57 protein-coding genes and 1 pseudogene (2 of these 58 cut by a window edge) are annotated in these 57,671 nt (G+C 27.7%); 18 read left to right on the top strand and 40 right to left on the bottom strand.

Translation table 11 applies throughout. The features are described from left to right. The 8 genes from AVBRAN9331_RS03745 to AVBRAN9331_RS03710 form a co-directional block, all read right to left on the bottom strand. On the bottom strand, window positions 1-93 hold part of the coding region annotated (locus tag AVBRAN9331_RS03745) for a cache domain-containing protein (RefSeq protein WP_336612427.1) (this coding region is incomplete at its 3' end). The annotated region extends 1,077 nt beyond the left edge of the window; 93 of 1,170 annotated nt are visible. A gap of 154 nt (window positions 94-247) precedes the next feature. Continuing rightward, on the bottom strand, window positions 248-835 hold the full coding sequence (locus AVBRAN9331_RS03740; RefSeq protein ID WP_214118426.1) for a response regulator transcription factor: 588 nt from the start codon (window positions 833-835) through the stop codon (window positions 248-250). Beyond that, complete coding sequence (locus tag AVBRAN9331_RS03735; RefSeq protein ID WP_214118428.1) at window positions 835-2,127, bottom strand: HlyD family type I secretion periplasmic adaptor subunit; 1,293 nt, start codon at window positions 2,125-2,127, stop codon at window positions 835-837. Before AVBRAN9331_RS03735 ends, AVBRAN9331_RS03740 begins: the two co-directional genes overlap by 1 nt. After that, a complete protein-coding gene (locus AVBRAN9331_RS03730) occupies window positions 2,124-4,259 on the bottom strand; it encodes a type I secretion system permease/ATPase (protein WP_336612426.1) in 2,136 nt (711 codons plus the stop codon). The genes AVBRAN9331_RS03735 and AVBRAN9331_RS03730 overlap by 4 nt, the downstream gene beginning before the upstream one ends. Beyond that, on the bottom strand, window positions 4,256-6,148 hold the full coding sequence (locus AVBRAN9331_RS03725; RefSeq protein WP_214118432.1) for a bifunctional diguanylate cyclase/phosphodiesterase: 1,893 nt from the start codon (window positions 6,146-6,148) through the stop codon (window positions 4,256-4,258). Before AVBRAN9331_RS03725 ends, AVBRAN9331_RS03730 begins: the two co-directional genes overlap by 4 nt. After that, a complete protein-coding gene (locus tag AVBRAN9331_RS03720) occupies window positions 6,145-6,810 on the bottom strand; it encodes a transglutaminase-like cysteine peptidase (RefSeq protein ID WP_336612425.1) in 666 nt (221 codons plus the stop codon). Before AVBRAN9331_RS03720 ends, AVBRAN9331_RS03725 begins: the two co-directional genes overlap by 4 nt. A 3-nt stretch (window positions 6,811-6,813) precedes the next feature. Further along, on the bottom strand, window positions 6,814-8,613 hold the full coding sequence (locus tag AVBRAN9331_RS03715; RefSeq protein ID WP_336607025.1) for a TolC family protein: 1,800 nt from the start codon (window positions 8,611-8,613) through the stop codon (window positions 6,814-6,816). 132 nt (window positions 8,614-8,745) lie between these two features. Next, window positions 8,746-10,047 carry a triphosphoribosyl-dephospho-CoA synthase gene (locus AVBRAN9331_RS03710; RefSeq protein ID WP_336612424.1) on the bottom strand — a complete coding sequence of 434 codons (1,302 nt, stop codon included), beginning with the start codon at window positions 10,045-10,047 and terminating at the stop codon, window positions 8,746-8,748. Between the two features lie 61 nt (window positions 10,048-10,108). Here AVBRAN9331_RS03710 and AVBRAN9331_RS03705 point away from each other — a divergent pair, with 61 nt between their 5' ends. The 6 genes from AVBRAN9331_RS03705 (at window position 10,109) to citF (ending at window position 16,229) form a co-directional block, all read left to right on the top strand. Continuing rightward, complete coding sequence (locus AVBRAN9331_RS03705; RefSeq protein WP_336612423.1) at window positions 10,109-11,647, top strand: sensor histidine kinase; 1,539 nt, start codon at window positions 10,109-10,111, stop codon at window positions 11,645-11,647. Further along, entirely contained in the window at window positions 11,640-12,290 is a 651-nt protein-coding gene (locus tag AVBRAN9331_RS03700) for a response regulator (RefSeq protein WP_214118448.1), read from the top strand. Before AVBRAN9331_RS03705 ends, AVBRAN9331_RS03700 begins: the two co-directional genes overlap by 8 nt. A 103-nt stretch (window positions 12,291-12,393) precedes the next feature. Continuing rightward, the gene (locus AVBRAN9331_RS03695) at window positions 12,394-13,665 is read left to right on the top strand and encodes a 2-hydroxycarboxylate transporter family protein (RefSeq protein ID WP_214118450.1); all 1,272 of its coding nucleotides are present in this window, start codon (window positions 12,394-12,396) and stop codon (window positions 13,663-13,665) included. A 1-nt stretch (window position 13,666) separates the two neighbouring features. Beyond that, a complete protein-coding gene (locus AVBRAN9331_RS03690) occupies window positions 13,667-13,912 on the top strand; it encodes a hypothetical protein (protein ID WP_214118452.1) in 246 nt (81 codons plus the stop codon). Next, window positions 13,909-14,724 carry an HpcH/HpaI aldolase/citrate lyase family protein gene (locus tag AVBRAN9331_RS03685; protein ID WP_214118455.1) on the top strand — a complete coding sequence of 272 codons (816 nt, stop codon included), beginning with the start codon at window positions 13,909-13,911 and terminating at the stop codon, window positions 14,722-14,724. The genes AVBRAN9331_RS03690 and AVBRAN9331_RS03685 overlap by 4 nt, the downstream gene beginning before the upstream one ends. Beyond that, window positions 14,721-16,229: a citrate lyase subunit alpha gene (gene citF / locus AVBRAN9331_RS03680; RefSeq protein ID WP_336612422.1), complete on the top strand. Its 1,509-nt coding sequence runs from the start codon at window positions 14,721-14,723 to the stop codon at window positions 16,227-16,229. The genes AVBRAN9331_RS03685 and citF overlap by 4 nt, the downstream gene beginning before the upstream one ends. A 43-nt stretch (window positions 16,230-16,272) precedes the next feature. Here citF and AVBRAN9331_RS03675 read toward each other — a convergent pair whose 3' ends face one another. From AVBRAN9331_RS03675 to AVBRAN9331_RS03660, 4 genes are all read right to left on the bottom strand, one after another. Beyond that, window positions 16,273-17,538: an MFS transporter gene (locus AVBRAN9331_RS03675; protein ID WP_214118458.1), complete on the bottom strand. Its 1,266-nt coding sequence runs from the start codon at window positions 17,536-17,538 to the stop codon at window positions 16,273-16,275. Then, window positions 17,528-18,733 (bottom strand): hydantoinase/carbamoylase family amidase, encoded by a 1,206-nt coding sequence (locus tag AVBRAN9331_RS03670; protein WP_336612421.1) that lies wholly within the window; start codon window positions 18,731-18,733, stop codon window positions 17,528-17,530. Before AVBRAN9331_RS03670 ends, AVBRAN9331_RS03675 begins: the two co-directional genes overlap by 11 nt. 1 nt (window position 18,734) lies before the next feature. Continuing rightward, on the bottom strand, window positions 18,735-20,105 hold the full coding sequence (locus AVBRAN9331_RS03665) for a dihydroorotase (protein WP_214120167.1): 1,371 nt from the start codon (window positions 20,103-20,105) through the stop codon (window positions 18,735-18,737). Window positions 20,106-20,249: 144 nt separating this feature from the next. After that, the gene (locus AVBRAN9331_RS03660; protein WP_214120166.1) at window positions 20,250-22,988 is read right to left on the bottom strand and encodes an FAD-binding and (Fe-S)-binding domain-containing protein; all 2,739 of its coding nucleotides are present in this window, start codon (window positions 22,986-22,988) and stop codon (window positions 20,250-20,252) included. Window positions 22,989-23,093: 105 nt separating this feature from the next. Between AVBRAN9331_RS03660 and AVBRAN9331_RS03655 the strand changes: the two genes are divergently transcribed. Both AVBRAN9331_RS03655 and AVBRAN9331_RS03650 read left to right on the top strand, forming a co-directional pair. Next, the gene (locus AVBRAN9331_RS03655) at window positions 23,094-24,383 is read left to right on the top strand and encodes an SLC13 family permease (RefSeq protein ID WP_214120165.1); all 1,290 of its coding nucleotides are present in this window, start codon (window positions 23,094-23,096) and stop codon (window positions 24,381-24,383) included. Window positions 24,384-24,392: 9 nt separating this feature from the next. Further along, window positions 24,393-25,145 (top strand): amidohydrolase family protein, encoded by a 753-nt coding sequence (locus tag AVBRAN9331_RS03650; protein ID WP_336612420.1) that lies wholly within the window; start codon window positions 24,393-24,395, stop codon window positions 25,143-25,145. 62 nt (window positions 25,146-25,207) lie between these two features. On the opposite strand, the gene AVBRAN9331_RS03645 is transcribed toward AVBRAN9331_RS03650, so the two are convergent. From AVBRAN9331_RS03645 to AVBRAN9331_RS03605, 9 genes and pseudogenes are all read right to left on the bottom strand, one after another. Then, window positions 25,208-25,525: an L-rhamnose mutarotase gene (locus tag AVBRAN9331_RS03645; RefSeq protein ID WP_214118470.1), complete on the bottom strand. Its 318-nt coding sequence runs from the start codon at window positions 25,523-25,525 to the stop codon at window positions 25,208-25,210. A gap of 1 nt (window position 25,526) precedes the next feature. Next, complete coding sequence (locus AVBRAN9331_RS03640; protein ID WP_336612419.1) at window positions 25,527-26,261, bottom strand: amidohydrolase family protein; 735 nt, start codon at window positions 26,259-26,261, stop codon at window positions 25,527-25,529. Next, entirely contained in the window at window positions 26,258-27,505 is a 1,248-nt protein-coding gene (fucP, locus tag AVBRAN9331_RS03635) for an L-fucose:H+ symporter permease (RefSeq protein ID WP_336612418.1), read from the bottom strand. Before fucP ends, AVBRAN9331_RS03640 begins: the two co-directional genes overlap by 4 nt. A 9-nt stretch (window positions 27,506-27,514) precedes the next feature. Continuing rightward, entirely contained in the window at window positions 27,515-28,303 is a 789-nt protein-coding gene (locus tag AVBRAN9331_RS03630; protein ID WP_336612417.1) for an SDR family oxidoreductase, read from the bottom strand. A 9-nt stretch (window positions 28,304-28,312) separates the two neighbouring features. Further along, window positions 28,313-29,572 carry an MFS transporter gene (locus tag AVBRAN9331_RS03625; RefSeq protein WP_267523673.1) on the bottom strand — a complete coding sequence of 420 codons (1,260 nt, stop codon included), beginning with the start codon at window positions 29,570-29,572 and terminating at the stop codon, window positions 28,313-28,315. A 21-nt stretch (window positions 29,573-29,593) separates the two neighbouring features. Next, window positions 29,594-30,754 carry a UxaA family hydrolase gene (locus tag AVBRAN9331_RS03620; protein WP_336607079.1) on the bottom strand — a complete coding sequence of 387 codons (1,161 nt, stop codon included), beginning with the start codon at window positions 30,752-30,754 and terminating at the stop codon, window positions 29,594-29,596. A gap of 99 nt (window positions 30,755-30,853) precedes the next feature. Next, window positions 30,854-31,111: pseudogene (locus AVBRAN9331_RS03615) on the bottom strand (UxaA family hydrolase); the annotation flags it as partial. Continuing rightward, a complete protein-coding gene (locus tag AVBRAN9331_RS03610; RefSeq protein ID WP_336612416.1) occupies window positions 31,108-32,073 on the bottom strand; it encodes a 2-keto-3-deoxygluconate permease in 966 nt (321 codons plus the stop codon). The gene AVBRAN9331_RS03610 and the pseudogene AVBRAN9331_RS03615, both read right to left, overlap by 4 nt. Window positions 32,074-32,086: 13 nt before the next feature. After that, window positions 32,087-32,983 carry a dihydrodipicolinate synthase family protein gene (locus AVBRAN9331_RS03605; RefSeq protein ID WP_336612415.1) on the bottom strand — a complete coding sequence of 299 codons (897 nt, stop codon included), beginning with the start codon at window positions 32,981-32,983 and terminating at the stop codon, window positions 32,087-32,089. A 228-nt stretch (window positions 32,984-33,211) separates the two neighbouring features. Between AVBRAN9331_RS03605 and AVBRAN9331_RS03600 the strand changes: the two genes are divergently transcribed. Together AVBRAN9331_RS03600 and AVBRAN9331_RS03595 are read left to right on the top strand one after the other, a co-directional pair. Then, window positions 33,212-34,075 (top strand): AraC family transcriptional regulator, encoded by an 864-nt coding sequence (locus AVBRAN9331_RS03600; protein ID WP_336612414.1) that lies wholly within the window; start codon window positions 33,212-33,214, stop codon window positions 34,073-34,075. 62 nt (window positions 34,076-34,137) lie between these two features. After that, window positions 34,138-34,968 carry an ATP-binding protein gene (locus AVBRAN9331_RS03595; RefSeq protein WP_336612413.1) on the top strand — a complete coding sequence of 277 codons (831 nt, stop codon included), beginning with the start codon at window positions 34,138-34,140 and terminating at the stop codon, window positions 34,966-34,968. A gap of 35 nt (window positions 34,969-35,003) precedes the next feature. Here the strand turns inward: AVBRAN9331_RS03595 and AVBRAN9331_RS03590 are convergent, their stop codons facing one another. From AVBRAN9331_RS03590 to AVBRAN9331_RS03580, 3 genes are read right to left on the bottom strand one after another with little or no spacing between them, the layout of a single operon-like run. After that, window positions 35,004-35,294, bottom strand: a complete 291-nt coding sequence (locus AVBRAN9331_RS03590; RefSeq protein ID WP_214118489.1) for a metal-sulfur cluster assembly factor — start codon at window positions 35,292-35,294, stop codon at window positions 35,004-35,006. After that, window positions 35,275-36,423, bottom strand: a complete 1,149-nt coding sequence (locus AVBRAN9331_RS03585; protein ID WP_336607040.1) for a hypothetical protein — start codon at window positions 36,421-36,423, stop codon at window positions 35,275-35,277. The genes AVBRAN9331_RS03590 and AVBRAN9331_RS03585 overlap by 20 nt, the downstream gene beginning before the upstream one ends. Window positions 36,424-36,433: 10 nt before the next feature. After that, window positions 36,434-36,754, bottom strand: a complete 321-nt coding sequence (locus AVBRAN9331_RS03580; RefSeq protein WP_214118493.1) for a hypothetical protein — start codon at window positions 36,752-36,754, stop codon at window positions 36,434-36,436. Window positions 36,755-36,920: 166 nt separating this feature from the next. Here AVBRAN9331_RS03580 and AVBRAN9331_RS03575 point away from each other — a divergent pair, with 166 nt between their 5' ends. Then, entirely contained in the window at window positions 36,921-37,934 is a 1,014-nt protein-coding gene (locus tag AVBRAN9331_RS03575; protein ID WP_336612412.1) for a hypothetical protein, read from the top strand. On the opposite strand, the gene AVBRAN9331_RS03570 is transcribed toward AVBRAN9331_RS03575, so the two are convergent. Genes AVBRAN9331_RS03570 through AVBRAN9331_RS03555 form a run of 4 tightly spaced genes read right to left on the bottom strand, consistent with a single transcriptional unit; the run spans window position 37,920 to window position 40,900 of the window. Next, window positions 37,920-38,393 carry a YbaK/EbsC family protein gene (locus tag AVBRAN9331_RS03570; RefSeq protein WP_214118975.1) on the bottom strand — a complete coding sequence of 158 codons (474 nt, stop codon included), beginning with the start codon at window positions 38,391-38,393 and terminating at the stop codon, window positions 37,920-37,922. The genes AVBRAN9331_RS03575 and AVBRAN9331_RS03570 overlap by 15 nt on opposite strands. Further along, on the bottom strand, window positions 38,386-39,150 hold the full coding sequence (locus AVBRAN9331_RS03565) for a phosphatidylserine decarboxylase (RefSeq protein ID WP_336607042.1): 765 nt from the start codon (window positions 39,148-39,150) through the stop codon (window positions 38,386-38,388). Before AVBRAN9331_RS03565 ends, AVBRAN9331_RS03570 begins: the two co-directional genes overlap by 8 nt. Before the next feature lie 8 nt (window positions 39,151-39,158). Next, a complete protein-coding gene (locus AVBRAN9331_RS03560) occupies window positions 39,159-40,250 on the bottom strand; it encodes a metallophosphoesterase (RefSeq protein WP_336612411.1) in 1,092 nt (363 codons plus the stop codon). A 2-nt stretch (window positions 40,251-40,252) separates the two neighbouring features. Beyond that, entirely contained in the window at window positions 40,253-40,900 is a 648-nt protein-coding gene (locus tag AVBRAN9331_RS03555) for a Crp/Fnr family transcriptional regulator (protein WP_214118979.1), read from the bottom strand. 59 nt (window positions 40,901-40,959) lie between these two features. Between AVBRAN9331_RS03555 and gltX the strand changes: the two genes are divergently transcribed. The 3 genes from gltX to AVBRAN9331_RS03540 are packed head-to-tail and all read left to right on the top strand — an operon-like array spanning window position 40,960 to window position 44,208. Next, a complete protein-coding gene (gene gltX / locus AVBRAN9331_RS03550) occupies window positions 40,960-42,297 on the top strand; it encodes a glutamate--tRNA ligase (RefSeq protein WP_336608583.1) in 1,338 nt (445 codons plus the stop codon). Beyond that, a complete protein-coding gene (locus AVBRAN9331_RS03545) occupies window positions 42,284-42,598 on the top strand; it encodes a YggT family protein (RefSeq protein ID WP_336607044.1) in 315 nt (104 codons plus the stop codon). The genes gltX and AVBRAN9331_RS03545 overlap by 14 nt, the downstream gene beginning before the upstream one ends. Further along, window positions 42,595-44,208, top strand: a complete 1,614-nt coding sequence (locus AVBRAN9331_RS03540; RefSeq protein ID WP_336612410.1) for a lytic transglycosylase domain-containing protein — start codon at window positions 42,595-42,597, stop codon at window positions 44,206-44,208. The genes AVBRAN9331_RS03545 and AVBRAN9331_RS03540 overlap by 4 nt, the downstream gene beginning before the upstream one ends. A 504-nt stretch (window positions 44,209-44,712) precedes the next feature. Here AVBRAN9331_RS03540 and dnaK read toward each other — a convergent pair. From dnaK to AVBRAN9331_RS03525, 3 genes are read right to left on the bottom strand one after another with little or no spacing between them, the layout of a single operon-like run. Beyond that, window positions 44,713-46,578, bottom strand: a complete 1,866-nt coding sequence (gene dnaK / locus AVBRAN9331_RS03535) for a molecular chaperone DnaK (RefSeq protein ID WP_336612409.1) — start codon at window positions 46,576-46,578, stop codon at window positions 44,713-44,715. Window positions 46,579-46,590: 12 nt separating this feature from the next. Next, window positions 46,591-47,154 (bottom strand): nucleotide exchange factor GrpE, encoded by a 564-nt coding sequence (locus AVBRAN9331_RS03530; protein WP_336612408.1) that lies wholly within the window; start codon window positions 47,152-47,154, stop codon window positions 46,591-46,593. Beyond that, window positions 47,151-47,936, bottom strand: coding sequence for a hypothetical protein (locus tag AVBRAN9331_RS03525; protein ID WP_214120281.1), 786 nt, complete (start codon window positions 47,934-47,936; stop codon window positions 47,151-47,153). The genes AVBRAN9331_RS03530 and AVBRAN9331_RS03525 overlap by 4 nt, the downstream gene beginning before the upstream one ends. A gap of 248 nt (window positions 47,937-48,184) precedes the next feature. Between AVBRAN9331_RS03525 and AVBRAN9331_RS03520 the strand changes: the two genes are divergently transcribed. Together AVBRAN9331_RS03520 and AVBRAN9331_RS03515 are read left to right on the top strand one after the other, a co-directional pair. After that, entirely contained in the window at window positions 48,185-48,430 is a 246-nt protein-coding gene (locus tag AVBRAN9331_RS03520) for an XRE family transcriptional regulator (RefSeq protein ID WP_214118828.1), read from the top strand. Window positions 48,431-48,432: 2 nt separating this feature from the next. Continuing rightward, the gene (locus AVBRAN9331_RS03515) at window positions 48,433-48,582 is read left to right on the top strand and encodes a hypothetical protein (RefSeq protein ID WP_214118826.1); all 150 of its coding nucleotides are present in this window, start codon (window positions 48,433-48,435) and stop codon (window positions 48,580-48,582) included. 57 nt (window positions 48,583-48,639) lie between these two features. Here the strand turns inward: AVBRAN9331_RS03515 and AVBRAN9331_RS03510 are convergent, their stop codons facing one another. Both AVBRAN9331_RS03510 and AVBRAN9331_RS03505 read right to left on the bottom strand, forming a co-directional pair. Beyond that, window positions 48,640-49,107: a peptidylprolyl isomerase gene (locus AVBRAN9331_RS03510; RefSeq protein WP_214118824.1), complete on the bottom strand. Its 468-nt coding sequence runs from the start codon at window positions 49,105-49,107 to the stop codon at window positions 48,640-48,642. A 9-nt stretch (window positions 49,108-49,116) separates the two neighbouring features. Further along, entirely contained in the window at window positions 49,117-49,824 is a 708-nt protein-coding gene (locus tag AVBRAN9331_RS03505; protein WP_214118822.1) for a YebC/PmpR family DNA-binding transcriptional regulator, read from the bottom strand. Window positions 49,825-49,879: 55 nt separating this feature from the next. On the opposite strand from AVBRAN9331_RS03505, the gene AVBRAN9331_RS03500 reads away from it, so the two are divergent. Continuing rightward, window positions 49,880-50,404, top strand: coding sequence for a GNAT family N-acetyltransferase (locus tag AVBRAN9331_RS03500; RefSeq protein WP_336607048.1), 525 nt, complete (start codon window positions 49,880-49,882; stop codon window positions 50,402-50,404). Here the strand turns inward: AVBRAN9331_RS03500 and AVBRAN9331_RS03495 are convergent. The 7 genes from AVBRAN9331_RS03495 to AVBRAN9331_RS03465 form a co-directional block, all read right to left on the bottom strand. Beyond that, window positions 50,390-51,142, bottom strand: coding sequence for a TSUP family transporter (locus AVBRAN9331_RS03495; RefSeq protein ID WP_214118818.1), 753 nt, complete (start codon window positions 51,140-51,142; stop codon window positions 50,390-50,392). The genes AVBRAN9331_RS03500 and AVBRAN9331_RS03495 overlap by 15 nt on opposite strands. 97 nt (window positions 51,143-51,239) lie before the next feature. Next, window positions 51,240-51,998 carry a sulfite exporter TauE/SafE family protein gene (locus AVBRAN9331_RS03490; RefSeq protein WP_336612407.1) on the bottom strand — a complete coding sequence of 253 codons (759 nt, stop codon included), beginning with the start codon at window positions 51,996-51,998 and terminating at the stop codon, window positions 51,240-51,242. Further along, the gene (locus AVBRAN9331_RS03485) at window positions 51,985-52,758 is read right to left on the bottom strand and encodes a TIGR02757 family protein (protein ID WP_336612406.1); all 774 of its coding nucleotides are present in this window, start codon (window positions 52,756-52,758) and stop codon (window positions 51,985-51,987) included. Before AVBRAN9331_RS03485 ends, AVBRAN9331_RS03490 begins: the two co-directional genes overlap by 14 nt. Then, window positions 52,755-53,744, bottom strand: coding sequence for a glycoside hydrolase family 3 N-terminal domain-containing protein (locus AVBRAN9331_RS03480; RefSeq protein WP_214118812.1), 990 nt, complete (start codon window positions 53,742-53,744; stop codon window positions 52,755-52,757). Before AVBRAN9331_RS03480 ends, AVBRAN9331_RS03485 begins: the two co-directional genes overlap by 4 nt. Then, complete coding sequence (locus AVBRAN9331_RS03475) at window positions 53,741-54,619, bottom strand: NAD(P)H-dependent glycerol-3-phosphate dehydrogenase (protein ID WP_214150452.1); 879 nt, start codon at window positions 54,617-54,619, stop codon at window positions 53,741-53,743. Before AVBRAN9331_RS03475 ends, AVBRAN9331_RS03480 begins: the two co-directional genes overlap by 4 nt. Then, a complete protein-coding gene (gene gatB / locus AVBRAN9331_RS03470) occupies window positions 54,616-56,034 on the bottom strand; it encodes an Asp-tRNA(Asn)/Glu-tRNA(Gln) amidotransferase subunit GatB (RefSeq protein WP_336612405.1) in 1,419 nt (472 codons plus the stop codon). Before gatB ends, AVBRAN9331_RS03475 begins: the two co-directional genes overlap by 4 nt. After that, the gene (locus tag AVBRAN9331_RS03465) at window positions 56,034-56,717 is read right to left on the bottom strand and encodes a F0F1 ATP synthase subunit A (RefSeq protein WP_336612404.1); all 684 of its coding nucleotides are present in this window, start codon (window positions 56,715-56,717) and stop codon (window positions 56,034-56,036) included. Before AVBRAN9331_RS03465 ends, gatB begins: the two co-directional genes overlap by 1 nt. Before the next feature lie 130 nt (window positions 56,718-56,847). Here AVBRAN9331_RS03465 and AVBRAN9331_RS03460 point away from each other — a divergent pair, with 130 nt between their 5' ends. Then, on the top strand, window positions 56,848-57,671 hold the 5' portion of the coding sequence (locus tag AVBRAN9331_RS03460; protein WP_336612403.1) for a flagellar basal body P-ring protein FlgI. Its footprint extends 211 nt past the window's final position; only the first 824 of its 1,035 coding nucleotides appear in the window; the start codon lies at window positions 56,848-56,850; its stop codon lies beyond the right edge, outside the window.

The raw sequence follows: 57,671 nt of genomic DNA, 5'->3' as shown, positions 1-57,671 counted from the left end.
TTTAACTCTATTTAATTCGTATGAAGTTAAAATTACTGATGCAATTATTAAAACTGCGGTAAGATATATGGAAATTTTTTGTGATAGTTTCATTTAAATCCTTTTTTGTAATAATTTAAAAAGGCGTAGTATAAATAAACAAAGTTAAATAAAACTTAAGTAATAATAATTATTAATTAAAAATATTAACTAAAAGAATACAATTTTAATCCTATTTTAAACAAGAATTTAAAATAGGACTTTATATTTATTTATCAATATTTTTTAAAGCCATTACGAATTGAATTCTATTTTTAACCCCTACTTTTTGATAAATAGTTGAAGTTATAGCCTTTATAGTTCTTTCACTAAGCTGCAAAATATTAGCAATTTGTGCGTTGTTTAATCCATCTTTTATATAATTTGCAACTACTTTTTCTCTATCAGTTAATAATTCATATAAATCATTATTATCTTGTTTATAGCTTTGATTAATAAGACTTATCATATTACTAATAATATCAGGCAATAACCATATACCGCCATTACTAATACAATTAATTGCATCTATAAAGTGAATTTTTTGCATTCTTGCGTTTGCATACCCTTTAGCATTGCCATTTAAAAACGCTTGAGATTCTATAAAATTTGGATTTTTTGATATAGCTAGGCATTTAAAATTATATTTTGATAATTCTTTTATACTATCAATATTATCGCAAATTATAACATTAGCATCTTTGTATTTAGCTATTATTACATCTAAATAATTTGTTGAATATACATTAAAATCATTCAATATTTCTTCTAAATAAGTTCTTAGCTCTTTATCTTCTACATTTATAATTATTTGCATTATCTTTCCCTTAAAGCATTTTGTTTGGTTTTAAATATTGGTTTTAATAAATAATCTAATATAGTCTTTTTACCAGTAACAATATCAGCATTTACTATCATACCCACTTTGATATTTAGTGGGTGCTCATCTGTTCCTAGATGATTTTTTTCTGTTACGATTTTTACTAAATAAAAACTCTCTCCTTTATCATTGGTTTCTGTATCGGCACTAATTTGCATAACTTGTCCTTCAAGTCCACCATAAATACTAAAATCATAAGCACTTACCTTAATAATAGCTCTTAAACCTTCTCTTAAAAATGCCACATCAGCAGGTTTAACCTTAACTTCAGCAATCAATCTATCATCAAGTGGAACTATTTCAGCTATATTTTCACCTGGCTTGATTACTCCTGAAACAGTATGAACATTAAGCTTTGAAACTATACCATTTACAGGGCTTTTTACTAAGGTTCTATCAACCCTATCATCAAGACCTATTTGACTTTTATTAATTCTAGCAATTTCAGCATTTGTTTCATTTAGTTCTTTTTTAGAATCATTAATAAAACCTAATCTTATTTCATTTAATGTAGCTTCTAATTTAGGTAGCGATAATCTTGCTTGAGATAATTCTCCCCTAATATCATTTAATTGTCTGCTAATTTGTAAATATTCAACTTCACTTACACTACCTTTTTTATAAAGACTATAAGTCAAATCATTTTGTTTAGATACTAAATTATAACTCGTGCTTAGATGGTTGATTTTTGATTTTAGTTCCTTTATTTCGCTTTCTTTTTGAGAAATTTTTTCTTTTAATTGCTCTATATTACTCTCATATAAACTTTGTTCGTTTTTTAAAGTCTGTGGGAAAATTTTATTTACTTCATCTTCGCTTAAAATACTAATATCAAATTCTTTACTATTTGCTTGAGCAAAAAGCCTAATTTTTTTAGCCAAAAGCTCACTAATTTTTACTTCACTCTCGCCTAAAGAACTCTCAAAACTTTTATTATCAATCTTAAGTAATACTTGACCTTTTTTTACAACATCACCTTCTCTTACTAATAATTCTTGAACTATACCACCTTCTAGGTTTTGAACTACTTGGTTTTGACCACTAGGCACTACCTTGCCCTGCCCCCTTGTAATCTCATCAATCTCTGCTACACTCATCCAAGCAATCAAACCAATTACACAAGTAATAATTATATAAAGCATAGTTTTTGTTTTTTGAGAGCTTTTTGATAATACAGCTTGTGATAAGCTATTCATAAAATCTAAATCATCTTTTGTATAGTTTTTCATTTACTAGCTCCTAACTTTGCTAAAACTTCTTCTTTACTTCCATCTAAAACTACCTTAGCATTATCAATTACAATTATTCTATCAACTAGATTAAGAAGTGATTGTTTATGAGTAATTACTATTAATGTTTTATCTTTGCAAGCTTCTTTTAAATTATTTATAACTTTTACTTCTGTTTGAGTATCTATTTGATTTGTTGGCTCATCTAATAGCATAATAGGTGTATTTGTTATAAACGCTCTTGATATTGCAATAGCTTGTCTTTGACCCCCACTTATACCTTCTCCACGCTCATAAACAGGCATATCAAATCCAAGTGGGTGAGAATTTACAAATTCACTAACACAAGAAATATTTGCAGCTTTTATAATTTCTTCATCACTTGCATAAGGTGCTTTATAAACTATATTTTCTCTTAAAGTGCCTTTAAATAGCATAATATCTTGAGAAACATAGCCAATATGTTCTCTTAAATCCACGGGGTCAATTTGCTCAATATCAATACCATCTACATGAATACTGCCTTTACTTGGCTCATAAAGTCCCATAATTAATTTTTCTATAGTTGTTTTTCCACTACCATTTTTACCAATAATTGCAACTTTTTCTCCAGCATTAATCTTAAAACTAACATCACTTAAAGATTCTTTTTTAGCTTCTGGATAAGCAAATGAAACATTTTTAAATTCAATACCACCTAAGAAATTATTTCTTCTTACGAATTTTTTGCCATTTTCACGCTCTACTGGCATATTCATAATATCATTAAGGCTCTTATAAGCTGTTTTAGTCTGCTCGTAATTTGATATAAGAGAAGCTACCTGACCCATAGGAGATATTGCACGAGAACTTAAAATCACACTAGCAACAAGACCACCCATACTAAGCTCCATATCCTTAATCATATAAACACCTAATACAACAATAGCAATAGTGTTAAATTGAACTAAAAACCCTGTAACCATAGGAATAGAACTAGATAATAATTTATTTTTTATACTTTTATTAGCAATTTCTCCTGTTGCTTCTTCATATATCCATTGAGAAGAAGATGCTGCACCTAAAGTCTTAATTGTCTCAAGTGTATTTAAGCTCTCAATTAAAACACCATTTTTAAATGCACTTGCTTGATATGTGCTTTCTATTGAAGTTTGTAAAGGTTTTCTAATACTAAATGTATAAATTAAAATAAGTATCATAACAATAACAGGAACTACTACTAAATGCCCTGCTAGAAAATAAATTGTTGCTAAAAATATTATACAAAATGGCAAATCCACAATAGCAGCAATACTAGCATTTGCAAAAAAACTTTTAAGCGTATCAAATTCTTTTAGATTTTGTGCAAAAGAACCAACACTAGCAGGTCTAGAACTTAATTTAATATCCAACACTCTTTCATAAATTAATGAGCTCATAATAATATCGCTCTTTTTTGAAGCTGTTTCTAAAAAATAAGCTCTAACTAATTTAATAATCATATCAATTGTATAAACAACAAATACTCCTAAAGCTAAAACCCATAAAGTCTCAATTGCATTATTAGGCACAACCCTATCATAAACATTCATTGTAAAAAGCGGACCTGCTAAAACAAATAAGTTTATAATAAATGAAGCTAGTAAAACATCTACATAAATTGATTTTGATTTTTTAAGCGTATCCCAAAACCAATGCTCATTAGGGTTATTTTTAAGATTATTTATTTCATTTTTAATAACAAATTCTCTTTTTAAATAAAAAGCATAGCCTAAATATTCTTCTTCAATTTCTGCTTTGCTAACCAATGTAGCTGCACCATCAAATCCTGGAAAAATAATACTTAATTTATCATTATCTTGAAAACTTTGTAAAATACATGCTTTTTGGTCTTTTAGCATTAAAATACAAGGCAATACTAAATTAGGAATATCTTTTAAATCTTTTTTCACTAATGTGCTAGCAAAACCAGCTCTTTTTGCAGCTCTACTAAAAAGAGATTTTTTATTATTTTTTGAAAATAGCTCTATACCGCCTAAATTTTTATCATAAGGCAACCCAGCTGTAAGTGCTTCAGCACTATAAGGATTGTTATAAAGCTTAGTAAGAATAACTAGACAATCTAGCAATTCATCTGTTTTTGTATTTATCATATTTCTTCCTTAACTTTACTTGTGTAATTTCCTTGAACTAAATTAATATTTAATTCTTTTATTTTGTTGTAAGTTTCTTCATCTTCTATACCTATTGCAATTATTTTTATTCCTTTTGAATTTAAGATAATTTCTAAAGCATTTTTAGCCCCGCTAGCATTAACATCTTCTAATAAATCAAGCAATGTTCTTGCCTGAACTTTAATATAAGAAATATTTAATTCATTTAAAATACTTAAGTTTTCTTTGTTTAAAGTAAAATGGTCAAGCCCTAAAGCTATATCATAAGTCTTAGCAAATCTTGAAAACTCAATAAGATTTCTAATATTTAATTCCTTACTCATAGCAAGTTCTAAATAAACTTTTTCATTTTTTCTAGTTTTGAATATTTTTTCTAATTTTTGATAATTTTCTGCTTTTATTAAATCATTTGAAATATTTACAGAAATTCCTGATTTAAATTCTTCACTTAAAGCCTTGCTTAATACATAAATATCTAATTCTTTTGATAAATTAAGCTCATTTACAATAGGCATAAAATAAGAAGCATTTTTTAATTCATTTTTATATTTTAATCTCAAATACAATTCTTTATGATATACATTATTATCAGTATCTAAAACTTCTTGGCTAGCAAAACAAAAATCATTATTATTCATAGCGTTATAAATAAATGTTCTAAATTGCTCTTTACCTAAGATAATATTATCAGAATTATTTGATTTGTTTAAAGAATAATTAGTCTTATTTTTAATTAACAATAAGTCTAGTTCAGCAAGAATTTCATTTAGCTTTTTTCCTTCATAAGAACTTAAAGAACTGCTTATTAAAAACTCACTATCATCAAGTCCAAATTCTTTAAATAAATCTTTTATTTTATTTAGATAATTTACGCAGTTTTCTTCAAAACCTAAAGAATTCTCACCTAAAACAGCAAAATCATTTTCATTAATTGAAAACACACATTCACTATCAAAAACCTTATCATTATCTCTTAAAATATCTGATAATCTTCCTAAAAATTCCATAGATTTATTAAAACCTAAAATCTTTTTTAGATTATAAGTTTCTTTAATGCTTAATAAAAAGCAATATCCATTTGAATATTCTTCCCTACTTTTAATTGATTCAAATTTATTTATAAAATATCTTCTATTAAATAGCTTAGTTCTTTCATCTTTATAAAGCAAATCATTGTATTTATCTAGCGTTTCGCTCTCTTTATCAAATATATCTTTAACCTTACCTACCATTGAGTTCATTGCCATTACCATTTTTCTAACTTCTTGGGTAAATGGTAATTTATTTTGTATTATAAACTCGTGTTCAAGTATAGCTTCTGCTTGTTTTCTAACCTTATTTAGTGGTGCTAAAATTGCTTTTAGTGAAAAATAAATTAAAATCATAGAAACTATAAAAATAATCACTAAATTAATAAACAATTCTTTAAGGGTTGTATAAAGTTGCTCGTAAGCAAATGCAGGGCTAATTTGCACATAAATAGTGCCTATTTTATTCCATTGTCTAATCTCAAAACTCTCAACAGGAGTGCTAATATTTACAAGTTTTACAAATAAATCACTAACTCCATAAAATACTTTTTCTTTACTTTTATCATAAACTATCTCATCATTTGCGTCAGTGAATTTAATTTCTTGATAATATCCACTATCAAAAATAGCATTAATCATAAGCTCAACGCTATCTTTATCAACATTATCTAAAGTAGCAATTGATAATCCTAGTGAAGTTGCTGTATGCTTTGCATTTGCACTTAATTGCTCGTTTATAAAATCATTTGTAGTTTGATAGTTTTTAACACCAACAATAGCTATTATAATTAATATAAAAACTATAGCACCTAATAAAATTTGCTTAAATAAAGTCATAAATCACCCTTTTTTAAATTCTCTAAATAACTAGACCAATCTTTTGTATATTTTGAAGATTTTGCCGATAATTTACCGCTTGATGCTTGTTGTGCTAAAAATAAGTCTTTAGCATTAAACGATAACACAGGCTTTAAATCAACTCTTTTGTTTGCTCTTTTAATTGAATTTGTATTACTATCTAAAATAAAAGGAATATCGTTAGGTTTTTCATAATATGCTAAAACCATATGAGAAATCCATTTGCCATTTAAATTAGCATATACGTATGTAAAAAATAATTTTTCTTCACTAACTCCTAAATCAAGTAAAGTAAGATATTTTGCGATTACGAAATCTTCGCAATCTCCAAAACCCTTTCCAAGCGATTCAAATCTATTAGCCCAATAATCAGTCTTACCCCAAGTTATCATATCATCTTGCCATTTTATAATACTTGGGTCATTAAAAAATTCATTAACTTTTACTAATTTATTTGCATCATTTGTATTTTGTATATCTTGCATTAACTTATCTAGTTTTTCAAGTCTTTTAACACTAACTTGTCCGTAAGTCTTCTCCATTCTAACATAAGTTTGTGGCTTAATAAATGAAGAACTAGATAAACCAATACTAATAAAAAGAGTGAATAAAATCACTCTTTTAAAAATTCTACTATACATCAATTACTTAATATCAGAAATTGAACAAGCTTTATTAATGTATTGTTTTGCATAACCATTAACAAAACCTTCAGAAATTACACCCATATTATCAAGCATTTTGTATTGGGTTAATAAAATATTGCTCTTTGTATTAATTAATTCTTTAGCAGCTGAAAAATATTCGCTTTGAGCATCTAATACATTGATTAAATCTCTTTTACCAATTTTAAATTCATCTTCATAAGTTAAAAGTGTAGATTTAGCGTATTCAACATAATCATTTAAATAATTTAATTTATCATTACTAATTTTATATGAATTAAATGCGTATGAATTGCTTTCTTCTAATTCTCTTAAAGTAGCATTATAATCCATTTGACTTGCTAATGCTCCGATTTTACTTTTTTCAACATTTAGCTTATCTTGACCTTTATTAAATAGGTTGTATGAAAATCTTAAATAAGCACCTGCTGAAGTATCTTTAGTATCTGCTTGTAAATCTCTAAAGATTTTATCTTTTGCATAGTTTGCACTTAATTCTAAGTCTAATTTAGGTAAATAATTTCCTTTTTTAACCTTTGTTTCATATTCAAGCACATTGATATTTTCAGCTTGAATTCTCACACTTGGATTACATTTTTTACTAATTTCATTTAAGCCTTCAACTGAACTAGGAATTGCATAAGTAAATTCTGGCATTACAAGAGAATTAATATCTACATTTTTACCAAATAATCTTGTAAATCTTGATTCAGCATCTTTAAAATCGTTTTCTGCTGATAATAAGTTATTTTTAGCAAGTGCTAAACGGCTTCCTGCTTGTCTTTCTTCACTAGCTCTTGCAAAACCTGAACTTGTTCTATCTTTGATTAGAGCATAAATATCTTCGTGAGCTTTTACATTTTTTTGTGCTATTTCAAGTAATAGTTTAGTTTTTATCATATCTAAATATGCTTTAGTGCTATCATATACGATTTCATTTGAATTTTGAATTACTTTATAAGCTGTAGAATTTGTAATATGGCTTTGTTGAGCCTTGCCATTCATATCTTTTCCACCATTAAATAAGTTTTCTGTTAAAACTATTGAAGCATCGTGAGTTGTGCCTGTTCCTTTTTGTTCAGGGTTTACATTAACTTTATGCTTTTTATTAACATATCCACCATTTGCATATACATTTAACATTGGATAATATTCAGCACTTGCTATATCTAAGTCTTTTAAAGATTTTAAATATTCTTGTTTATAAGTATTTACACTTGGGTTTGTATCAAGAACACTAGCAATCATTTTATTTAAAGTAATTGAATTAGCGTCTTCAACATTGTTAAATGCAGGAATATTTAAACCATTATCATTTTTTTCATCTAAACTATCTAACATACTTGAAACAGATGAATTATTATCTACAACAGCTGGTTCGCTAGTTAATTCGTCATTGTTTAAATTAGTATCTACTTCGCTATCAACCTTAGCAAATTTAGGTTCATTTGGTTTTCTAGTCGTAAAATAAGCGTCTTTATAGATAGAATTTGAGCGAAGATAGTTTCTAATCTCTGTTACTTTTGATTTAGACATATCAGCAGTTTCAACAACTACGGTGTGATATGTGCTATTATTTGCACTTTGTGGGTCACTAGCTCTTGCTTTTACCACCAATTCATTAGCGTATTTGCTACTATTAACAACTTTTTCAATATTTGATTTTATTTTGTTTAATGTAGCATAATCGTCTTTTTTAAAGCTGGCTATGAATATATTATATTCAGCTGCGTGCAAGCAACTAGCCGCAATAATAGATGTGATTAATGTTTTTTTCATCATTGTTCCTTAAGTTTAAAAATAAATTAAAGGTATTACTTTAATTAATTAAACTTAATATTTCCATAGATTTTTTACTTTTTTTTATAAAAAATTTTAATCTTATATAATTTTTAAGTAATTATTAAAAAATTATTTTATTTTTATAAAATTTAAAAATATTATTAATGATAAAACATCAGCACTTCCACCAAAACTAATATTTTTACTTGAGTATAAATTGTTTAATTTATTAATAATTTTTATTATTTTACTATCATCATATTTACTAAGTTTTAAGCAAGTATTTTTTACTTGTAAATAATTATCATAATTATAATTTAATCTTTTTATTAAACTCGTATCATCTATTAAATATACGATATAAAATAAAGTCTTTAACAAACTTATATCATTTTTAATCTTAAATGCTTGATAGAATTTAAAAGCCTTAAAAGTATTTATAAATCCTTTTTCAACCTCATCTCTTATCCCCTTAATCCCAAATCTTTGAAAGCAAATCCCACCGATTGAATTAAGATTATTATTTAATTCATTTTGACATAGATTTACACATAAATCTTTTGTAATTTTTGAGATATTTTCAAGCGATAATTCATCTTCACTTTTGCTACAAGCAAAAATCATAATCGCAAACAAAAACAAAGCACCTTTATGAGTATTTATATTATTTGTGGCATTAAACATAGATTTTTCTGCTATTTGACCTATTTTTTTAAGCCTAATAAAATCATTTCTTTTTGATAATTTTGCTAAGGTATAAAAGCTATCAAAATATTCTCTTAATTCACTTACGCTATCTAAAAAAGTATAAAAGTTCATATCATTATGAGAATTTGAACTAAATCTATCAACTAAGCCGATTTTAGGAGATAAGCTAACTTCATACAATAATGCCTTTAAAGCAGCTTTGCTAAAATTATTTTTAATACTTTTATTTATGCAAATATGCACATAAAAATCATCAAATAATTCATCAAGTTTTTTATATATGCTAGATTTTGTATGAGTGTTGTTTCTTTGACAAACTATGGCTAATTCATCACATAAAAAGCACTTCCTACCTGCATTTCTTAGCTTAATTGTCTCGTTATTAAAATACACATCAAAATCAAATAATCTTGAAAAATTATATTTATTTTCTAAAGATATAGTGAGTTTTTTTATATTTAAAGCTTCATCATCAATCGCAAATAAGCAAAATAATTCATCTAAATTAACACTATAATTTATGATATTTTCTAAACTAAGCACTTCGTTAATTCCGAATAAAAACAATTCTTTAACTTCACTAATATTAGCTATTTTATACATATAAGGAAGATTTAGGCTAAAGCAAATTACAGGAGTTTTATAAATATTTTCGTATTCAAGTCTTGCATTAAATCTCTTTTCTTTTTGTTCTAAAACTAGCTGAAGCAAATCTTTTTGCATAATTTCAAATTCCTTAAATGATTTTAATATAATGTATCCAAAAAACTATTAGGAATTTTAAATGAGATTATTTACAAAAATTACTTTAACATTTTTTTTAATTTCTTTTATAGTTTTAAGCATTACTTCTGTTTTTATTTTTATACAAAGCAAAAAATTAATTGAAAACGAAATTACTCATAAAATAGAAGCAATATCAAAAACTCTAGCAAAAAATATTGATATAAATAATCCTAATTTAAATGAAGATATAAACAAATTAAGTAAAGAATTAAATCTTGATTTCATAGTAATAATAGATAAAAACCAAAAGCGACTAACCCACCCTAATAAAGATTTAATAGGCACTTTAGTAGAAGGTGGGGACGCTAAACAAGTTTTAAACGGACAAGGACATTATATCTCAATAGCAAAAGGTTCTTTAAAACGCTCAATTAGAAGCTTTAGCCCAATTTATAAAGATAATCAAATTATAGGTGCTGTAATAGTTGGAGTATTCGTAGATTATCTAAATCAAATAATTTTAGAAGAAAATAAATATAATTTTGTTTTGATAATTATTTTTATAATAATCATTTTAATACTAGCAAAAATACTAAATAAAAATATAAAAAACATATTATTAGGTTATGAACCAAAACAAATAGCTAGTTTAGTTGCAAGACAAAACGCTATCTTGCAATCCTTAAATGATGGGATAATTGCAGTAGATGATAAAAACACCATTACTTTAATAAATGATAAAGCTAAAGATATTTTTAAACTAGCCTTAGTAGATAATGACTTAATAGGAAAAAATGCCAATATTATCCCGCATTCAAATATGCAAAAAGTATTAAATACAAAAATAGCTGAATTAAATCAAGAGCAAATATTAAACGAAATCACAATTTTAACAAATAGAATTCCATACTTTATAGATAATAATATAGCAGGAGTTGTAGCGTCTTTTAAAGATATAAAAGAAGTTAAAAAATTAGCAAATGAGCTAATAGATATCAAAAAATACGCCGAAGCCCTAAGAGCAAATCATCACGAATTCTCAAACAAACTTCACATAATAAATGCCTTATTAGAAAACAATAATATAAATGAAGCAAAAAATTATTGTGATGAATTGATTTTAAAAAATAAAGAGAATTTAAATAAATTATTATGTAATATCAATGATAAAGTAATCCTAGCTTTTTGCGAAAGCAAATTCGCTTTTGCAAAAGAATTAAAAATCAATATAAATCTTAATAAAAAATCATTTTTAGATAATTTAAATGATAGTAATTTACAAAATGATATTATTAGCATTCTTTCAAATTTAATAAATAATTCAATAGACGCATTAAGCAATACAGAAAATAAAAATATAGAAATATTTATAAAAAATAATAAAAACTACCTAAAAATTCAATGCAAAGACAATGGCTGCGGCATTCAAAATAAAGAAAACTTATTTACTAAAGGCTATTCTACTAAGGGTGAATTTAGAGGATATGGACTTTATTTATGTGCTAAAATTGTTGCTAATTATGATGGAACAATAAGTGTTAGTAAATTAAAAAATGGAAGCTCTTTTAGTGTAATTTTAAGGATTAATAATGATTAAGACAATAATAGTTGAAGATGATTTGATGGTGCAAGATATTAATAAAAACATTCTTTTATCAGTAAGTGAGTTTAAATTACTAGCTTGTTTTACTAAAGTAGATGATGCTATAAATTATTTGCTAAGTAATGAAATAGATTTAATATTGCTTGATTTAACCTTGCCAAATACTGATGGAATTGAGCTTATTAGAAGAATTAAAAGTGAGTTTAGTAAGATTGATATTATTGTAATTTCTGCTAGAAATGATAGCTTAAGCTTACAAAAAAGCTTGAATCTAGGAGTAATTGATTATATTCTAAAACCATTTAAACAAAATAGGCTTGAAAGCTCGCTAAATCAATATAAGTTAAGAAGAAATCTACTAAATAGCAAAATCAATCAAGAAAATATTGATAAAGCTCTTTATAAACAAATTGATGAATTACCAAAAGGAATTGATAAAAATTCTTTAGCTCTTATAAAAGATAAAATAAAAGAATTTAATACTTGGTTCAATGTCAATGAATTAGAAAAACTAACAAATATTTCTAAAATATCTCTTAGAAAATATCTAACTTATTTAGAACAAATTAATTACATTACTTCAAAACTAGAATATAAAGCCAAAGGAAGACCACAAATATATTATAAATTAAACTAATTTGCTTATTTTAATTATTTAAAAGCTTTTTTAAATTACTTAAATTTACAAAATCTTAATTCTTCTTAAAATGAAAACTCAAATTATTTTTAAAGGAGTTTTTATGAAAGAAAGACAAATAGGTGGTGTAAATTTATACGCATTTTGTGTATTTGCACTTATTGTATTTTTCACTTGCTATTTTGGAAAACTTCCTAAAGATATGGTAGGCGGACTTGCTATTACTATGATTTTAGGAATACTGCTTGGCGAAATTGGTATGAAAGTGCCTATTTTAAAAAATATTGGCGGACCAGCTATATTAAGCATTTTTGTTCCATCTTGTATGGTTTATTATGGTTTATTAAATCAAAACTCAATAGATGCTATAACATTTTTTATAAAACAATCTAATTTCTTATATCTTTATATAAGCGTTTTAGTAGTTGGAAGCATATTAAGTATGAAACGAGCAATTTTAATTGCAGGGTTTTTAAAAATGTTTATACCTTTATTTATAGGAACTTTTTTAGCTATTATAGTGGCATATTTAATAGGTTCAATTACTAGTATAGGCGGAGCTCACGCTGTATTTTATATAGCAATTCCTATTTTAAGCGGCGGAGTTGGAGAGGGAATTATCCCACTAAGTGTTGCTTATTCAGAAATTTTAGGCAATGCCAATTCATCAAATATAATAGCACTTCTAGCACCTGCTGCAATGCTTGGAAACCTATTTGCAATTGCTTATGCAGGATATTTAAAAAATCTAGCTCTAAAAAAGCCACATTTAAGTGGAAACGGGCTTTTAGTAAAAACTAAAGAAGAAAATATCAATTCTTTAAATAACGATACCTTGCCTTTTGATATTAAATTAATGGGTGCTGGTTTGCTCGTTGCGGTATGCTATTTTTTAATAGGAAAATTATTAAATATGATAATTTCAATTCCTGCTCCAATTATTATGATTATTATGGCTGCTATTACAAAAGTTTTAAACATAATGCCAAAAAGCCTAGAATACGGAGCTAATTTCATATATCAATTTGTAAGCAAAAACCTAACTTGGGCTCTTTTAGTAGGTGTTGGAGTTATTTGGACACCTTGGAAAGATGTAATTGCTGCAATTAATATTGCTTTTATAATAATTTGCTTTAGCGTAGTTACTACTATGGCACTTACTGGGTATTTTTGTGCAAAGTTTTTAAATATGTTTGAGATTGAATGCTCTTGCGTTATGGTTTGTCATTCAGGACTTGGTGGCACAGGAGATGTTGCAATTCTAGGCTCTTGTAATAGAATGGAGCTTATGCCATTTGCACAGATTTCAACTAGAATTGGTGGGGCTTGCACGGTTATAGCTGCTACATTTTTATTTGCACAATTTGGAGTTTAAGATGATTAGCGTTGGAACTATTGAATCAAATGATTGTTTAATTAATATTCAAAAACATAAGGAATTTCAAATCGTATTTATAAATGAAGAAGAAAATCCTTATGCAAAACATATTAAGAACTTAATTCAAAATTATTGTAAAGAACACAAAAATACAAATGTTTTAATAGAGATAAATGATAAAGGTGCTTTAGATTTTTGTATCTTAGCAAGGCTAAAAACAGCATTAGAAAGGTTAGAAAAATGAGAAGAACATTGCTATTTATACCAGGAAATAATGCAGGAAATATTCAAAACGCAGGATTATTTGGAGCTGATGCTATTATATTTGACTTAGAAGATGCAGTAAGTCCTATGCAAAAAGATAGTGCCTTAAATCTAGTTTGCAATGCCTTAACTATGCTAAATTATGAATGTGAAAAAATAGTTAGGATTAATTTAGAGTATGCAAAAAACGATATTTTAGCACTATCAAAAACTAAAATTAATAGCATATTAATCCCAAAAGCTGAAAATGTAGAAGAGATTAAAGAACTTATCAAATACACTAAGAATTTAAATCCAAAAATTGAAATTTTACTTTTAATAGAAACTCCACTTGGCTTATTAAATGCTAAAGAATTAGCATTTTTAAATGGCGTTAGTGCTATTTGCTTTGGTGCAGAAGATTATACGAGCGAAATTGGTGCAAGAAGAAGTGAGAGTGGAGTTGAGATTGATTTTGCTAGAAATTATTTATTAAATGTATGTAAGGCTGCAAAAATAGATGCAATAGATACTCCATATACAAATATAAATGATGAAAATGGATTAATAGCCGATACAACTTATATTAAAAATCTAGGATTTGATGGCAAATTAGTAATTAGCCCAAGGCATATTGATATTATTCATAATTGCTTTAAACCTAGCGAAAAAGAAATAATCTGGGCTAATCAAGTCCTAAACGCTATAAAAGAAGCCGAACTTAAAAAAAGTGGAGTAATTTCACTAAATGGCAAAATGATTGATGCGCCTATTGTTAGTCGTGCTAAAAAGATTTTAAAGGAAATTCTATGAATATTGATTATATTAAAGATTATGGAGAAGTAATTGCTTTTAACGGAGCATTTAGCTTAAAACCTAAAGAAAAAGCATTTAAAAAACATATAAAATTATCAAACCCAACTGATAATAAAGTCTATACAAATGTAAAAGAATTAATCAAAAAAACAGGCTTAAAAAGTGGAGATACAATATCATTTCATCATCATCTAAGAAATGGGGATAAAGTAGTAGGAATTATCTTACAAGCTTGTGAAGAGCTAGGCATAAATGATTTAAAACTAGCAATTAGTGCAATTTTTCCAACTCATGATTTTTTAGTAGAATATGCAAAAAAAGGAATAATAACTCAAATAGATACAAACTATTGCACAGGAAAAGTCGCAAATGCTATTTCTCGTGGAGAATTTAAAAAAGTAGCTATTTTTAGAACCCACGGCGGTCGTGCTAGAGCAATTTATGCTGGGGATTTAGAAATTGATGTAGCATTTATTGCAGCAAGTGCAACTGATAACGCAGGGAATATAAACGGCACTATGGGTAAAAATGCCTTTGGTTCAATCGGTTATGCTATGCCTGATGCAGACTTTGCTAAAGTTAGCGTTGCAGTAAGTGATACTATATATCCTTATCCATTAAGCAATCCTAGTATTACTCAAGATAAGATTGATTATGTTTTAATGGTTGATGAGATAGGTGATCCAAATGGTATTAAATCAGGCACAACTGATATTACAAAAGACCCAATTCAGCTAAAAATTGCTAAAACAACGGCTAATTTAATAGATGAAAGTGGGCTTTTAAAAGATGGTTTTTCATTTCAAACAGGAGCTGGTGGGATAAGCCTTGCAAGTGCTCATTATGTAAAAGAAATTATGAAAGAAAAAAATATCAAAGGCTCATTTATTATGGGCGGAATAACTGCATATTTAGTTAGTTTATATAATGAAGGGTATTTTAATAATATTTTTGATGTTCAAGGTTTTGATTTAGAAGCTTTAAAATCATTGCAAACTAATCCTAATCATTACGAAGTTAGCTCAAGTTTGTATGCAAACATTCACACAAGCTCTCCTATAGTAAATAGACTTGATTGCGTTGTTTTAGGAGCAACTGAAGTTGATACTAATTTTAATACCAATGTAATGACTAGTTCAAATGGATATATTATGGGCGGAAGTGGTGGGCATAGCGACGCTGCTGCAGGAGCAAAACTAGCAATAATTACTACTAATTTAATTAGGACTAGAAAAGCTATCGTTAAAGAAAAAATAAACTCAATTACAACTCCAGGAGAAAGCATTAATGCACTTGTTTGCGAATACGGAATTGCACTAAATGATAAAACTTTAGCAAAAACCTTAAAAAACTCAAGGCTAAAAATACTTGATATAAAAGAATTAGCTAGTATTGCAAATGATATTTGCGGAGTTTGTGAGTATGAAAAATCAAATAAAAGAATAGTAGCCGTCGTTGAATATCGCGATGGCAGTGTAATTGATGTAATAAGACAAGTCTAAAACAATTAAAGAATTTGAAAATTAATTTTCAAATTCTTTTTAATTAAAACTCTTGCCAATTATCAAGACCTAATTTTTTCATTCTTACAACTCCCCAAAAAGCTAAAATACAAGACAATAAAGTCCAAGCAGCAGGAGCAAATAAGCTAAATTTTGCTAAATATGTAATAATTGCCGGAGTAAATCCTGCAAAAAATATTGCAACTAAATTATAAGAAATACTCAAACCACTACTTCTTACATGAGCAGGAAATAATAAACTCATAATAGCAGGTGCTAATCCAACAAAAAAGCTAATTAATAAACATAAAATTATATGAATAGCAAATAATAAAAAAGCATTACTACTACCTAATAAAACATATAAAGCCAAAAATGGCATAAAAGATAAAAGCCCAATAGAAATCATAAGAGATTTTATAAGACCAATTTTATGTGCTATAAACACTGCAAAAAAACACCCTAATGTCAAAAATATATTTCCTAAAAAACTAGCCGTATAGCCTAATTGCATATCATAGCCTAAGAATTTATGATAAAAAGTAGGCATAAAAATAATTAAACTATAAACTCCAGCAGTCCATAATGTGCTAAAGAGCATACCTGTAAAAATTCTACCTTTATAATCTTTTAATAAATCTTTTAAAGGTGCTTTGTTTTTGTTCTCTTTTTGTTGCTCAATAAAAACTGCACTTTCATTAGATTTATTACGAATATATACACCAACAGGAATAATCAAAAGCCCGAAAGCAAAAGCATATTTCCAAGCACCATCATAAATATCTTGAGTAGTAAATATAGTAGTAATAATAACTCCAGCTAATGCAGATAATATATTAGCAATTCCAATGGTTGATTGCAAAAATGAAGCATATAATAATCTTTGCTTTTTATCAGCATTTTCTAATAAATAACTAGTTGCTCCACCGATTTCTCCACCTGCACTAAATCCTTGAAATAATCTTGCTACTAAAAGCATAATAGGAGCTAAATATCCTATATCTTGAAATTTTGGAGTTAATACTATAATAATTATTCCTATAGCCATTGTTGAAATAGTTAGCAATAAAGACTTTTTCCTACCATATTTATCACCTATATAACCACATAATATAGCACCAATAGGTCTTGCTATAAAACCAACCCCAAATAATAAAAAAGTATTAATCATATTAGTAATTGGGTCTGCTTCTTTTGGAAAAAAATTAGCACTAATATACACTGCAAAAAATGCGAATAAAGAAAAATCATACCATTCTAAAGCATTACCCATAGAAGCTGCTATAACGGTTCTTGTTCTATTTTTCATAACCACTCCTTAATATGTTATTTAAAATAATTTGAGTGCCAATAGCTGCATCTTCAAACGAGCTTTCTTCATCAGGATGATGAGATAAACCATTTTTGCTAGGTATAAAAATCATACCCATAGAAGCTATCTTAGCCATAAAAGCACTATCATGCCCTGCCCCACTTGGCATAATAATATTACTTACTTGTAGCTCATCTGCTGTTTGTTTTAAATTCTTAATAATTAAATCATCAGCAGGAGTAGCATTAGAATCTGATACTAATTTATAATTAGCGTCTAAATCTTTTAGCTTTTCTTCAATCTCTTTAATAAATTTTATTCTTATTAAATCATCTTCACTTCTTAAATCTATACTTATTTTTACACTATTAGAAATAACATTAGCAGCATTAGGCATTATACTACACGCCCCAACGGTTGCTACCGTATAAGCTTGTTTAGAATACTCAATAGCTTTATCATTTAACCATACGATAAATTTTGAAGAATTTAATAAAGCATCTTTTCTTAAATGCATAGCTGTTGTTCCTGCGTGATTACTTAAACCTTTAAATTCCACATTAAATCTTGAAATACCTACAATTTTATTTACAATACCAATCTTAGTATTTAAACTCTCTAACATATTTCCTTGTTCAATATGCAATTCATAACTTTCAATAAGCTTACCTATTCCTAATTCATTAAAAGTTCTAAATGATTTATTACCACCTGATTTGATTATCATATCTGATAATTTAGTATCATTAACTTTAATATCAAGTTGTTCTTTACTCAAATTACCAGACATTCCCCTAGAACCTACGCAAGATAAACCAAAATAATTAGGCTCTTCTCCTAAATAATCACAAAAAATTAAAGTTTTATCTAATTGTATATCTTTTAAAGCTGTAGCAATTACCATAGCAGATACAACACCTAAAACTCCATCAAATCTACCACCACTAGCAACGGTATCGCTATGAGAACCTATTATAATACATTCATTACTTTTGCCATTTTTAATAGCCAACATATTGGCAAAATCATCATATATAACATTAAGTCCTAAATTTAAAAAATGATTTTTAATATATTTTCTACCTTCTTCATAAGTATTAGTAAATACCAATCTAGTAAAAGGACGATTTGTTTCTGTAATTTTTGCTAAATTATTTATATGAAATTTAATATCATCTGCAAGTATTTTCATATCAATTCTCGTTAGGATTTATAAATTTTGCATTAAATTTATATACATTTTTACCATCAAATACTTTATTACCCCTAACATAGTGTTCATTTATTTTATAAAGCATTTCATAGCCTTCATACAAACTATAATCAAGATTACTAAAACCATCTTTTGCATAATACTTATAAGTATCTTCGCTTAAAATAACAAAATCAGCATCATTTCCAGCTTTTAATTCTCCTTTATTTGGCAATTTAAACAATTTCGCTGGATTAGTTGATAGTAATTTAGAAGCTAAACTTAAATCTACATTTCTTTTTTTACATTCACTTAAAAATAAAGGTAATAACACTTCAAGACCGGCAGCTCCACTAGAATTTAAAAATATATTCTCATTACTTTTTCTATCTTTACTCCATCTTACATGGTCTGTTGAAACTACATCAACTAAGCCATTTTTTAAACATTCCCATATAGCTTCTTTGTTGGCTAAATCTCTTATTGGTGGGTTGATTTTAGCAATACCATTTAATCTTCTAACCTCATCTTCTTCAGAGCAAATTAAATAATGCAAACAGCATTCAACACTAGCTTTATATCCATCTTTTTTATAATTATTAGCAATTTCTAAAGCTCTTTTATTAGAAGCATGAACAACATGAGCTTTTGCTCTTGCACTAGCTCCTAATTCATATATAGTATTTACAGCTATATTTTCAACCCACTCAGGGCGAGATAAATTATGTGCTTTATAGTCTGTTCTTTCTTGTTTTATTTTTTCAGTTAGATAAATAACACTTTCATGGTCTTCATTATGCACTCCTACCATTACATCATATTTTGCACATTCAAGCATAACTTCATACATTAAATATGGTGGTATTCTAGGAAATCTAACAGGGTCTGTTCCGAATAAAGATAATTTAAAGCCACAAGCACCTAATTTTATTAATTCTTCAATATTTTTTATACCATCTTCTGGATTTATGGTTGCATAAAGAGCAAAATCAACATAAGAATTTTCTAAGCCATCTTTTAATTTTTTATTAAAATTATTTGCGTTTGATATAAGTAATCCTGCATCATAAGGCATTTCTACCATTACACTAACACCACCTGCACTTGCTTGTTTGCTTGCTAGTTCAAAATCTTCATTATTTGCTTGAGAACGAGAATGCACTTGAGAATCAATAGCCGATGGAAAAATAATCTTATCTCTTAAATCAATTGCGTCTTCACTAAAACCATAAATATTTGCTAATTCTTTTATGCTCTTTTGATAATCTTTTTCTAAAAATAATTCTACTCTACTAAAGAGCTCTTCTTTAACAACTAAAACACCAATACCTATAGTATCTTTTAATACTAATTTAGAAACATAAGTTTTCATTTTACTCCTTTATTAACTTATGTTTTTAGGATACTAGATATATTGATAAAAAGATAGAAAAAAATAAAAATATTAAAGCTTGTATTACTTTTAATAACACAAGATTAAAGAATTTGAAAATTAATTTTCAAATTCTTTCAATGATTAATTACTGCATTCGTCTAATAAATAAGCAATATGTTGCCAAGACATATTAGTAGCATCGCTAAGTCCTACTTCGCAAGTGCTAGATGAACTAAAGCCTCTTTTAACATTAGTGCTTGAATAAAATTTCTTAAAATTATTTGTAGCACTTATATTTAGCTTAGGAGTTAAAAAGCCTTTATATCCAGCAAATCCACAGCAGTATGTATCATTATCAATTACTATTTCATCAGCACATAATTTAGCTAAACTCATTATGCTATCTTCTATATGCATTTTTCTAGCAGCACACATAATATATAAGCCTATTGGCTCATTTACTTTTGTGATTTTTAATCTTGGAGCAATTACTTTGTATAAATATTCACTCAAATCATAAACTTTACCTTTATGATTTTTAACTACCTTAGCCGAACAGGCAGAATGATCAATCACAACGCTGCAATTTTGATTAGATAAATACTCATTTAATTTTGCTTCATTAGCAATTTGAATATTTTCATAATTCTCATAAGCCTTTCCACAGCATAAATCATTTGGAGCGTAGATTATTCCAATTCCTGCCTTTTTACATAGACTTTCAAATACTTCTTGAATGCTTCTTTTATCACTCATTTTTGCATTAGGCTTAAATGCTTTATTTAAACAACTTGTAAAATATATAACATTTTCTTCTTGAGTATTTGTTGAATACTTATAATCATTTGCTCTAGGCAAGTAATTTCTACTTTGTGGTAAATTAAATGTAGCTAGTAAATTATTTAATTTGTAATTATCAAATTTATTAGCAATTTTTAAAGAAGTTTTTGCTAGAGCTAAAGTAGTTTCGTGGTGATTATAAGCAAAATTACCGATAATTCTTGAAATAGCTCCTTGATTTGCTTTTCTATATTTTAAGCTAAAATCAGCAAAATTAATACCTAAAGGACATACCATAGAACAAACCCCACAAGCAGCACAGGTAGTATCTACATAAAAATTATAAAGCTTTTTCATATCTTTTAATTTTTTCTTGCTATCTTCGTCGTTTAATTCTTCTAAACTCTTCATCTCTTTAAGCACTGCAATTCTTTGTCTAGGGCTTAGGCTGATTTCATTTGATGGACAAAATCTCTCGCAAAATCCACATTCCATACATAAATTTAAAGCTTCATCAACAGGGCTTTGGTTTTTGATATTTTTCTTATAAATATCTTTATCTTTTGTAATAATTACATCAGGATTAAATATATTATCTTTATCAAGAATATCTTTTATCTTGCAGTTTATAGCATAAGCTTTTTTACCCCACTCAATCTCAACAAAAGGTGCAACCATTCTTCCTGTGCCATGCTCTGCTTTAATACTTCCACCAAAACTAGCTACTACACTTGACATTTTTTCTACTAATTTTGCAAAATTTTCAAATTCGGTTTTATCATTTAAATTAGGAGTAATGATAAAGTGAATATTTCCAGCTAATGCGTGACCAAAAATAATACCTTCAAAATTAAATTCTTTAAATAAATCTTGAATAGCACTAATACCATTTGCTAAATCTTTTATCTCAAAACACACATCTTCAGTAATAACAGTAGCTCCAACAGGTCTTTTACTAGCTGCTATTGGTAAAAGCGCTTTTCTAATCTTCCACCATAAATCATATTCGCTTTTTTCTTTAGAATAATATGATTTAAAAGTTTTACTTGAAAGCTCTTTAATTTTAACTATATTTGCATTTAAAACTTCTTCATTATCGCTTTCAGTTTGAATTAATACACAGGTATTATTGTCTTTTATATCACTTAATAAATCTTTTAATTCATCATAACTACTAGCAGCTTTTAAACTAGCATAATCCATAATTTCAGCTGAATTTATAAAATCATATTTTGCAAATTCACTAATAGTATTTGCAGCGTCGCTAATATCATTAAAAAACAATAAAGCACAGGCTTTATAAGGTAAATCATCAATAGTTTTAAGTCTTGCTTCACTAACAAAACCTAAAGTCCCTTCGCTACCTACAAATAAATGAGCTAAAATATCTATTTCATCATCATAATCAATGAAAGAATTTATAGCATAGCCTGTTGTGTTTTTGATTTTAAATTTGCGTTTAATTAATTCATATAATTCGCTATCATTTTTAATCTCTTCTTTAATAGCTCTAATTTCATTAATTAAATTAGCGTGAGTTCTTTTAAATTCTTCCACATTTGCTTTATCTTTAGTATCTAGGATAGTTCCATCATTTAATATCACTCTAATACTATTTAAAGTTTTATAAGAATTATCCTTAGTTCCACAGCACATACCACTTGAGTTATTAGCAACAATACCACCAATTAAAGCTGAATTAATCGTAGCAGGGTCTGGGCCAATTTTTTTACTTAATTTAGCTAATGATAAATTAGCATTAACTCCAACAACACCACAACCTAAACTAATCTCGCTAGCATCATCATTTATAGCGATTTTTTTGAATGCAAACTTAATTACTACTAAAACACTATCCGTTGAGCTTTGACCGCTTAAGCTAGTTCCTGCTGCTCTAAAGTTTAATGGAGTTTTATATTTATTTGCTAGTCTAATTATTTCTTGTATTTCGCTCTCATTTCTTGCTATTACTACTATCTTAGGGACATATTTATAACAAGACGCATCAATTCCATAAGCAAAACATCTAAGATAGTCATTAAATATCCTATCTTTAAACATATTCTTAGCTTCATTATAAAATAATTCATAATTATTCATATTATTTCTCCTTTTTTCTTCGTTAATCAAATTAATGTTATTTTACATAAATTATTTGGAATTTAAAAAAGAATTTAAAAAAAGATTTTTAATTAAAGGATTAATATGCTTACAAGTTTTATTATCTTAGCCATTGTTTTATCAATTCTAATTGGCTATAAAACTCGTTTAAATATAGGATTTTTTGCAATTATATTTGCCTATATTATTGGTGCGTTTTTTATGGATTTAAAGCCTAAAGAAATTATTTCTTATTGGCCTGTTTCTATATTTTTTGTTATTTTTGCGGTTTCGTTATTTTATAATTTTGCAAGTGTTAATGGGACATTAGAAAAACTAGCTGCATTTTTGATTAAAAAATTTGAAAATTATCCGTATTTTTTACCTTATGCTATATTTTTAGTATCGGCTTTAATTGCTGCAATGGGTGCTGGATTTTATAGTGTTTTAGCTTTTATGGCTCCAATTACTTTTTTACTCTGCGAAAAAACAGGTCTTGATAGAGTTGGTGGAGCTATGGCTATTAATTATGGTGCTTTAGGCGGGGCAAATTTCCCAACTTCTCAAAGTGGAATAATATTTCGCTCTCTTATGGAAAAATCAAGTATAAATCCTGATATTGCATTTTCTAATGCTTTTGTGATATTTTTATTTACTTTTATTTTGCCTATTTTTGTAATTAGTCTTTTTGTATTTAAAGCAAAAAAATCTAATATAAAAATAGAATTATTAAGCGAAAAAATTACTTTTAATGATAAACAAAAAACCACACTAATTTTAATGGCGCTTATGATGGTTTTTGTATTAGCTTTTCCTTTATTACACATTGCATTTCCCAATGAAAAAACTATAACTTTTATAAATTCTAAAATAGATATAGGATTAATAGCTATTGTTTTTGTAGCTATATCATTGCTTTTAAAATTAGGGGATGAAAAGCAAGTTATAGCACTTATTCCTTGGGGAACTTTGATTATGATTTGCGGAGTTGGGATACTTGTTAGCATTGCTACTAAAGCAGGCGTGATTAATCAATTATCAGGCTTTGTAGAAAGTAATGTGCCAAAAATAATTGTCCCTATTATGATGATGATAATTGCAGCTATTATGTCGCTATTTTCTAGCACTTTAGGAGTGGTTACTCCTGCACTTTTCCCACTTGTGCCTACATTAAGCAATGCAAGTGGTTTTAGTGAAGTTGTGCTATTTACTTGCATAGTAATTGGAGCACAAGCTAGTGCTATTTCTCCATTTAGCTCTGGAGGTTCATTGGTTTTAGGAGCGATTGCAAACGAGCATAAGGATAGTTTATTTAAAGGCTTACTTGTAAGAGCAATTCCTATAGGTTTTATAGCAGCATTAATTGCTGGAATTATTGTTATGAATATTTTTTAAGGAAAGCTTATGTATATAGATACTCACGCTCACATTTTTAGAGCAAATATAAGTTCGGCTAATGTAGTTAGATATGTGCCAAATTATGATGCAAGTTGCGAACAATATTTGGCTAATTTAAAGGAATTTAATTTTTCTTATGGAGTTTTAGTTCAGCCTAGTTTTTTAGGTTTTAATAATTCATATTTATTACAAGCTTTAAAAGAGCATTCTAATTTAAGGGGAATTGTGGTAATTGACCCTAATAATATTAGTGATTTAAAAGAAAAAAATGTCTGTGGATTAAGGCTTAATCTAATAGGAAAAGATAAGCCTAATTTTGATGATTATAAAGAAGCTTTAGAGTATATTAAAGAATTTAATCTTCACATAGAATTACATAAAGAATTAGATAAATTATTATTTATCATTGATGATTTAGCCAAATATAATGTAAAAATTATGATTGATCATCTTGCAAGACCTAATAAAGATACTTTTAAATTATTAGATGAGTTTAATAATTATAAAAATTTAGATATTAACTTTAAAGTAAGTGGGTTTTATAGATTAGATGAAGATTTAGCGTTTAGTAAAGATGTATTTGATAAATTAAGCGATATTTTTGATATAAAACGCTTTGTTTATGGAAGTGATTGGCCGCATACAAATTACGAAAGCAAAATAAATTATCAAAAAGCTTTAGATGATTTTTTAAAAGTTACTAATGATAAAGCTAAAATTATATTACAAGATAATGCTAAAGAACTTTTCTTTATATAAATATTTTTAATTCTTATTTAATTTAGTTAAATAAGAATTATTTTAAACTTAATATGAAAAGTCTAATCTAAATGATAAACTTCTTTCATATTAAGCCATTTTTGACCTGCATAGCCAAGCGATATTTGGCAAGGGTCTGTACAAGCCCACCACTTACGAGTATTCTCATCAGCTGCCATTTTTGCCATATCAGCTTCGTAATCACTCCCTACATACTCAAAATAAGCGAATAGATATTCGCCAAAATTATAAATTGAATAATTACGAATATTGCAAGCCTTTATCATCTCATTTACACCTTCCATAGGATTTGCGTGAAGTCTTTCGTATTCAGCTAATTTTTCCGGAATAACTTTTATAATTTGCCCAAATCTTTGCATTTTAAATCTCCTTTATTTTATAAATTTCTTTTGCATTTAAATAAAAAATCTTTTCTTTTAAATCATCACTTTTAAAATGATTTTCAATTATTCTAATCCATTCATTTGGTTTTAACTCACTTACAGGATAGTTTGAGCCAAAACAAATTCTACTTTCTCCAAAAATATTAAATGCCATATCAAGTAATTTTGAATAATCCTTACCTAAAATAAAATCATCTTGACAAGATAATTTCATATAAATATTTTCTTTTTTAGCAATTTGCCTTAAACTATCTTCGCCACTAAAATCCTTAATATTTGCAAAATGATTAAAGATAATTCCTGATTTAAATTCCTTTGCAATTTTGCTAAAATTACTTAGCTCATCTTCATTTATACAAATTTCAAACATTAAATCATTTGCATTTACTAAATTAATAGTCTTTTTAAACTCACTGCCTAAGCAATATCCACTTGGCTTTGTATGTAAAACTTCTCTAAAACTAGCACCACCTATCGTAGCAAGGCATAAAGCAAGTAATTTTTTATGTTTAAAGCTAAGCATTTTTGCACTCTCTTGGCTAGGATTATTTGCATTTATTTCTACATAAACTCCACCTAAAAAATCACTTTTGCTAAACTCATCTAAATATTCATCAAAAGAAAAATCTCTTTGCAATCTAGTTGGGGCGTTTTGCACCCAACTAATATCATTTTTATCCCATATATGAAAATGTGTATCAATTATTTTCATGACTTTTTAGTCCATAAAAAGCTATATAATGCTACATATAAAAAGCAAGGAGCTAAAGCTAAAAATCCCGCACCTGTGCCATAACTATCATTTATTGAACCCATAATTGTAGGCATTATTGCACCACCACAAATACTCATTACTAAAATAGAGCCACCAAGTTTTACTTGATTTAATGGCAAATCCTTTGTAGCAACGGCAAAAATAGTAGGAAAACTAATGCTCATAAAGAAAAATACTAAAATTAAAGCATAAACACTAATCATTCCATCAGCAATATATAAATAAAAGCACAATGCAACATTTATTAATGAATAAAGCCCCAAAATACTCTCACCTTTAAATTTTTTCATAAGTGGAGTTGTAACAATTCTTCCTATCATAAACGCAACAAGTGCAGCTGAGAAAAAATATGCTGATTTTTCATCGCTTAAAGCTTTTTCTCCTAAACTTGCTGTATGTTCTACTGCGTAATTTATAAAAAACGCTCCTGCTCCAACTTGAGCTGCAACATATAAAAATTGAGCTAATACGCCTAAGTTAAAATGCCTATGTTTAAATACATCAATTGATTTTGAGTTGTCTTTAAACTCTACTTCTTCACTTACTTCGCTACCTTCTGGAATTTTATTAAACACAAATGCAAGTAAGATTAAAAACACTACTAAAGCAATTCCTACATAAACCATTTGCACATTAAACATATTTTCAAGTAATGCTTGTTCTTTTTCTGTATCAGTTGCATTTTCGCCACTATGAGTGATTGATAAGAATAAACTTCCACCAATAATAGGTCCAACAAATTGTCCAAAACCATTAAAGCTTTGAGCTGCATTAATTCTAAATGAAGCGTTTTTCTCATCTCCTAGCTTTGTCATATAAGGATTTGCATTAGTCTCAAGTGCTCCAAGCCCGCACGCAAGAACGAAAAATGCAAATAAAAACATAGAAAAACTAGCCATATTAGTTGCAGGAATTATTAGTAAGCAACCAATCGCATAAAGTGCTAGTCCTGTAATAATCCCAACCTTATAAGAAAATCTTGAAGCAATCCAGCCAGCAGGTAGTGCCATCACAAAATACGCCCCAAAATAAGCCATTTGCAAATAGCCACTATTTTGTTGAGTAATGCCTAGATGATTTTGAAAGTTTTTATTCATAACATCAACAAGTCCATAGCTAACACCCCATAAGAAAAATAATGAAGTTACTAAAATAATTGCAATTTTTACATTTTTATTCATTTTTTCTCCTTAATTTTCCCAGTTTAATGCACGATCAAGATGCATATAACCACCATCTGGAGTTAAAATCTGCCCTGTTGTGTGAGATGCTCTTGGGCTTATTGTAAATACTGCAGTATCAGCTATCTCTTCGCAAGTTGTAAAGCGATGACCTAGTGGAATAAATTTTGCAATTTCTTGATATTGTTTTTCAGGGTCAGGGAAATTTTTAATCCATTTTTCATAAAGCGGGGTCCAAACTTCAGCAGGGCAAATACAATTTACTCTAACATTATCAGGTGCAAAAGCGCAAGCCCACTCTCTTGTCATAGCTATTTGAGCGCCCTTTGCACTTGCGTATGCTGTTGTTCTTCCTTGACCTGTGATACCTGTTTTACTTGAGATATTTAAGATACTTCCTTGCTCTTTTTTAATATATGGAAGGCAGCATTTTGTCATTTCATAATAATGAAATAAATTGCTCTCATAACTTTTAATAAGCTCTTCTGTCGTAGCACTTTCAATATGAAGATTATCATTCATACCTGCATTATTAACAAGTGCATAAATTGAGCCATATTTAGCCACAATTTGCTCTACAACTGCACTAATTTCTTGCCATTTTGATAAGTCTAATTGATAAAAGCCGTAATTTGGGCAAAGTGCTTTAATTTTGCTTTCAAAATCACTATCAAGCTTAGAGCGAGATACGATAACAGGAATTGCACCTTCATTAGCTAAGCAAATACTAATGCCACCACCAATACCTTTTCCACCACCTGTAACAACTACAACTTTTCCTTTTAATCCTAAATCCATAATTTCTCCTTATTTAATATTTGTGTAAGATTTTTTTAAATGTATTAACATAAGCACTCCTAAGAATGCGACCAAACATAAAGCAATTAAACCTGCATAAGAACTATTAAATTGACTTTCGGCATAATTTTTTAAATTAGGTGCTACAAAACCACCAAGATTGCCTAAAGCCCCAATCAATGCTATTCCTGCTGCTGCTCCTGTGCCTTTTAAGATTTGAGTTGGTAAATTCCAAAAAATAGGCTGAATCGCTATAAAACCAACAGCTGCTAAAGATATGAATAAAATAAATAAAGCTAAAGAATTTATAAATACAGATAAAAACATACTAACAACAGCTAACAATAATAATGCAATGCTAAAAGAACTCCAAGCTCTTAATTTATCAGCATAACTTGTAATAATAGGTAGAGCGATTAATACAACAGCCCAAGGAATTGCACTAATAATTCCAACCTTTAATCCAACATTTGTCCCTAAAAAATGTGAAACTTGAGTAGGTAAATAAAATAAAACCCCATAAACACTAAGCTGAATTGCAAAATAAACTAAAACGAATTTCCATACAATAATTGATGATAAAGCTTTGCTAGAATTTAATTCTTCTTTATTATTTTGTTCTTTTTCAAGTTCAGCAATTAAAATTGCTTTTTCTTCTTCGCTTAACCATTTAGCATCTTCAGGTTTACTTGCAAGTTTAAAATAAGCATAAAAACCAACTATAACAGTAATAGCACCTTGGATAATAAACATCCATTGCCAATTTTTAAACCAAATGCTAGGTGCATAATCTAATATAGCCCCTGTAATTACGCCACCAAGCATTAGTGCAAGCGGTGCTCCTAATTGATAAAACCCATAAGCTTTTGACCTATAAATAGTAGGGAAAAAATAACTAAGATACAAAATAACCCCTGGGCTAAATCCTGCTTCGCTAAGCCCTAATAAAAATCTTAGAATATAAAAACTTGTTTCATCTTTTATGTAAATCATAGCCATACATACAAGTCCCCAAGTTATCATAATTCTACTTAGCCAAATTTTTGCCCCTAATTTATGCAATAATAAATTTGATGGAATTTCAAATATCGCATAGCCTATAAAAAATATCCCCGCACCTAAAGCATATGCAGCTTTGCTAATACCAGCGTCTATTTCTATATAATCTTTTACATAAGCAATATTTGATCTATCTAGCATTGCTAAACAAAACATTAAAAGTATTAAAGGCATTATCTTTAAATACATTTTATTAACTATTTTTTCCATAAATCCCCCTTTATTTAAGACTTAGCAAGTTGTTGCTAGTCTCCAAACGCTAAAATCATTTTGTTTATTGATTTCTGCTTTTGTTAATTTGCCTTCACTAATTTTTACAATTAGCTCTATTAATTCATCTCTAATATCTTCTTTACTCTTATTGCCATCTACGATTTCGCCTGCGTTTAAATCAATCACATCAGCCATATTTTTCGCACAAAAATTATTTGTGCTTAGCTTAATCGTTGGAGTTACAGGGCTTCCTGTTGGAGTTCCACGACCTGTAGTAAATACAACTAAATTAGCTCCACCCGCAACCATAGCACTAAGCTGCTCTATATCATTTCCTGGAGTATCCATAAATGTAAGACCTTTTTTAGTAACTGGCATTGCATAATCAATCACATCTACAACTTTGCTCGTCCCTGCTTTATAAACACAACCAAGGCTTTTTTCTTCAATAGTAGTTAGCCCACCTGCTATATTTCCTGGGCTTGGATTTGCACCACGAATATCTGAGCCACTATTTTTTACATTTTCTTCAAAGCCATAGATTTTTTCATATATTTTTTTCTCAACTTCAGCATTAATTGCACGCCTTGCTAAGATATTTTCAGCTCCTATTAGCTCGGTTGTTTCAGCTAAAATTACAGCTCCACCATTCTCTACTACATAATCACTTAAACTTCCTAGCGATGGATTTGCACTAAGCCCACTATAAGCATCACTTCCACCACATTCAGTTCCTAAGATAATATCGCTAAAATCGCCTTCACTTAATTCACATTTACTAGCATTTTCAAGCATATCTTTAACTATTTTTATGCCTTCATTTGTTGTATTTGTAATACCACCTAGCTCTTGAATACTAATTGCTCTTATATCTTTATAAGGAGCTAAACTTTTTGCTAATTCTTTAACGGAATTTGAGCTAATTGTCTCACAACCAAGTCCAACTACAAGTGCTGCATATACATTAGGATTTGCACAATTTCCAGCCATTAGCATTCTTGTTTGTTCTGCATCAAAATCAAGCTGACTACATCCGTGCTGATGAGTTACATATACAGCTTCAGGACACGCTTTAGCAATGTTTTCTACGACTTTATTAGCACATACAACACTAGGAATTATTAAGACCTTATTTCTTAAGCCAAACTTGCCATCTTCTCTTCTATAGCCTTTCAAAATTACTTTTTCGTGTTTTGAATCTTGTGCGTTTAGATTTTTCTTATTTGCACTCTCTTGGCTTAATCTTAAAGCATTTTCTAATTTTGAACTATCACAGCTATCTCCCCTACCACGAACGCCTTCGGTGTTGCTTGTATGAACCCACTCGCCTTTTTTTATATCAATACTAGCTGCTCCTATTACTTCGCCGTATTTAATAATAAAATCACCTTTTTTAATATCAGTTAAAGCGAATTTATGTCCGCTTTTAATATCATTTAATAAGGTAACTTCATTAAAAACTTCGCCTTTATTTAAATCACTTATTGCAGTTGCAACATTGTCAATTTCACTAACTTTTAAAAATCTATTTTTCATAATTTAACCTTAAATTTATTTTTTGCCCATTTAGAATAATAAGCAGTAATTATTGGCACAACAAAAGCTGTTACTACAACGCAAGTGCTAACTAAAATCGTTGCATGTTCTACTAATGGTTTAAAATCTGGATAAAAATCAGCAACTAACATCGGAGTAGCCGCAGCTGCTCCTGCAGTACTTGATGCTGCTATACCTGCAGTTCCATTGCCTTTTGCAATAAAAATATCTGCAAATATTAATAATATTCCTGTGTATATGATTACAATAAATGCTAAAACCAATCCAGATAATCCAGCATCAAGAATCGAGCTTAAGTTTATAGTACTTCCAAGTGCAAAACCAACAAAAATTATCATTGGCTCATTTAATTTAGTTAAAAATTCTCTAAAATCTTCATCTAAATTACCCAATACAAAACCTAATACAAATGGAATCATTAATCCTATAAAGTTTTGTATAGGAAAAGATGCTAAACCACTAACCCCCAAAATTAACATAGTAAATAAAGGACCACTTTCTATCATTAACAATAAACTAGCACCAGCTTCTTCTGTAGTTCCGTATTGTTTTGTTAAAGCCGTATAAAGACCAGCATTAGTCATATCCATTGCAGCAACTACTGCTAATGTGCTAAAACCAACAAAAAAGCCTTCAGTTATCATACCGTTAGGAACAAGCTGCTTAACTATAATACACGCTATAAATGCGGCAAATATTTTAGTTGCTAACAATACTCCAGATTTTTTTAAAACTGTTGTAGTAGCCTTAAGTTTAATACTTGCTCCAATACCTACAAACCAAACAGCAAGCATTACTGTTGCACCTGTTCCTAAGGCATTAGTAAAAGGTCCAAAATAAGCCAATTTATCAGGAAGAAAAGTATGTATAATAGCACCTAATAACATAGGAACTAACATCATGCCACCTGGAACCTTTTCTAAAAATTTCTTAATTTTCATTTTAAACCTCTATTCAGAGTATTCTCTCTATATTTTTAACTAATTCTTTTGCATATTCGAATTTTTCATCAAGTGCTTTTAAGGTCTCTTCGCTTAGTGGGTGAATGCTTTTGTTTGCAAAAGCAAAACCACGAGCTTTTAGTAAAAGCGCAAAGCCCATAGGAAATGATAAGCTCATTCCAAATCTAATAGCTGGTAGCAAGGCTTTTTGAAGCTTGATTGCTCTTTCATAATTTTTCTCATTATATGCTTTATAAATCGCACTCATAACGTCAGGGAAAACACATCCTGCACTTGTCATTGAACCTTTTGCACCCATCATTAAAGCTCCAAAATAATGCTCTTCACGACCCACAAATACATCAAAATCACTTGGCACAACATCTAAAATATGGTTTAGCAACAAAGCATCTCCACTACTATCTTTAATACCTACAATATTTGGTAATTTGCTTAATTTTTCAATTAGATTTAAGCTCATTGCAGGTGCAAAAAGTGGGATATTGTAAATATAAAGTGGAAGTTTTACTTTTGCTTGTAAGTCTTTTACATAAGTATAAAGCGTATCATCATTAAACTTATAATAATATGGCATCATAAGTAAAAGCGCATTAGCTCCTTTTATATAAGCTTCGTTTGCAAGGTCTAAGCTCTCTTGGTAAATACAACTTCCTATCCCACAAATAACAGGCACTTTATTATTTGCAGCTTTAATTGAAAGCTCTAGCATTTTTACTTTCATATCGTATGGCATTGCTTGAGAATCTCCCGCACTACCATTACAAAATAAACCATCAAGTCCTTTTTCAATGCCCCATTCACATATCTTTAAAAACTCAACTTCGTTAATACTTCCATCATCTTTATATGGTGTATATAAAGCTGGTAAAGTTCCTTTTAAAATTCCCATAATTTCTCCTTAATTTTGTATATACAAAAAAATTAAATTTTATTTTTTGTATTTAAGAAAGAATATGCAAAAAATGATAAAAATTATGAAAAATAAATTAAATAAAATTAATTTTTTTGAAAAAGTGTTACTTTTTGTAAATTAAAATTTATATTTTGTATATACGAAAGAATTTTTATTAAATTTTTCTTTTGTAAAATATATAAATTTTAAAACTAAAGGCGAAAAATGATATATTTACCTAATGAATTAAGTAAAATCAGCAAAAATGTTATAAGCTCTAACTATCTTAATCTTTGTTTATATGAAACTAGAAAAAATGATGATTATTATGAAGTATTATTTGATGATTATGCTCTTGTTTTTATAAACGATGGATATAAAATGATACATACTAAAAAGCAAGATTTTACAATTAATAAAAACGAGATTTTGTTTTTTACAAAAGGCTCATATCTGATAAAAGACTGCGTAGAAAATAACTATTATAATTCAATTATAATTTGTTTTAAAGAAAGTATTTTAATAGAGCTAATTTATAAATATAAAGCCCTTTTAAATAGCAATTTTACAACCAATGATCATATTTTTAAGCTAAATTCTAATGAATTATTAAGCTCAATTTTTACATCATTTTTGCCTTGTTTTAGCTATAAAACCAATGAAGATATTTTAAAATTAAAATTTGAAGAATTATTTTTAGCCCTACTTTATAGTAAGAATAATCAAAGTTTTTTATCATTTTTAAAGACCATAATCACCAATTTTAAACTATCTTTATATCAGATATTTTCATATTGCGAACAAGATTTTCAAAGAGTAAATGATATGGCAAAAATATCTAATATGTCCTTAACTACTTTTAGCAAAAACTTCAAACAAAGCTTTGGAATTAGCCCTAAAGAATGGCTTGATAATAAAAAATTTGAAAAGGCAAAATTCTTATTAGAATTTTCAAACAAAAACATTACAGAAATATGTTTAGAAGTAGGATTTAACTCACCTGCTTGGTTTATTTCACGCTATAAAAAAAGATATAATAAAACCCCAAAACAATTTCAAAAATCAAAAAACTTATATTTTTTACATTAAAACTATTAGAAATAAAATTCTTTTTTCCTTATAATTTTTCAAAAATTATTTAAGGAGAAAAGATGAAAAAATATATTTTAAGTTTAGTATTACTTGCTAGCATGAATGCAATGGAAGTTAAAGAAATCAATGCTTTTGCTTCGCCTGAGAGTGTTGTGGCAAATAAAGATTATGTATTTGTCTCAAATGTAGGTCAAAAAATTGAGCCTTTAAACAAGGATTTAGATGGTTATATAAATATAATCTCAAAAGCTAATGATAAAATCAATGTATTTGTAAAGAATTTAAATGCTCCAAAAGGTATGAAGATTATTAACAATACACTTTATGTTGTAGATATTGATACTTTATACGGCTTTGATATAACAAGCAAAAAAGAAGTATTTAAGCTAGAAATTAAAGGCTCGGTATTTTTAAATGCAATTGAGAGCTTAGATAATAATACTCTTTTAGTAAGTGATACTGGCACTTATACGATTTTTGAAATCAATTTAAAAGATAAAAACTATAAAACTTTTATGAATATTGACAAAAGTTATGGTGGTCCTAATGGCTTATTGATTGATAAAAATTCTTTATACGTTGTAGGGTATGACCCTAGTGAAAAAGATGGCGGAGCTATTTTACAAATTGATTTAGCTAGTAAAAATATAGAAAAACTAAGTGATAATTTAGAGCAATTTGATGGAATTGTTAAAATTAATGATGATATTTTAGTATCTAGCTGGGGTAAAGAGCTAAATGGTTATATTTATAAACTTAATCAAAATAAATTAGAAAAGCTAGATTTAAAAGCACTTAAAGGACCTGCTGATATGTTTTATGATAACTATACAAACACACTTTTAGTGCCTGAAATGGCTAATAATTCTTTATTAAAAATCAAATTATAATTAGAATTTACTATGAGAAAATCTCTCATAGTAAATCAAAAACTTAAAGCACTTTTGACCTCATCGCTAGCCATTTCTATACTCCAAGCAGGCTCAAATACTAAATCAATATCAACACTATCTATTCCATCTACACTTAAAACAGAGTCTTTTACCCAAGTTATCAGTAAATCGTGCATAGGACAAGACTTAGTAGATAAGGTCATAGTGATTTTACAATATGAATTATCAATTTGTATATCATAAATAAGCCCTAAAGCTAAAATATCAAAACCCACTTCAGGGTCAATTACATTTGAAATTGCATTAATTACTTGCTTTTTCATTCTTTGCTCCTTTGTAATTTATATAAGTAAAAAAATTGATTACATTAATTAAAAGACCTATATTTAACGCTATATATAAATAAATTGATGAACTAAAATAAAGAGAAATTACTAAGCATATATTAATTAGCATAGTAAAAAAAGCTGCTTTTTTAATCACCATATCATCTAATAAAGGGACTTTTATTTTTCCGATTAATTTTGAAATAAAATGAAACCATATTAAAAATGGCAAAATCTTATAAATATGTGCGATTATAAAAGGTAAAATAGTTGCAAAAATTAATAATTTAATAGCTAAAGCATAGTCTAAAACATAAAATTCTCTCATCGCTAAAAACGAGCCAATACAAGCAAAAACAATATTTAAATTCCAATAATCTTTAGCCTTTCTTGTTCGTATTTTAAGTATATATAAACACCAAAATACAAAACAAGCTAGGGAAAAAATCGCTATACTTTTATGAAAAAATGCTAAAAAATACGCCACTAAACTAAGCCATAATAAATAATTTTTATGCTTATGAGTTAGTGCAAACATTGGCAATAATACACTAGCAGCACCTATACAAATAAATAAAATAAAACCTAACATAAAATATATATGAAGATGAAGAATTAGTTCATAATCTAAATATATAAGCCCGTTTAAAATAAGCACAATTAAACCAGCACAAACTAAACCTAATGCTAAAAAAACAACCCCGCAAAACAAAGCACTTTTAGCAATATTATTAAAATCAAAAAATGATATTAAAAACAGCACAATAAAATAAAAAACACTTAAAATCATAGCAAATACGCTATATTTTAGTAATTCCAAATCATAATTTAAAAACGAATACATAATAAAGGCTAAAGAGATATTGCAAATAAAACTCACAAAAAATACACCTTTTATACTAAAGAATGCTTTTTCATAAATTACCGAGCTTAATTGATAAAGGCTACCTATTATTATATTTAAAGCAAATCCAGCAAAAAAACAATGTAAAAACGCTTTAAATTGATAACTCTCAAAATCATAATTTGAATAAGAAAATAAAAACATAAAAGCTAATAAATAGCAAAATGCAAATATAAAATAAATAGCCACCACTTTAAATGGTGGTGCGAATGCGTTTAACATAACTTAGCCCTTATGGATGGTCTTTACAAGCTTCATCAAAATTGCTATGCTCTTTAATTTTAGTAAATACTAGCCAAAAAAGTCCATCTTTTTGTGTAGTTTGAATATCATAATATGGCTTCACGCTAGGAAGTAAGCCTAAAGGATTTTTATGATTTAGCATAATTAATTTTTGATTAGGCTTTAAATTATTTAAGCCAACTCTAGCATTTATCATAGGTTCAGGTGGCATACACTGACTACTATCAAACGCTAAATATTCATCATTTTCATAAAACTCAACCGTAGCATTTGCTAAACTAACTTTTTTCCAAGATTTAAAATCAAACATTTTTTCTCCTTTTTTCTCACTATTCTAAAAAAGTTTAAAAATTTTGACTTTGACTTAAGTCAATTTGAAGTTCAAAAAAAGAAAAATTAAATACTTAAATAAAATTTTAAATCAAATTCCTAAATATTTGTTTGCTATAATAAACCTTATTTTTACAAGGTTAAATATGAATATAAATCAAATAATTAATTTTAAATTTAATTTTAAAAAGATTTTATACAAAGCTTTATTTATTGTTTTTATAATAATTCCACTTTTATATATTTTAATTATGAGTTTATATTTATTAGAATTTAATCCACAAAAATATAGTAAAAACCCAGAAGCAAGTGAGAAGTTTTTAACCGGATATTTATTTATTGATATTGCAAATACATTAAATATATTTTTTAAATATGATAGCTTTATTGTAAGACCTTTTTTAAATATAGCTAAAAATTATTATGATGAAGGTAAAAAGCTCTTGCCAGATGATAGTATTGAAGATGTTATGTGGTGGGTTTTGTATTATAAACGCATGTATGGCTTAACTAATAAAACACAAGATTATAGTATGTTAGACAAGCTAAGCTACGATGATTATCAAGAAATCTATGAAATGATAAAAAGAGTGCCTTATGGCAATATTTATTATGATGTGGATATTATGACAGAATATAGACTATCTAATATGCTTGGTTTGGTTATGCTATATACAAATTATACATCAAATAGAGCTTATGAATATTATATAAAAGATTATGATAAAGCAAGTGAAATTTATGAGCTTTTAAATATAGCTTTTAATAAATACTATACATATCAAGCAGAGAAAAAATTGAATTACGCACTATATTTAGATGTCATGATAGATCTTTTAAGCACTTCGGCATTTAAATATTATAGTGAAAACAATTACTACGATGGAACTTCAAAAATAGATGTTACTAATATACCTTTACCTGATTATATTTGTAATGCTACAGACACAATAAAAATTAATGAATACTTTAAAAAAGCTATTTTATTTACAGACGAAAGTAAGTTATTTATAAGGAGTATATATAAAGGTTCTGTTAATTATTTACATGCTTTACATAAATATTGCCCAGAAGATAAGGAAATAAGATACAGAATGCTTAATGTTATTGTTAATAAATTTCAACCAATGTATAAAAAAGGAGAATTAAATGATAGATGAATTGCTTATACTAGCAATATTAAAAAGCTTTTGAATATATTTTGCATTTATTTTTAGCTGAAGACCACGAAGCCCAGCACTAAGCACAAAATACTCAAGCTCTAAAGCTCTTTCGTCAATAAATCTAACATAATCTTTTTTCATACCAAAAGGCGAACAACCGCCCCTAATATATCCTGTTTTATCCTTTAATTTATCAAGTTTTAAAAGGCTTAAGGATTTTTCTCCTACTGCCTTTGCAAAAGATTTTAAATCTATTTCTAAATCCCCTTGAATACAAGCAACATACAAGGCATTTTTACCCTCGCAAACTATGGTTTTGTAAATATATTTAATATCAATTCCTGTCTTTTTTGCTACGCTAATTGCTGATAAATCATCATCTACTTCGTAGCTTAATAATTCATAATCTATTTTTAAAGTATCTAAAAACCTTGCTGCATTAGTCTTTTTAATCATTTGCTATTCTTTGTCCGAATTTAATCGCACCAACTTGGCATTCAAGTTTTAAATCATCGCCTAAGATTAAAATAGTAGAACCCATCAAAAATCTTCCTAGCATTTCGCCTTTTTTTAAGCTTACATTATCATAGTTTTTCTCATAATCACTTGCATTTTTCATATTAGTTTGCACGCTTGTATCAAAATCAAATTCCATCTTGCCAACATTTACAGCCCCTACAAAAACCATATAAAAAATATCTCCACTATCTTTTTTGCAAGTTAAAACCACACGCTCATTTCTTGAATACAAATTATCATGCTTACTAAGTGCTTTTAAATTAACGCTAAAAAGCTCCGCACAAAAATATTTTAGATTTAAAACCTGCATATTACAAGGACTATGATAATTGTGATAATCCCTTGGGCTAAGATAAATATTTAAAAAATCAAGCTCGTTTTTAGGAGTAAAACCTAAAAGCTCTTTAATATCATAATCTTTACCTTTTATACTAAACGCCTTTAAATTTGAGCTTTTTGCATAACTTAAAATAGTGCCATCACAAGGACTTATAAAGCCGCTTTCAAATTCTCTTGGCTTTATTAATCTTCTAGTAAAAAGAGCTAATAAACTATCGTATTCTTTATAGTCTTTAAACTCATCTAAAGGTATATTAAAATGCTTTACATAAGTTTTGTTTATATAATTTTGCATAAATTTTGGATATTTTATGCTTACTAATTTACCAAAAATTCTTGAAATTGTTTTTCTCATTATATTCCTTAAAGTCTAATTATTACTATTTCACTAGGTGCTAAAAAGCGTATAGATGGACCCCAAAAACCAGCACCACTACTAACATATAATTTAGTTTTTTTACCGATTTCATAAAGTCCGTGCAAAAATCCTTGCTGCATTAAAACAAAAATACTAAATGGGAAAATCTGCCCTGCGTGAGTATGTCCTGATAAAACTAAATCAAATCTACTCAAATCAAATTCCTTAGCTACAACAGGTTGATGAGCTAATAAAATATTGTATTTAGTATCATTAAAATTTTTATAAATTGGGGCTAAATCCATTGGCATTCCATATTTTGCACCCTTTAAATCATTTATGCCACTAAGCACTATTTTGCCTAAATCTATGCTTTCATTTTCTAATACTTTTATATTAGTTTGCTTTAATTTTGCTATGATTTTTGTAGCGTCGTGGTAGTATTCGTGATTGCCCGTTACATAAAAACAAGGCTTGTTAAAGGTATTTAATAAATCCAAATAATCAATATCATCTATATTAGTATCTATTAAATCCCCAACAATTACTACATAATCAACTTCTTGCTCATTGATTTTTGCGATTAATTTTTCTAAAAAATCTTTATGCAAATTCTTGCCTAAATGCACATCACTTATCATTGCGATTTTTATTCCTAAATTAGCATTTAAATCTACATATTTAATAGGTGGAATTTTAATTGCCTTAAATATACCTTGTAAAAAACACCCAAATGCAACAAATAAAACACCTAAATCACAAATTAATTTTAAAGTTTTTCTTCTATTTGCGTCTATATTTTTTACGCTTTTAAAGGCTATAAATTTAACAATATCATAAATTAAAGCGATTAAAAAGAAGAAGAAAGAAAAACCCAAAAGAATTGATAAAGTAGTATAAAGAAAATCAGGCAAAAAATTAGCTCTCATAGAGAACAAAAACACAACATTAGATATAAATAAAACTATGCAAACTACTAAAAAAAAGCCTTTAAATCTAGGGAAAATTACTCTAAATAATTGTCTATAAATATAAGCATTTGCAATAAAAACAGCAACACAAAATGCAATAGCAAATAATAAATGGTGTAAGCTCATAATTAATTCTCGTAAAGTGATTTTAAATATTTTTCATCGTGAATTATTAAGTTTTTATCATCATCAAAACTAATAATTCCATCATTTTTAAACTTAGCTAAAATTCTAGAAAAAGTCTCTGGAGCTAGATTTATAAATGAAGCTAATTGGATATGTTTTATACTCTTAAATACTTCGCTTTGTTCGCAAACTAATTTAGCTAACTTTGCTTCAGCACTTAAAATCATTTCATTATGAACGAATTCTGATAAATAAATTAACTTTTTTGAAATTCCACTTAATAAAGCTAGAACAAAATCAACCTTAGTTAAAAACTTATTTTTAAGCTCTTCAAAATCAATCTTAATCACTTCCCCACTATTTAAAAAACTAGCACTCGCAGGAAAAGGGATATTTTCAAAATTAGCTAATTCGGCTACAAAAGAAATCGGAGTTAATTTATGCATAAAAATTTCAGCTCCTTTTTGGTTGGTTTTATAAACCTTAATATTACCTTTAATTAATAAGTGCAAATACTTACTACTTTCACCTTCCATAAATAGCATTTCGCCTTTTTCGTAGCTTTTAAGAATACAAATTTTTGCTAATTCTTCAAGCTCATTTTCGCTAAAATCTTTAAAAAAAGAAATTTTTTTTAATACTTCTTTCATTGGCACTCTTTTTACTTTCTTAAAATAGAATTATGAAAAATCATATCAAGGAATTACAAATGTTTAGATTTGCCCCATCACCTACAGGCGATATGCATATAGGGAATTTAAGAACTGCCGTTATTAATTATGTATGTGCGAAAAAATATAATAAAAAGTTTATTTTAAGGATAGAAGACACAGATACTGCTAGAAATATTCAAGGCAAAGAAGAAGAGATTAAGAGTATTTTAAATTTATTTGGGATTAATTGGGACGAATACTATGTGCAAAGCACTCATCTAGCAACTCATCAAAAATTAGCAGCAAAATTATTAGAAAATGGTTCTGCTTTTAAATGCTATTGCACCGAAGCTGAATTAGAAGAAAAAAAAGAATTAGCAAAAAACGAAAAAAGAGCTTATAGATACGATGGAACTTGCGAGAATTTAAAACAAGATTTAAATAAACCATTCGTAATAAGACTTAAAAAACCTAAAAACACAATCACTTTCAAAGATGAAATAAAAGGCGTTTTATCATTTGAGCCAAATGATGTTGATAGTTTTGTGATTTTAAGAGCTGATGGGACACCTACATATAATTTTGCATGTTCTATGGATGATATGTGCGAAGGAGTTAGCTTTATTATCCGTGGAGAAGACCATGTAAGCAATACTCCAAAACAAGAGCATATAAAGGCGTCTTTAGGCTTTAATGAAAGTATGCAATATGCACATTTACCTATCATTTTAGACGAAGAAAGCGGTCAAAAAATGAGTAAAAGACAAGAGCATTCAAGCGTAAAATGGCTTTTAAATGAAGGCTTTTTGCCTGATGCGATAGCTAATTATTTACTAGCTTTAGGCAATAAAACCCCTGATGAAATTTTTACGATGAATGATGCAATTTCTTGGTTTGAAATAAGCAATATTTCTAAATCTCCAGCTAGATTTAGTATGGCAAAATTAAGATTTATAAATAGAGAGCATATTAAGATTTTAGATGATGAAATTCTAGCTAGATTATTGTTTAAAGATGAGTTTTTAGCTAAGTTTAGTAATGTAAAAGTATTAGCAAAATTAGCAAAACTTCACTTAGAAGAAGCAAGCACTTTAAATGAAATTAGAGCTAAACTTAGTGGATATTTTCTACCATTTAATATAGTTTTTGCTAACAATTTAGATTTTAGTGAGAGTGCGAAATTATTAAAAGCTGAATTAGAAAAATCAAACATACCTAGCAAATACGAAGAATTTAAACTAAATCACAACGCTAATTTAAAAGGCAAACAATTATTTATGAGCTTAAGATTATTGCTTAGCGGTTCAGCTCACGGCCCTGAATTAGCACAAATTTATGAGATTATGCAACCTTGTATGAGTGAGTTTTTAAAGGTAAAAGATGAGCTTTGCTGATATTGTAGTTTTACTATTTGTATTGATAATAAGAGGACTAAATATTTATTCATATTTAGTTATTGCCTATTGTTTATTTTCGTTTTTTCCACAAGCTTTTACAAGCCCTATCGGATATAAAATATACAATATTGTATATAAATTAGTAAGACCTGCCTTTGATTTAGTATATATGATAATACCGCCTAGATTTTTAAATATAGGCATGGTAAGTCTTGCTCCTATTGCTGTTTTCGTAGGAATACATTTATTACAAATCGGATTATTTGAATTAGTAAAAATCGTAAAAGGATTATTATGAAAAAATTAATTAGTATATTATTAATTGCTCAAGCTTTATTTTCATATACTTATGAAGAATTAAAAAATGAGCCGAACTCACTTGCTAAGGACTTTTTTTTATATAATTTATTAAAAAATAATGAGATAAAAAAAGAAGATTTAAAAGAATTTAAAACACATATTTTCCGTTTTGCTGGAGTTATGAAAAAAGAATATGAAAAACTAAGCAAAAATATTAAAGAAGAGCCAAAGACATTACCTGCTGATTCTTGCTATAATTATTCAATCAATTCCATAATGAACGCAGATGAAAAATGTCAGGTATTTAGACTAAAAGAAATAAATTTTGCAAAAAAGTTAAGCAAAGAAAACCTAATAAAACTAGCAAATATTTATAAACAAAAAGATAAAAATCTAAGCTCACAATTAAGCATATTAGCTAACAAAAACCCTGTGGCAGAAAGCATTAAAAAAGGTGATGGAAAAACCTTAATGAAGCTTTATTATGATGGATATAAGCTAGATGATTTTTCTCCAGGGCCACTTACTCGTGCTAGTATGATGGAACACCCTAATGCTTATAAATTTTTAAACTCAGCTATAGTAGATGATAAATATCCAAAAATAAAAGAAAAATTAGCAAGTCTTGATAAAGAAGACGCTAAAGAAGATTTAGCATTTGCACTAGGTTTAAATGCACTTATGTTTAATAAAAATGCCTTAGCAGAAAAATACTTTTTAAGAGCTAATAAAACTTATAAATATAAAAGACCAAAGGATAATGCTTTATTTTTTGCTTATTTAGCTAGTAATAAAACTAGACATTTAGATACTTTAGCAAATAGTGATGATTTAAATATTTATAGTATTTTAGCAAAAGAGCTAACAAACACACCATTACCGACCATCATCACACCAAATCCTACAAAAAGCATAGATTATCCTATAAATAATGCTTTAGTTCAAGCTAGATTTATGAATGACATTAAAAACGCTGATACTCAAAAGCTTAGCGAAATGCAAGAATATTTTAATACCAAAAATACTCAAGGACAATATCTAGTAATTAGCGATAAATTAAGTAATTTTAAAGATAATATTTATCCAATACCATTTCCTGAAGAATTAGCCAATTATAGCATAGAGCAAAAAGCACTAATTTTAGCTATTGCTAAACAAGAAAGCAGATTTTTACCAGCTTCTGTAAGCACTTCTTATGCTTTAGGTATGATGCAATTTATGCCTTTTGTAGCAAGACATACTGCTAAAGTTGATTTTAATGATAATGATTTTGATGTTACTCAAATGTTTGACCCAAAAATAGCTTATAAATTCGCAAACGCTCATTTAAATACGCTTAAAAAAGGAGTTAAGCATCCTATATTTATAGCTTATGCTTATAACGGGGGCTTAGGATTTACTCAAAGAATGCTAAAAAAAGATTATATGTTTAATCCAAATTCTAAACTAAAATCATACGAACCATTCTTATCAATGGAGCTTGTGCCTTATTTAGAAAGTAGATTGTATGGTAAAAAAGTTTTAGCAAACTATTATATCTACCTAAAAATATTAGGTCAAAATGTAAAAATGAGTGATTTAATAAAACAAATAGATAAAAATCAATAATATAGGTATTTTTACCTATATTATCCTTAGTTTTTGCGCTAAATTATAAGAGCTAAAAACCATTTAAAGCTTAAATACTAGTATAAAAAAATAATTCAAATGATTTTAATAACTTACTTTATAATAATTGATATATGCTTTAAATATTGCAGTAATAAAAAATAAATTATATTTTGGGTTTAAAATCGCTATCAAATGTTTTTAAAAATACTTAATTTTTATATATGCTTATTTAAAAACTATATGACTTATTTAAATTCTTAAAAATTATTTTATAAAATATAAGAACTCTTATTTTATATACTTTTCATACTTAATTGTAATTTACAAAATTAATTCAGAGCTTGCAATCTATTCTTGTATAAAAATATAATATTTACTAAATTTTACCATCAATAAAAATAAACATTAAAAGATATTTTAAATTAAGATAAATTAGGAATTTCAAATTGAAATTCCTAAAATTAAGGATAAATCCTTGTAAGACTAGTTTTTAATAAATTATTATTCTACTTCTGCATCTACTGCATCATCTTTTTCGCTTTTTTTAGCGTCTTTGCTATCATCTTTTTTGTAAAGATTTTCAGCTAATTTATGACTTGCGTCGCTTAGTTTTTTCATTTTCTCATCTATTTGAGCTTTTGTTGCGTTTTCATTATTTACTACATCATTTAGCTCATTTATTGCACCTTCAATCTCTTGTTTAATTGCAGGTTCAACTTTATCTCCTAAATCATTTAGGCTTTTTTGAACTTGATGAACTAGGCTTTGAGCTTGATTTTTCGCATCTACTACTTCTCTTCTTAATTTATCAGCTTCTTTGTTTTTCTCAGCTTCGTTTATCATATTTTTAATCTCTTCATCACTTAATCCGCTTGAACCTGTGATTGTGATATTTTGAGCTTTACCACTTGCTTTATCTAATGCACTTACCGTTAAAATACCATTTGCATCAATATCAAATGTAACTTCAATTTGTGGAACACCTCTTGGAGCTGCTGGGATACCTTCAAGGTTAAAATTACCAAGAGATTTATTATCACGGCTAAACTCACGCTCACCTTGTAAAACATTAATAGTAACTGCACTTTGATTATCTTCTGCAGTTGAGAATGTTTGGCTTTTTTTAGTAGGAATTGTTGCACCTTTTTCTATGATTTTACTCATAACTCCGCCTAAAGTTTCAATTCCAAGACTAAGTGGAGTAACATCAAGTAAAAGCACATCTTTTACATCACCTTGAATAATTCCTGCTTGAGTAGCAGCACCCATTGCAACAACTTCATCAGGATTTACGCTTTTATTTAGTTCTTTTCCAAATACTTTTTTAACTTCTTCTTGAACTAAAGGCACACGAGTTGAACCTCCAACCATTACTACTTCTTTAATCTCGTTTTTGCTAATTCCTGCTTCACTTATAACTTCATTGATTTTTGTGATAGTTTCAGCCACAAGTGAGTCAATCATTCCTTCAAATTGAGCTTTTGTAATTGTTTTTACAAGGTGTTTTGGACCTGTTGCGTCAGCTGTAATGAATGGTAAATTCACTTCAGTTTGATTTGTGCTTGAAAGCTCTTTTTTAGCGTTTTCTGCTGCTTCTTTTAATCTTTGTAACGCCATTTTGTCATTTCTTAAATCAATTCCTTGCTCATTTTTAAACTCAGTTGCTAAGAAATCAATTAATTTATTATCAAAATCATCTCCACCTAAAAACGCATTACCACCAGTTGCTAAAACTTCTACAACACCATCACCAGTTTCTAGAATTGTAACGTCAAATGTCCCACCACCTAGGTCATATACTGCAATTTTTTCAGCACTTACTTTATCAAGACCATAAGCTAGAGCTGCTGCGGTTGGTTCGTTTATAATTCTTAATACATTTAATCCTGCGATTTGACCTGCTTCTTTAGTAGCTTTTCTTTGTGCATCGTTAAAATATGCTGGAACGGTAATTACTGCATCAGTTACAGGTGTTCCTAAATAGCTTTCAGCATCTTCTTTAAGTTTCATTAAAACTTTTGAAGAAATTTCTTGTGGAGTGTAAGTTTTACCTGCAATTTCTATCGCACAAGCACCATTTCTATCTACTATTTTATAAGGTAAATGTTTTGCCGCTTCTTTAGCATTATCTTCATTCATCATAAGACCCATAATTCTTTTAATTGAATAAATTGTTTTTTCTGGGTTTGCTACTGCTTGGCGTTTTGCACTATCACCTACTAAAACTTCGCCTTTATCTGTAAATGCTACTATTGAAGGAGTTGTGTTTTTTCCTTCTTTATTTGGAATTACTTTTTTTTCTCCACGCTCATAAATTGCTACACATGAATTTGTTGTTCCTAAATCTATACCTATTGCTTTTCCCATAATTTTCTCCTTTTATTTTGATACGCTTACTTTACAAGCTCTAATTATTCTGTCATTTATCATATAACCCTTTTGAAACATAGCTGCAACACAATTTGGCTCAAGCTCTGCTTCAACATGCATCATAGCTTCGTGATAACTAGGGTCAAATTCATCACCTTCATTAGCTACGATTTCTTTAATTCCGTGTTTTGCTAGGATATTTTTAAATAAACTTAAAGTATTATCAATACCTTGTTTAAGTTGTTTTGAAAACTCATCATCTGCTTCAAAATTACTAGCATTTTCTAATGCGTCTAAAACAGGTATTAAATCCTTAAGAAATCCTTCTTGTGCATATAAAACAGCACTTTGCTTATCTTTTTCTAAGCGTTTTTTATAATTTTCAAAATCTGCATTAGCTCTAAGATAAGCGTCTTTTAATTTTGCAAATTCTTCATTTGCCTTATCAAGCTCTGCTCTTAAAGCAATTTCTTCATTACTTAACTCATTTTGTTCGCATTCACAATTTTCATTGCATTCGCAAACTTCTTCGTTATTTACTACATTTTCTTCTTGCGTGGCTTTTTCGCTCATATCGCCTCCCTTAATTGATTTAAAACATTTTCATAATCTGTAAAAATACTACCTGCAATTATTAAAGAGCTTTTATTTTGCATATAATTACAATCTAATTTAACTCCCATAAAATCAGGTAAAAATAGCTCATCATAAATCAAGTTATTAGTAAAATAATCAAGTAACTTTAAATTCATAATAGAACTAAATGAAGAAAGTTTTACAATATTTGCAAAAATTTTTTCTCCACATATAAATTTAATTTTATTTTTAAAAGAATTTTCAATATCACTTAAAGTATTTATTAAATTTAATCTATATAAAATCGTCTTAATATCATTTATCTCGTATCCTTTTAACTGATTAAAAAGTATATTTAATTCATCGTTAAAATCAATCAAAACCCTATTTTCTATAAAATCTAAAATAATAAATCTATTTTCAATGTTTAAAATATCATTTAAAAATATTTTTTTGTTATCAACAATAAGGAAAAACAAATCATTCTCGTTAGCAACTCTTAATAAATTTAAAGTTGAGTTTAATTCTAATTTAGAATTTAATTCATAATTAAAAAATTGCTTCCAATAATATTTCATAGCTTTTTGAGTAGGAATTCTTCCACCGCTTGCGTGAAGTTTTGAAATATAACCATCACTATCAAGTTGTTTAAAATAAACTCTTATAGTGCTTGCAGGAACATTCAAACTATCTTGCAATAACATAGAGCCAATTGGATTTTGCTCGCTTAAATAAGCTTTAATCATTTGCTCTAGTATAAAATCAGTTTTTTTACTCATTATCACTCATACCTTAAAATTGATAAATGAATTATATCACTTGAGTTGTTAACTATCAAGTAACTATTTAGTCTAATACACTCAACTTAATTTAGTAAAATTATTTAATCATATATTTTATACATTATTTCGTATATATTTTATTTTTTAATGTATTGATTTAAGGATATTTTGTATTTTTTATATTTTTTTACAAATATAAACTCCGTTTTAGCGAAGTTTAATTTTTAAAATCGTATAATTTAAAAATGATTGAGACGAACGATATATTTAATTTATTACATAATGCGATAGAAAGTAAAGAAAATGGTAAGAAAATTTCTTTGCAAGCAATGTCGCAGCGTTTAGGATTACCTATGCGAACTTATCAAGACTGGCGTTTAGGTAATTCTAAACCACAAGCAGTAAAAGCTGTATTTACAATGCTTTGTGAATTAGATGATGATGAGTTATTATTTTTAATGTCTCGTATAAGAAAACAATTAAAGGATTAAAAGTGATTACCGAAAAGGAAAGAATAGAGCTTGATATGATATTTAATAGTATTAGAACAAGTAAAAAAAATATAATAAAAAGATATTTAAAAAATATCTGCAAAAAACTTTTATATCCTCGTAAAAAGCAATATAATCATCAATTTAATTAATTTTCAAATTCTTTAACCTAAATTAAAGAATTTGAATCATATCTTAGATATTTTAAATTATTTTATTTCAATACTTTCAATAATATCGCCTTGGCGGATACTATCAAGAACCTTTAAGCCATCTTCATTATTAACTTGACCAAAAATCGTATGAACTCCATCTAAGTGTGGTTGTGCTGAATGACAAACAAAAAATTGAGAGCCACCAGTATCACGACCAGCGTGAGCCATAGATAAAGTCCCTCTTAAATGCTTATGCTCTTGATTTTTGCATTCACATTTAATATTCCAACCAGGACCACCTGTGCCTGTGCCTAAAGGACAACCACCTTGAATAACGAAATTAGGAATTACTCTATGAAATTTTAGACCATTATAAAATCCATTTTTTGCTAAATGAACAAAATTTAAAGTAGCTTGCGGGCTATCTTTAAATAAAGTTAATTTCATATCACCTTTATTTGTCTTAATAATCGCTTCATTAATATTTTCTAAATCTGCAAAATTGTCATATACTTTTAACATAATTTTTCCTTATTCTATATTTGTATAAACTGCTTGAACATCATCATCTTCTTCAAGCTTATCTAATAATTTTTCAAGTTCAGTGATTTGCTCTTCACTAAGACTTATTGGATTGTTTGGGACATATTCAAGTCTTCCACTAACAAGCTCTAATTTAAGCTCATCAATTCCTGTGCTAAGCTCTTTAAAGCTATCATAAGCTCCGATAATTCTTACATTTTCTTCTTCATCTTCTAATTCTTCTAAACCAAAATCAATTAGGCTTAATTCTAATTCTTCTAAATCCATATTAGGTTTTTTACATACAAAAACACTTTTTCTTGAAAATAAAAATTCTAAACTACCATTTACAAGTGGAGTAGCTCCGTTTTTATTAAAAATAGCTTTTATATTAGCTGCGGTTCTATTGGTATTATCAGTAGCAACTTCAACTATAATTTGCACTCCGTAATTAGCTTTAGCTTCATAATGAAGGCTTTTAATATCGTTTCCATCTTTACCTGCTGCTCTTTTTAATGCCGCGTCAATATTATCTTTTGGCATATTTTGAGCTTTTGCTGTTGCTATTGCTGAACGAAGTTTTGCGTTCATTTCAGGGTCAATTCCACCTTCTTTTGCTGCAACTTCAATAGCTTTTGCTAATTTTGGAAATATCTTACTCATCTTATCCCAACGAGCTTCTTTTGCTGCACGTCTGTATTCAAACGCTCTTCCCATATTCACCTCTTATAATTAAAATTTGGTTAAGATTTTACAAAAACAAGGATAACTAATGATTAGACCTGCTAGAATGAGTGATTATAAGGCTTGCGAGATTTTAGACTTAGCAATGGCTGAGTTTAGTGAAAACTTTTTTAACGAGAAAGACTATCATAAAAAAATAGAAAAATTTTATGAATTTTTTGGCAAGGAAAAAACTAGATTTTGTCTTGATAATTTATTTGTATATGAAAAAGACAATCAAATTATTTCAATTTGTTGTGCTTATGGCGATAGAGAATATAATGATGACGCTTTAAAGCAATATTTAAAAAATATAAACTCAAATTATGAGATTATAAAAGAATGCGATAAAGATGAATTTTATATAGATAGTGTAGCGATAATTCCTAGCTATAGAAAAATGGGGATATTAAAAGAAATGCTTGAATATGCAATTAATATAGCAAAAAATAAAGGTTATAAAAAAATTACACTAATAACCAAATCTTCACAAATATACGAAAGATATGGTTTTAAAGTAATAAATGAGTGCAAAGAATTTGAAAACTATTTTAAAATGCTAAAAGAAATTTGAATATATTAATTTACAAATAGTGCAAAAAACAATAATTATAAAAACCCATCTAATTATATTTATATTAATTTTTAGAAGACATTTACCACCTAAATAAGCGCCTATTATCCCACCTATTCCCATAATAAGACCAAGTTTAATTAAAACATCATAAAAGCACAAAAAGAAACATAAAGAACAAACATTGCTTGTAGTGTTTAATAATTTAGTATTTATTGATGCTTGCTTTAGATTAAATCCTAATAAAGAAGTAAATGCTAATATCCAAAATGAGCCAGTTCCTGGTCCTATAAAACCATCATAAAATCCCAAAATAACACCAAAAATTATTAAAAATAAAGTAGTGCTTAAAATAGCTTTTTTGTTTATATTCCCTAGATTTGGCTTAAAAATAGTATAAATAAATACTAATATTAAAATAACTAAAATAAGTGGCATAATAGCTTCATTAGATATTAAAAGCAAAACATAACTTCCAAGAATTGAAAAAATTGCTGTTATTAAAATTCCAAGTCTTAATTCTTTAAATTTTATTTCTTTTCTTAAACTAAATACAGCAGAAACTGCAGCCATACTAGCTTGTAACTTACTAGTTGCAATAGCTAAAGATGGTGGCACTCCAAGTCCTAAAATCACAGGCAATGTAACAAGTCCGCCACCACCCACAATAGCATCAATAAAACCACCAATAAAAGAAGCTAAAAAGCCTATAAAATATTCTAATAAACTAAATTCCATAAAGAAATTATATAATAATTTTAGTTAAATTATACAAGACTAAATAAGTTTATAAAAAGTCTTTTGTATAAATAAATTTTATAATTTGTAATAAAAATTATTTTAAATAATATTCATAAGTTAGTTTAAGTAAAGTTATAAAAACAATAACTAAAAATATTTTTTTGATAGAATCACTTTTATATTTTAAAACAAATTTAGCACCTAAAAATGCTCCAAATATACCACACATAGCCATTTTTAAACCAAGCGAATAATAAATCTTAAAATCTATCATAAATATTATAAGAGAAATCATACCGCTTGCCATACACAAAGCCTTAGCATTAATACTTGCTTGTTTAATATCTTGACCTATTAAACTAATGCTAGCAAATATCCAAAATGAACCTGTAGCAGGCCCTAAAAATCCATCATAAAATCCTATCAATAAGCCAAAAAACGTATAGAATAATTTTTCACTCATTATTTGCTTAGCTTTAATACTACCTAGTTTTGAATTGAAAATAGAATATATAAAAATCAATAAAAGAGTAAATAATATAATGGGTTTTAATGGTTCAGGATTAATTATTAAAAGAACCCTAGCACCTAAAATACCACCTATTATGCTAAAAATCATTCCTATAAATACTTTTTTAAATTCTATATATTTAAAAAGGGTTGAAAACGAACAACACATCGCAAACATTGCTTGAAATTTATGAGTGCTAATGGCTAATTGTTCTCCTAAACCAAAAGCAATTAGCATAGGTATTATAATAAGCCCTCCACCGCCGCAAATTGCATCAATAAAGCCAGCAAATAATGCCGATATTAAAACTATAATTTCTTGGATAATACTAATTTCTGGCATTTTTAATTAATTCTTGTAAAGAATTTTCATCATTAGTCTGAGATATTCTATATAAAGCAAAATCGTATTTTAAAGGGTCTTCATCACAAAAATTTTTTAAAGCCTTACTAAGCTCTAGCATACATTTTTGATCGGCTTGTTTTCTTTTAATAAGCCCTAACATAAGCCCCATTTTATGTGTATGTGTATCAAGTGGCATTAGTAAATCAGCAGGGCTAATTTCACTAAACAAACCTAAATCTAAATTATCATTTCTTACCATCCAACGATAATACATACAATATCTTTTATACGCACTTGTATTATTAACTTTACTAAAAAAGAATTCATACCCATCACTTCTATAATCATTCAATGAATAAATCTCAGTAATTAAAGCTTGAATAACTTCTAATATTTTATTATTTTTGCTTGTTTTATAAATTTTATGACTAAAATCTTTTATACTTGATTTTTCTTTAAATCTTTTTAGACTAATAAAAATTTCTGCTACGTCTCTTTCGTTTTGAAATCTATATTTGTGATTTATTTGCCTTATTTCTTCATCACTTTTATTAAGTAAAGTAAAATCAAGTTTTTTTAAAAATTTTACTATAGCACCAGCATTTCCATACGCAAATAAAGCGCATATTAAAGCAATAAATTCTATATCTTTGCTATTAATATTATCATATACTACTTGCAATGGGTCAGGGTGTGAATATAAATTATCAATTGTATTTTTAATACCACTTTGCTCATCTAATAATTTTTTTATCATATTCTCTCTTTTAAAGAAGTAATTTTTATATAAGATTCTTCTAATCTACTTCTACTTATTTTACCATCATCTACTGCTTGACTTATAATATCAACAACATAACTTGCTGTATCTCCATACTTTATCCTAGATAATCCAAAATACAATATATCAACTCCAGCATTTATACTATCAATTATCCTATCTTTAAAATCTATACCATCTAAATCACCACCTAAGATATCATCACTTACTATTACCCCATTAAATGATAAATCATTTTTTAATATATTAATGATTTTCTTAGACATATTTGCTGGTTTTTTATCTAGTATAGGATAAATTTTATTTGAAACCATTATCATATCAACTTTATTAGTTTGTGTAAAATCATAAAATGGCTTTAAAAAACTTAATCTATAATCTTTAACAAAACTTGAAGAATTATTCATATCTCCAGGAAAAGTTTTAGCTGCTATTAAAATATTACTTTGCCTAAAAGCATCAGAGTATTCTCTAGCATAGATACTAAGTTTATCTAATAAATCATTAGTTATACTAGTATTTACCCCTAATGTTAAATTTAAATTAAGTCCTAATTCTTTTAAATTTAAAGCTGATTTTAGATAATTCAATCTAGCATCATTAATATTTAAATTCTGATTAATAAAATCAGGTTCTTTACAATATAAAAAATCATAATTTTTATCTAAATCTTTATAATCAATACCTAAAAATAATGGATTTACAATTGCTATATTTTTAAATCTACTTACTAATTTTTTTGCCTGTTCAATATCTGTGAAATTATTTGCCCTAAAAACTATACCACCAACTTTTCCAAGACTAGCTTCTTGACCTAATTTTCTTATATTGTATTCTTTAATATCTTTTCCATTAAAACCTATCATAATCATCTGACCAGCTAGTCTTTGGGTGCTTATATTTGATAAATTTTGAGAATACAATACAATATTTATAAATAATATAATTAAAAATTTTTTCATTTTTTTAATAAATCTTGTAAGCTAGTTTTTACATTCTTGCCATTTAAAATTAATAAAATTTCATTAGCAATAGGACAATATATATTATGTGTTTTTGCAATTTTACAAACTGATTTAGTGGTATCAATTCCTTCAGCAACTTCATTTAATTCTTGCTTAATTTCATCTTGATTATAGCCCTTTGCAAGCATTAATCCCACTCTGTAATTTCTTGATAATGTTGAGCTAGCAGTTAAAAATAAATCACCTGCCCCACTTAAACCTAGAAAAGTATTATCTTTAGCACCAAAAAACTTACCAAATCTAGTAATTTCTATAAGACCACGAGAAATAAGAGCAGCTCTTGCGTTATTACCTAATTCTAATCCATCACAAATTCCACTAGCAATAGCAATAATATTTTTATATGCACCACAAATCTCAGCACCAACGACATCATTATCGGTGTATGTCTTTATAAAACTAGGAAAAAAATTAGCAAATTCTTGATTTAACTTATCATTAACACCACTAATTACAAGTGCTGTTGGTAAATTTTTACTAACTTCTGCTGCAAAAGATGGGCCAGTTAAAACACTAATATTTTCTATTGGAAAAAACTTAGAAAATACATCGTGTAAAAACAAGTCTTGATAAATACCTTTTGAAGCGATTAATACATAATTATCATTTAAATTACTAAAGTTAGCTCTAAGATAATCATAGGTTCCTTGAGCACTTAATGCAAATATTAAATATTTACTTTTTTTAGCTTCGTTTATATCAATATATTCACCTGATTTTTTACTAAAAGAACAAATATTTACTTTGTTATTAAGTGAGATAGCATGAGCTATTGCACTACCCCACTTACCAGAACCAATTACGCTAATCATCCAAGCTTAGCCTTTAAAAGCTCATTTACTTTATTTGGATTAAAAGCTCCTTTGCCTTCTTTCATAGTCTGCCCTACAAAAAATCCAAACAATTTATCTTTACCCGACTTATATTCAGCTACCTTATCTGCATTCTTAGATAATATTTCATCTATTATTGCATTAATAGCACCATCATCACTAACTTGTTTTAATCCTAGTTTATCAATAGCATCGCTTACACTTATATCGTTTTCAAACAAATAAGCTAAAACATCTTTGCCTGCTTTATTTGATATTTCATTATTTTCAATAGCTTTTATCAAATCTGCTAATTTTTCTTTTCCCACAGGAGAATTTGTTATATTTAATTCACCTTTTAATAAACCCATTAATTCTACACTTAACCAAGTTGTACTAAGTTTTGGAGAACAACCTGATTTTATTAAATATTCAAAAAACATAGCCATTTCTAGTGAGCTTACTAAAACCTTAGCATCATCTTCTTTTAGCCCATACTCGCTAACATAACGAGATATTTTTTCATCTGCAAGTTCAGGAATTGCAACATTAATCATATCGGCACTAGCAAATACAGGTAATAAATCAGGGTCTGCAAAATATCTATATTCAGCAGCTTCTTCTTTGCTTCTCATAGGTTTTGTAACAAGTCTTGTAGTATCAAATAATCTTGTTTCTTGAACTACTTCACTATCATACTTACCATCCATCCAAGCAGCTATTTGGCGTTCTTTCTCATACTCTATTGCTTTTTGAATAAATTTAAAACTATTTAAATTCTTAATTTCTACTCTTGTATAAAATTTATTATCGCCTTTAGGTCTAATAGATATATTAACATCACATCTAAAAGAGCCTTCTTGCATATTAGCATCACTAATATCTAAAAATCTAATAATAGAATGAAGTTTTTTAAGATAAGCTACAGCTTCATCAGCACTTCTAATATCTGGCTCACTTACAATCTCAAGTAGTGGAGTTCCCGCACGATTTAAATCTACTAAAGAATTATCGTTTTCGTGAATATTTTTACCTGCATCTTCTTCAAGGTGAGCTCTAGTAATTCCTACTATTTTTTTACCAAAATCACCTTCAATTTCTAATTTTCCACCTTCAACTATTGCCACATCAAATTGTGATATTTGATAAGCTTTAGGTAAATCAGGATAAAAATAGTTTTTTCTATTAAAAATACTTACTTCATTAATTTTTGCATTAATTGCTTTACCAAAATATATAGCCTTTTGTAAAGCTTCTTTATTTAATACAGGTAAAGCTCCAGGCAATGCCAAACACACAGGGCAAACATTAGTATTAGCAACTTCACCAAAACTTGTCGCACAAGAACAAAAAATCTTAGTTTTTGTATTAAGCTGAGTATGAACTTCTAAACCAATAACTACTTCAAATTCCATTAATGCTCCTCATCAATTGCAATAGCACTAGCTATATATACATAAGTTAAAATCATAAATACAAACGATTGTAAAAATGCCATAAATGTTAAAAGAAAATATGGTGGAAGCGGAGCTACGATTGGAACTAAAGCCAAAATAACACCTAAAAATAAATCATCTCCTTTAATATTTCCAAAAAGACGGAAAGATAAAGAAACTATACGAGAAAAATGTGATATCACTTCAACAACAAACATAAGTGGAGCAATCAATTTAACAGGACCAAAAAAATGCTTGAAATACTTAAAAAATCCTTGAGTTTTTATGCCTTCGTAATGATAGTATATAAAAACAATTATTGCTAAAGGAAGTGTTAAATTTAAACTAGCACTAGGAGCTTCAAATCCAGGAATTATACCTATTATATTGCTTACAAAAACAACTAATCCAAGAGTAGCGATTAAAGGAACATATTTTAAAGCTGCTTCCTTTGAGCCTAAAGTATCTTTACCCATAGATAAAACACCATCTAAAAACATTTCCATAATATTTTGAATACCTTTTGGAACTAATTGCATTTTAGAAGTTGCTAATTTTGCTAAAACCAAAATAATTGCAATAACTAAAACGAAATGAATTAAATAAGTAATCGCTTTATTGTCATCAGCTATAAAATCACTAAATAAAAATAAATTGTGCATTTATTATCCTTAAAATTTGAAAGTAATCTGCTGATTTTACAAAAGCTAATTTAGTATTTGGTTAATGTTTTTGTAAAAAATATGGAATATGATTTGCTTAATTTAAACATATTTAAAATAAGGAAAAATAATGAGATTTATGATATTTTTGATATTTATATTAAATTCCTTAATGGCTTCACAAATAAAAGATATAGCAAATATTGTTGGAGTTAGGGATAATGAATTAATCGGATATGGTTTGGTTGTTGGTCTAAATGGTAGTGGAGATGGTTCTAGTAGCGAATTTACTATTCAATCAATTGCAAATATGCTAGGCTCTATGAATATCAAAATAAACCCTGATGATATTAAAAGTAAAAATACCGCAGCAGTTATGATTAGTGCAAAATTACCTGCCTTTGCAAAAAGTGGGGATAAAATTGATGTAAATGTAGCTTCATTAGGTGATGCTAAAAGTTTAAAAGGTGGAACACTTTTATTAAGTGCTTTAAAAGGTGTTGATGGAAATATTTACGCATTAGCTCAAGGAGCGCTTAGTATAGATAGTAGTGGCAAAGGTGCTAGTATGACAAATGCAAAAATAACAAATGGGGCTAGTATAGAAAGAGAAGTTAATTTTGATTTTAACAATCAAGAAAGAATTACTCTAAGTCTAAAGCAAAATGATTTTGCACTAGCTAGTAAAATAAAAAATGCAATAAATAAAGCTTATGATTTAGATATAGCAAAAGCTACAGATGGTAAAACAATAATAATAGAAAGACCAGAAGAAGAAAGTGCAGTTGATTTTATAGCAAAAGTATTATCGCTAGATGCTGGAGAAATAAACGCAAATAGTAAAATCATAATAAATGAAAAAACAGGAACGATAATAAGTGGAATTGATGTAGAAGTTAGTCCTGTTTTAATATCTCATGGAAATATAACAATTAAAATTGAACCTAAAAGACC

The organism is Campylobacter sp. RM9331 (genome assembly GCF_020137685.1).
Taxonomy (GTDB): domain Bacteria; phylum Campylobacterota; class Campylobacteria; order Campylobacterales; family Campylobacteraceae; genus Campylobacter_E.
The sequence above is the reverse complement of the archived record's forward strand: the minus strand, read 5'-3'. Positions and strand labels throughout refer to the sequence as shown.

What these genes read in the sequence shown, in the direction of transcription:
- AVBRAN9331_RS03740 (WP_214118426.1), bottom strand. Translation starts at nt 835, where the DNA reads ATGCAAATAATTATAAATGTAGAAGATAAAGAGCTAAGAACTTATTTA.
- AVBRAN9331_RS03735 (WP_214118428.1), bottom strand. Translation starts at nt 2,127, where the DNA reads ATGAAAAACTATACAAAAGATGATTTAGATTTTATGAATAGCTTATCA.
- AVBRAN9331_RS03730 (WP_336612426.1), bottom strand. Translation starts at nt 4,259, where the DNA reads ATGATAAATACAAAAACAGATGAATTGCTAGATTGTCTAGTTATTCTT.
- AVBRAN9331_RS03725 (WP_214118432.1), bottom strand. Translation starts at nt 6,148, where the DNA reads ATGACTTTATTTAAGCAAATTTTATTAGGTGCTATAGTTTTTATATTA.
- AVBRAN9331_RS03720 (WP_336612425.1), bottom strand. Translation starts at nt 6,810, where the DNA reads ATGTATAGTAGAATTTTTAAAAGAGTGATTTTATTCACTCTTTTTATT.
- AVBRAN9331_RS03715 (WP_336607025.1), bottom strand. Translation starts at nt 8,613, where the DNA reads ATGAAAAAAACATTAATCACATCTATTATTGCGGCTAGTTGCTTGCAC.
- AVBRAN9331_RS03710 (WP_336612424.1), bottom strand. Translation starts at nt 10,047, where the DNA reads ATGCAAAAAGATTTGCTTCAGCTAGTTTTAGAACAAAAAGAAAAGAGA.
- AVBRAN9331_RS03705 (WP_336612423.1), top strand. Translation starts at nt 10,109, where the DNA reads ATGAGATTATTTACAAAAATTACTTTAACATTTTTTTTAATTTCTTTT.
- AVBRAN9331_RS03700 (WP_214118448.1), top strand. Translation starts at nt 11,640, where the DNA reads ATGATTAAGACAATAATAGTTGAAGATGATTTGATGGTGCAAGATATT.
- AVBRAN9331_RS03695 (WP_214118450.1), top strand. Translation starts at nt 12,394, where the DNA reads ATGAAAGAAAGACAAATAGGTGGTGTAAATTTATACGCATTTTGTGTA.
- AVBRAN9331_RS03690 (WP_214118452.1), top strand. Translation starts at nt 13,667, where the DNA reads ATGATTAGCGTTGGAACTATTGAATCAAATGATTGTTTAATTAATATT.
- AVBRAN9331_RS03685 (WP_214118455.1), top strand. Translation starts at nt 13,909, where the DNA reads ATGAGAAGAACATTGCTATTTATACCAGGAAATAATGCAGGAAATATT.
- citF (WP_336612422.1), top strand. Translation starts at nt 14,721, where the DNA reads ATGAATATTGATTATATTAAAGATTATGGAGAAGTAATTGCTTTTAAC.
- AVBRAN9331_RS03675 (WP_214118458.1), bottom strand. Translation starts at nt 17,538, where the DNA reads ATGAAAAATAGAACAAGAACCGTTATAGCAGCTTCTATGGGTAATGCT.
- AVBRAN9331_RS03670 (WP_336612421.1), bottom strand. Translation starts at nt 18,733, where the DNA reads ATGAAAATACTTGCAGATGATATTAAATTTCATATAAATAATTTAGCA.
- AVBRAN9331_RS03665 (WP_214120167.1), bottom strand. Translation starts at nt 20,105, where the DNA reads ATGAAAACTTATGTTTCTAAATTAGTATTAAAAGATACTATAGGTATT.
- AVBRAN9331_RS03660 (WP_214120166.1), bottom strand. Translation starts at nt 22,988, where the DNA reads ATGAATAATTATGAATTATTTTATAATGAAGCTAAGAATATGTTTAAA.
- AVBRAN9331_RS03655 (WP_214120165.1), top strand. Translation starts at nt 23,094, where the DNA reads ATGCTTACAAGTTTTATTATCTTAGCCATTGTTTTATCAATTCTAATT.
- AVBRAN9331_RS03650 (WP_336612420.1), top strand. Translation starts at nt 24,393, where the DNA reads ATGTATATAGATACTCACGCTCACATTTTTAGAGCAAATATAAGTTCG.
- AVBRAN9331_RS03645 (WP_214118470.1), bottom strand. Translation starts at nt 25,525, where the DNA reads ATGCAAAGATTTGGGCAAATTATAAAAGTTATTCCGGAAAAATTAGCT.
- AVBRAN9331_RS03640 (WP_336612419.1), bottom strand. Translation starts at nt 26,261, where the DNA reads ATGAAAATAATTGATACACATTTTCATATATGGGATAAAAATGATATT.
- fucP (WP_336612418.1), bottom strand. Translation starts at nt 27,505, where the DNA reads ATGAATAAAAATGTAAAAATTGCAATTATTTTAGTAACTTCATTATTT.
- AVBRAN9331_RS03630 (WP_336612417.1), bottom strand. Translation starts at nt 28,303, where the DNA reads ATGGATTTAGGATTAAAAGGAAAAGTTGTAGTTGTTACAGGTGGTGGA.
- AVBRAN9331_RS03625 (WP_267523673.1), bottom strand. Translation starts at nt 29,572, where the DNA reads ATGGAAAAAATAGTTAATAAAATGTATTTAAAGATAATGCCTTTAATA.
- AVBRAN9331_RS03610 (WP_336612416.1), bottom strand. Translation starts at nt 32,073, where the DNA reads ATGAAAATTAAGAAATTTTTAGAAAAGGTTCCAGGTGGCATGATGTTA.
- AVBRAN9331_RS03605 (WP_336612415.1), bottom strand. Translation starts at nt 32,983, where the DNA reads ATGGGAATTTTAAAAGGAACTTTACCAGCTTTATATACACCATATAAA.
- AVBRAN9331_RS03600 (WP_336612414.1), top strand. Translation starts at nt 33,212, where the DNA reads ATGATATATTTACCTAATGAATTAAGTAAAATCAGCAAAAATGTTATA.
- AVBRAN9331_RS03595 (WP_336612413.1), top strand. Translation starts at nt 34,138, where the DNA reads ATGAAAAAATATATTTTAAGTTTAGTATTACTTGCTAGCATGAATGCA.
- AVBRAN9331_RS03590 (WP_214118489.1), bottom strand. Translation starts at nt 35,294, where the DNA reads ATGAAAAAGCAAGTAATTAATGCAATTTCAAATGTAATTGACCCTGAA.
- AVBRAN9331_RS03585 (WP_336607040.1), bottom strand. Translation starts at nt 36,423, where the DNA reads ATGTTAAACGCATTCGCACCACCATTTAAAGTGGTGGCTATTTATTTT.
- AVBRAN9331_RS03580 (WP_214118493.1), bottom strand. Translation starts at nt 36,754, where the DNA reads ATGTTTGATTTTAAATCTTGGAAAAAAGTTAGTTTAGCAAATGCTACG.
- AVBRAN9331_RS03575 (WP_336612412.1), top strand. Translation starts at nt 36,921, where the DNA reads ATGAATATAAATCAAATAATTAATTTTAAATTTAATTTTAAAAAGATT.
- AVBRAN9331_RS03570 (WP_214118975.1), bottom strand. Translation starts at nt 38,393, where the DNA reads ATGATTAAAAAGACTAATGCAGCAAGGTTTTTAGATACTTTAAAAATA.
- AVBRAN9331_RS03565 (WP_336607042.1), bottom strand. Translation starts at nt 39,150, where the DNA reads ATGAGAAAAACAATTTCAAGAATTTTTGGTAAATTAGTAAGCATAAAA.
- AVBRAN9331_RS03560 (WP_336612411.1), bottom strand. Translation starts at nt 40,250, where the DNA reads ATGAGCTTACACCATTTATTATTTGCTATTGCATTTTGTGTTGCTGTT.
- AVBRAN9331_RS03555 (WP_214118979.1), bottom strand. Translation starts at nt 40,900, where the DNA reads ATGAAAGAAGTATTAAAAAAAATTTCTTTTTTTAAAGATTTTAGCGAA.
- gltX (WP_336608583.1), top strand. Translation starts at nt 40,960, where the DNA reads ATGTTTAGATTTGCCCCATCACCTACAGGCGATATGCATATAGGGAAT.
- AVBRAN9331_RS03545 (WP_336607044.1), top strand. Translation starts at nt 42,284, where the DNA reads ATGAGCTTTGCTGATATTGTAGTTTTACTATTTGTATTGATAATAAGA.
- AVBRAN9331_RS03540 (WP_336612410.1), top strand. Translation starts at nt 42,595, where the DNA reads ATGAAAAAATTAATTAGTATATTATTAATTGCTCAAGCTTTATTTTCA.
- dnaK (WP_336612409.1), bottom strand. Translation starts at nt 46,578, where the DNA reads ATGGGAAAAGCAATAGGTATAGATTTAGGAACAACAAATTCATGTGTA.
- AVBRAN9331_RS03530 (WP_336612408.1), bottom strand. Translation starts at nt 47,154, where the DNA reads ATGAGCGAAAAAGCCACGCAAGAAGAAAATGTAGTAAATAACGAAGAA.
- AVBRAN9331_RS03525 (WP_214120281.1), bottom strand. Translation starts at nt 47,936, where the DNA reads ATGAGTAAAAAAACTGATTTTATACTAGAGCAAATGATTAAAGCTTAT.
- AVBRAN9331_RS03520 (WP_214118828.1), top strand. Translation starts at nt 48,185, where the DNA reads ATGATTGAGACGAACGATATATTTAATTTATTACATAATGCGATAGAA.
- AVBRAN9331_RS03510 (WP_214118824.1), bottom strand. Translation starts at nt 49,107, where the DNA reads ATGTTAAAAGTATATGACAATTTTGCAGATTTAGAAAATATTAATGAA.
- AVBRAN9331_RS03505 (WP_214118822.1), bottom strand. Translation starts at nt 49,824, where the DNA reads ATGGGAAGAGCGTTTGAATACAGACGTGCAGCAAAAGAAGCTCGTTGG.
- AVBRAN9331_RS03500 (WP_336607048.1), top strand. Translation starts at nt 49,880, where the DNA reads ATGATTAGACCTGCTAGAATGAGTGATTATAAGGCTTGCGAGATTTTA.
- AVBRAN9331_RS03495 (WP_214118818.1), bottom strand. Translation starts at nt 51,142, where the DNA reads ATGGAATTTAGTTTATTAGAATATTTTATAGGCTTTTTAGCTTCTTTT.
- AVBRAN9331_RS03490 (WP_336612407.1), bottom strand. Translation starts at nt 51,998, where the DNA reads ATGCCAGAAATTAGTATTATCCAAGAAATTATAGTTTTAATATCGGCA.
- AVBRAN9331_RS03485 (WP_336612406.1), bottom strand. Translation starts at nt 52,758, where the DNA reads ATGATAAAAAAATTATTAGATGAGCAAAGTGGTATTAAAAATACAATT.
- AVBRAN9331_RS03480 (WP_214118812.1), bottom strand. Translation starts at nt 53,744, where the DNA reads ATGAAAAAATTTTTAATTATATTATTTATAAATATTGTATTGTATTCT.
- AVBRAN9331_RS03475 (WP_214150452.1), bottom strand. Translation starts at nt 54,619, where the DNA reads ATGATTAGCGTAATTGGTTCTGGTAAGTGGGGTAGTGCAATAGCTCAT.
- gatB (WP_336612405.1), bottom strand. Translation starts at nt 56,034, where the DNA reads ATGGAATTTGAAGTAGTTATTGGTTTAGAAGTTCATACTCAGCTTAAT.
- AVBRAN9331_RS03465 (WP_336612404.1), bottom strand. Translation starts at nt 56,717, where the DNA reads ATGCACAATTTATTTTTATTTAGTGATTTTATAGCTGATGACAATAAA.